General features: G+C 69.1%; 24 protein-coding genes (1 of these 24 running past the window's edge). 13 read left to right on the top strand and 11 right to left on the bottom strand.

From position 1 onward, the window contains the following. The 4 genes from AB0F41_RS20600 to AB0F41_RS20585 all read right to left on the bottom strand — a co-directional run. Window positions 1-29,703, bottom strand: part of the annotated coding region (locus AB0F41_RS20600) for a non-ribosomal peptide synthase/polyketide synthase (protein ID WP_357426090.1) (this coding region is incomplete at its 3' end). 11,459 nt of the annotated region lie to the left of the window's left edge; 29,703 of its 41,162 annotated nt are in view. A 358-nt stretch (window positions 29,704-30,061) separates the two neighbouring features. Next, entirely contained in the window at window positions 30,062-30,820 is a 759-nt protein-coding gene (cobM, locus tag AB0F41_RS20595) for a precorrin-4 C(11)-methyltransferase (protein WP_357426088.1), read from the bottom strand. Between the two features lie 79 nt (window positions 30,821-30,899). Then, the gene (locus tag AB0F41_RS20590) at window positions 30,900-32,045 is read right to left on the bottom strand and encodes an ATP-binding protein (protein WP_357426086.1); all 1,146 of its coding nucleotides are present in this window, start codon (window positions 32,043-32,045) and stop codon (window positions 30,900-30,902) included. Between the two features lie 276 nt (window positions 32,046-32,321). Next, a complete protein-coding gene (locus AB0F41_RS20585) occupies window positions 32,322-32,747 on the bottom strand; it encodes a PPOX class F420-dependent oxidoreductase (RefSeq protein WP_357426084.1) in 426 nt (141 codons plus the stop codon). A 237-nt stretch (window positions 32,748-32,984) separates the two neighbouring features. Between AB0F41_RS20585 and AB0F41_RS20580 the strand changes: the two genes are divergently transcribed. Together AB0F41_RS20580 and AB0F41_RS20575 are read left to right on the top strand one after the other, a co-directional pair. Continuing rightward, window positions 32,985-33,776, top strand: coding sequence for a thioesterase family protein (locus AB0F41_RS20580; protein WP_357426082.1), 792 nt, complete (start codon window positions 32,985-32,987; stop codon window positions 33,774-33,776). Window positions 33,777-34,001: 225 nt separating this feature from the next. Continuing rightward, window positions 34,002-35,261 (top strand): MFS transporter, encoded by a 1,260-nt coding sequence (locus AB0F41_RS20575; protein ID WP_357426080.1) that lies wholly within the window; start codon window positions 34,002-34,004, stop codon window positions 35,259-35,261. Window positions 35,262-35,439: 178 nt separating this feature from the next. Here the strand turns inward: AB0F41_RS20575 and AB0F41_RS20570 are convergent, their stop codons facing one another. Both AB0F41_RS20570 and AB0F41_RS20565 read right to left on the bottom strand, forming a co-directional pair. Then, window positions 35,440-36,318: an alpha/beta fold hydrolase gene (locus tag AB0F41_RS20570; protein WP_357426078.1), complete on the bottom strand. Its 879-nt coding sequence runs from the start codon at window positions 36,316-36,318 to the stop codon at window positions 35,440-35,442. Window positions 36,319-36,376: 58 nt separating this feature from the next. Continuing rightward, complete coding sequence (locus AB0F41_RS20565; protein ID WP_357426076.1) at window positions 36,377-37,909, bottom strand: FAD-dependent monooxygenase; 1,533 nt, start codon at window positions 37,907-37,909, stop codon at window positions 36,377-36,379. 432 nt (window positions 37,910-38,341) lie between these two features. Here AB0F41_RS20565 and AB0F41_RS20560 point away from each other — a divergent pair, with 432 nt between their 5' ends. Continuing rightward, window positions 38,342-38,935 carry a TetR family transcriptional regulator gene (locus AB0F41_RS20560; protein WP_357426074.1) on the top strand — a complete coding sequence of 198 codons (594 nt, stop codon included), beginning with the start codon at window positions 38,342-38,344 and terminating at the stop codon, window positions 38,933-38,935. Here the strand turns inward: AB0F41_RS20560 and AB0F41_RS20555 are convergent. Beyond that, window positions 38,932-39,957 carry a beta-eliminating lyase-related protein gene (locus tag AB0F41_RS20555; protein ID WP_357426094.1) on the bottom strand — a complete coding sequence of 342 codons (1,026 nt, stop codon included), beginning with the start codon at window positions 39,955-39,957 and terminating at the stop codon, window positions 38,932-38,934. The genes AB0F41_RS20560 and AB0F41_RS20555 overlap by 4 nt on opposite strands. 149 nt (window positions 39,958-40,106) lie before the next feature. Further along, entirely contained in the window at window positions 40,107-41,258 is a 1,152-nt protein-coding gene (locus AB0F41_RS20550; protein WP_357426072.1) for a serine hydrolase domain-containing protein, read from the bottom strand. Between the two features lie 308 nt (window positions 41,259-41,566). Between AB0F41_RS20550 and AB0F41_RS20545 the strand changes: the two genes are divergently transcribed. After that, window positions 41,567-42,943 carry an MFS transporter gene (locus tag AB0F41_RS20545; protein WP_357426070.1) on the top strand — a complete coding sequence of 459 codons (1,377 nt, stop codon included), beginning with the start codon at window positions 41,567-41,569 and terminating at the stop codon, window positions 42,941-42,943. 48 nt (window positions 42,944-42,991) lie between these two features. Here the strand turns inward: AB0F41_RS20545 and AB0F41_RS20540 are convergent, their stop codons facing one another. Together AB0F41_RS20540 and AB0F41_RS20535 are read right to left on the bottom strand one after the other, a co-directional pair. Then, window positions 42,992-44,002 carry an Rpn family recombination-promoting nuclease/putative transposase gene (locus AB0F41_RS20540; RefSeq protein WP_357426068.1) on the bottom strand — a complete coding sequence of 337 codons (1,011 nt, stop codon included), beginning with the start codon at window positions 44,000-44,002 and terminating at the stop codon, window positions 42,992-42,994. A 180-nt stretch (window positions 44,003-44,182) separates the two neighbouring features. After that, complete coding sequence (locus AB0F41_RS20535) at window positions 44,183-44,788, bottom strand: TetR/AcrR family transcriptional regulator (RefSeq protein WP_357426066.1); 606 nt, start codon at window positions 44,786-44,788, stop codon at window positions 44,183-44,185. Window positions 44,789-44,882: 94 nt separating this feature from the next. Here AB0F41_RS20535 and AB0F41_RS20530 point away from each other — a divergent pair, with 94 nt between their 5' ends. The 6 genes from AB0F41_RS20530 (at window position 44,883) to AB0F41_RS20505 (ending at window position 53,550) form a co-directional block, all read left to right on the top strand. After that, complete coding sequence (locus AB0F41_RS20530; RefSeq protein WP_357426064.1) at window positions 44,883-46,502, top strand: carboxyl transferase domain-containing protein; 1,620 nt, start codon at window positions 44,883-44,885, stop codon at window positions 46,500-46,502. 5 nt (window positions 46,503-46,507) lie between these two features. Further along, on the top strand, window positions 46,508-48,574 hold the full coding sequence (locus tag AB0F41_RS20525) for a biotin carboxylase N-terminal domain-containing protein (protein ID WP_357426061.1): 2,067 nt from the start codon (window positions 46,508-46,510) through the stop codon (window positions 48,572-48,574). A gap of 39 nt (window positions 48,575-48,613) precedes the next feature. After that, window positions 48,614-49,774: an acyl-CoA dehydrogenase family protein gene (locus tag AB0F41_RS20520; RefSeq protein ID WP_357426059.1), complete on the top strand. Its 1,161-nt coding sequence runs from the start codon at window positions 48,614-48,616 to the stop codon at window positions 49,772-49,774. A gap of 44 nt (window positions 49,775-49,818) precedes the next feature. Further along, complete coding sequence (locus tag AB0F41_RS20515) at window positions 49,819-50,301, top strand: MaoC family dehydratase (protein WP_357426092.1); 483 nt, start codon at window positions 49,819-49,821, stop codon at window positions 50,299-50,301. Between the two features lie 28 nt (window positions 50,302-50,329). Then, window positions 50,330-51,163, top strand: a complete 834-nt coding sequence (locus tag AB0F41_RS20510) for a CoA ester lyase (protein WP_357426057.1) — start codon at window positions 50,330-50,332, stop codon at window positions 51,161-51,163. A 443-nt stretch (window positions 51,164-51,606) separates the two neighbouring features. Continuing rightward, a complete protein-coding gene (locus tag AB0F41_RS20505) occupies window positions 51,607-53,550 on the top strand; it encodes an acetoacetate--CoA ligase (protein ID WP_357426055.1) in 1,944 nt (647 codons plus the stop codon). Window positions 53,551-53,581: 31 nt separating this feature from the next. Here AB0F41_RS20505 and AB0F41_RS20500 read toward each other — a convergent pair whose 3' ends face one another. Beyond that, window positions 53,582-54,535: an alpha/beta fold hydrolase gene (locus AB0F41_RS20500; protein WP_357426053.1), complete on the bottom strand. Its 954-nt coding sequence runs from the start codon at window positions 54,533-54,535 to the stop codon at window positions 53,582-53,584. Between the two features lie 223 nt (window positions 54,536-54,758). Between AB0F41_RS20500 and AB0F41_RS20495 the strand changes: the two genes are divergently transcribed. The 3 genes from AB0F41_RS20495 to AB0F41_RS20485 all read left to right on the top strand — a co-directional run bounded on the left by AB0F41_RS20495 (window position 54,759) and on the right by AB0F41_RS20485 (window position 57,561). Further along, complete coding sequence (locus AB0F41_RS20495) at window positions 54,759-55,799, top strand: NAD(P)-dependent alcohol dehydrogenase (RefSeq protein ID WP_357426051.1); 1,041 nt, start codon at window positions 54,759-54,761, stop codon at window positions 55,797-55,799. Between the two features lie 135 nt (window positions 55,800-55,934). After that, window positions 55,935-56,732: a mycofactocin-coupled SDR family oxidoreductase gene (locus tag AB0F41_RS20490; protein ID WP_357426049.1), complete on the top strand. Its 798-nt coding sequence runs from the start codon at window positions 55,935-55,937 to the stop codon at window positions 56,730-56,732. A 1-nt stretch (window position 56,733) separates the two neighbouring features. Then, window positions 56,734-57,561: a mycofactocin-coupled SDR family oxidoreductase gene (locus tag AB0F41_RS20485; protein WP_357426047.1), complete on the top strand. Its 828-nt coding sequence runs from the start codon at window positions 56,734-56,736 to the stop codon at window positions 57,559-57,561. Window positions 57,562-57,671: the final 110 nt, after the last annotated feature.

Raw genomic sequence — 57,671 nt, 5'->3', positions numbered from 1 at the left:
CAGCCGGTCGTCGAGTACATGGACCCGGTTGTTCCACTGCGGAACACCGATCGGCACCGACACCTGATCCGCGCTGGTCACCCGATGAGTGGTGATCGACACCGCGGCCTCGGTCGGACCGTAGAGGTTGAACAGTTCCACCCGTGGCGTCGCGGTGAGCATCCGCTGCGCCGTGGCGCCGGGCAGCGCCTCACCGATCGCCATGACCCGCCACAGCGAATCCGGCAGACCGTCCGCCACCAGCGCGTCCAGCATCGAGGGCACCACATGCAGGGTGGTCACCCACTCGCGCCGCATCACTTCGTTCAGATACGACGGATCCCGATGCCCGTCGACCGAGGCGATCACCAGCCGGCCACCGCACACCGCGGCCGACCAGAACTCCCATACCGACAGGTCGAACGTCGCGGCCGTCTTCAACAGCACCGCGTCCGCCGCGTCCATCCCGAACTCGGTGACCACGTACTGCAACTGGTTGGCGATGGCCTGATGCGGTACCGCCACACCCTTCGGGCGCCCGGTGGAACCGGACGTGAAGATCACGTACGCGGTGTGTTCCGGCCGCAGCGGGGCCACCCGTTCGGCATCGGTCACGGGCGCCGCGCTCGTCCCGGTGAGATCCAGCTCGTCCAGGACGAGGACCGGCGCCGCGTCCGTGGCGAATTCCGCATCCGCGTTCGTCAGCACGCAGACCGGTGCCGCCGTCTCCAGGATGTAGCCCGTCCGCTCCGCCGGCTGATCCGGATCCACCGGCACATACGCACCACCGGCGACAGCGACCGCGTACATCGCCACCACGAGGTCCACCGACCGCCGCATCGCCAGCGCCACGCGGTCCTCCGGGCCCACACCCCGCGAGATCAGCTGTCGCGCCAGGGTATTCACCCGGGCGTCCAGCTCCGCATAGGTCAGCTGCGACCCGTCGTCGGCGACGAGGGCCACATCCTTCGGCGCCGTCGCGGCCGTCGCGGCCAGCAGCGAAGCCAGTGTCGCGGCGGTATCCACGGGATGCGCGGTGGCATTGCGCTCCGCGATCACCGTGGCACGCTCACCCGCGGCGAGCAGTTCGAGATCACCGACCGCAGTCTCCGGATCGGCGATCAAGGCACCGAGCAGCCGGATGAAACGATCCACGAAACCCTGTGCGGTGGTGTGGTCGAACAGATCGGTCGCGTAGGTGAGGTAACCGCCGATACCGTCGGGCGCACCCGCGTCGTCGTAATTGTCGCCGACGATCAGGTGCAGGTCGAACTGCGACAGTTCGGTGTCGATATCCACCCCGGACACGGTGAGCCCGGGCAGCTCCAGCGTCGAGGACGCCAGGTTCTGGAACGACAGACCCACCTGGAACAGCGGATGCCGCGCGGTGGAGCGGACCGGGTTGAGCACCTCGACCAGTCGCTCGAACGGCACGTCGGCGTTGGCGAACGCCTGGATATCCTTCTCCCGCTGCCGCGCCAGCAGCTCGGTGAACGGCTGTCCGCCGTCGACCCGGGTGCGGAACACCACGGTATTGACGAACATGCCGATCAGATCGTCGAGCGCGGCCTCGCCGCGGCCCGCCAGCGGCGTACCGATCGCGATATCGTCGGTGCCGGAAAGCCGTGCCAGCAGCACCGCGAACGCGGAATGCACGACCATGAACAGGGTGGCGTGCTCATCGCGCGCCACTTCCAGCAGCGCCCGGTGGATCGCGGCGTCGATCCGGACCTCGACCCGGCCGCCGGTGTAGGACTGCACCGCGGGCCGCGGCCGGTCCGCCGGCAGATCCAGCTGGTCGGGCAGATCGGCCAGCGCCGACCGCCAGTACGCGACCTGCTTGTGCGCCAGCGATTCCGGATCGTCCTCGGCACCGAGGACGATCCGCTGCCAGATGCTGTAGTCGGCGTACTGCACCGGCAGCGGCGCCCAGCCCGGCGTCTCACCGGCGGCGCGCGCCGCGTAGGCGATCATCAGATCGCGGGTCAGCGGACCCACCGAGGAACCGTCACCGGAGATGTGGTGGACGACCATCGCCAGCACGTATTCGTCGGTCGCGCCCTCGATCTCGAACAGCGCCACCCGCAACGGCACCTCATCGGTGACATCGAAAACGGTCGAGACGAGTTCGAGGACCGCGCCCTGCACCGCGTCGGCGGCCACCGTGCGGACCGCGAGTTCTGGAACCGCGCCGGCCACCGGCAGCACCACCTGCACCGGGCCCTGGTCGGTATCCGGGTACACCGTGCGCAGTACCTCGTGCCGACTCACCAGATCGCCGATCGCGGCGCGCAGCGCGTCCACTTCCAGGCGACCGGTCAACCGGACGGCCATCGGTACGTGGTAGGCCGCGGACTGGTTGTCGAACCGGTTGAGGAACCACATCCGCTGCTGTGCCAGCGACAGCGGCACCCGCTCCGGGCGCGGTCCGGCGACCAGCGCCTGCCGCGCCCCGCCGCCGGCCTGCTCCACCCGGGTCGCCAGACCCACCACGGTGGACGCCTCGAACAGCATCCGCACCGGCACTTCGGTTTCCAGCGCGGCACCGAGCCGGGCGGCGACCCGGGTCGCGATCAGCGAGTTGCCGCCGAGTTCGAAGAAATCGTCGTCCAGACCGACCCGGCGATCCGCGGGCACGCCCAGGACCTCGGCGAACACGTTCGCCACGATCTCCTCGACCGGGGTGCCCGGCGCGCGGAACTCCCGCGCCGCGAACACCGGTTCCGGCAGGGCGCGGCGGTCCAGTTTGCCGCTGGCGTTCAGCGGCAGCGCGTCGAGCACCATGAACGCGGCGGGCACCATATAGCTCGGCAGCCGGTCGGCCAGATGATCGCGCAGCGTATCGACGTCCACGACCGCGCCCGCCGCGGGCACCACGTACCCGACCAGGCGGTCGCCGGTATGGGCGTCCGAAAGCACCAGTACCACCGACTGCGCGACCGATTCGTGCTCGGCCAGCGCCGACTCGATCTCGCCCAGTTCGATACGCAGACCGCGCAGCTTCACCTGGAAATCGGTGCGGCCCCGGTAGACCAGCGCACCCGATTTGTCGCGGGCCACCAGATCGCCGGTGCGGTACATCCGCGAACCGCCGGGCCCGAACGGGTTGGGCAGGAACCGGTCGGCGGTCAGCGCCGCCCGGCCGAAGTAGCCGCGCGCCAGCTGCGGCCCCGCCAGATACAGCTCACCCGCGGCGCCCGGGGGCACCGGATGCAGCCGGGCGTCGAGCACATAGGCCTGGGTGTTCCAGACCGGGTAGCCGATCGGCACCGTCGCGGAGACGGAATCCGGCACCACCGCGTAGGTGGAGTTGACCGTGACCTCCGTCGGTCCGTACAGGTTGACCAGTGCCACGTTCGGTACCCCGAGCCGCCGGAACGCCAGCACCGACTCCCGGGTGAAGGCCTCACCGCCGACCAGCAGCGCCCGCAGCGTGCCGAGCGCGGCCGGATCGGTGGTGGTGGCGAAAATGCTCAGCAGGGACGGAACGAACGAGGCCAGGGTGACCCGTTCCTCGGCGATCGTCCGGGACAGGTACCCGGTATCGCGATGCCCGTCCGGGGTGGCGACCACGGTCCGCGCGCCGCTCAGCAGCGGGGCCAGCGGCTCCCAGACCGAGGCGTCGAAGGTGGCCGGGGTCTTGTACAGCACCACATCGTCGGCGGAGAGCCCGAATTCGGTGACCAGCCAGCGCATCTGATGATGCAGCGCGGCATGGGTCACTCCGACGCCCTTCGGGCGGCCGGTGGATCCGGACGTGAAGATCACGTACGCCAGCTGGTCCGGGCGCAGCGGGAGCAGCCGCTCGGCGTCGGTTACCGGGGTGTCGGCGTAACCGGAGAGATCCAGCTCGTCGAGCACCAGGCGCGGCAGGCCGGCGGGCGCGAAATCGTCCCGGCCGGTGGTCAGCACACAGACCGGTGCCGCGGTATCGAGCACATAGGTCAGGCGTTCGGACGGCTGGTCCAGATCCAGCGGCACGTAGGCGGCACCGGCCTGCAGCACCGCGTGGATGGCAACGGCCAGATCCAGCGACCGGCGCATACCCAGCGCGACCCGGGTATCGGGTCCGGCGCCCGCCTCGATCAGCCGCCGCGCCAGCCGGGCGACCCGCCCGGCGAATTCGGCGTAGGTGAGCGTTTCGCCGGGTTCGGCGCCCGACCGGTCGACCACGGCGACCGCCTCGGGGGTCGCGGCGGCCTGTTCGGTGAACCAGTCGACGACCGTGCCCGCCGGGTCCACCGGACGGCCCACGCCGTGCCAGCCGCGCAGTTCCTGCGCGGCCTCGGCCGGTTCCAGCATCGGCAGATCGCCGAGCGGCCGCTCCGGCGTCTTGGTGAGGGTTTTGAGCAGCCGCAGGAAACGGCGGCCGAAGGTCGCCACGGTATCGGCGTCGAACAGATCGGTGGCGTACACGAACTTGGCCGTGATACCCGCCGCGGTTCCGGCCTGCTCACCGATCCGCTCGGTGAGTTCCAGGGCCAGATCGAATTTGGCGGTTTCGATGGGCAGTTCGACCCCGCCGATGGTGAGGCCGGGCAGCTCCATACTGACCTGCCGGGTGTTCTGCAGCGACAGCATCACCTGGAACAGCGGGTTGCGGGCCTGCGACCGCGCCGGGTTCAGGATCTCCACCAACCGCTCGAACGGCAGATCCGCATGCCCGAACGCGGCGATATCGGTGGCACGCACCGCCCCGAGCAGTTCGTCGAAACCGGCCGCGGAATCGACCTCGGTGCGCAGTACCAGGGTGTTGACGAACATACCGATCAGATCGTCGAGCGCGCGTTCGCCGCGGCCCGCGACCGGGGTGCCGATGGCGATATCGGATTCACCGGACAACCGGGACAGCAGTACCGCGAACGCCGCGTGCACCACCATGAACAGCGTCGCGCCCCGGCCCCGCGCCAGTTCGCCCAGCGCGGCATGGGTATCGGCGTCGATTTCGAACAGATGGGTGGCGCCGCGGCCCGAGGCGATCGCCGGACGCGGGCGGTCGGCGGGCAGATCCAGCTGTTCCGGGATACCGGCCAGCGAATCGGTCCAGTAGGAGATCTGCTCGGAGATCACCGATTCCGGATCGTCCTCGGACCCCAGCACCTGGCGCTGCCACAGCGCGTAATCGGCGTACTGGACCTCCAGCGGACGCCAGCCCGGCTCCCCGCCCTCGATCCGGGCGGCGTACGCGGTGACCACATCGCGGAAGAACGGCGCCATCGAGAAGCCGTCACCGGAGATGTGGTGCACCACGAACCCGAGAACGTGCTCGGTCGGGCTGATCTCGAACAGCCGGGCGCGGAACGGCACCGTGGTGGTCACGTCGAAACCGGCCAGCACGACCTCGGAGAGGCGACGCGGCAGGTCGGTCTCGCCGACGTCGATCGGCGTCAGATCGGGGATCACCTGCGCGGTCGGGACCACCTGCTGATAGGCGGTGCCGTCCACCTCCGGATAGAAGGTGCGCAGCGATTCGTGCCGGGCCAGCACATCGGCGACCGCCACCTGCAGCGCCTGCCGGTCCAGCAGGCCCGACATCCGGACCGCGACGGTGATGTTGTCCACCGCGGATTCGGGGTCGAACCGGTTCAGGAACCACATCCGCTGCTGGGCCAGCGACAGCGGCACCCGTTCCACGACCTCACCGGAGGGCAGGGTCTGGGTCGGGCGCGGCTGCGGCACCAGCGCGGCGTGCGATCCGGCACCGGCCCGGCTCTCCGCCCGCGCGGCCAGCGCCGCCACGGTGGAGGCCTCGAACAGTTCGCGTACCGCCAGTTCGGTATCCAGTGCGGCCGACAGCCGGGCCGCGACCTGGGTGGCGCTGAGCGAGTTACCGCCGAGGGCGAAGAAATCATCGTCCAGGCCGGCCCGCTCCACCCCGAGCACCTCGGCGAAGGTGCGGGCCACGATCTCCTCCACCGGTGTGGTGGGGGCCCGGAACACCGCCGCCTCGAATACCGGGGCGGGTAGTGCCTTGCGGTCCAGTTTGCCGGAGGCGTTGAGCGGGAAGACGTCCAGCGCCATGATCGTGGCGGGCACCATATAGGCCGGTACCTGCGCGGACAGATCCTCGCGGACGGTTTCGATATCGAGCTGCGCGCCCGCCGCGGCCACCACGTAGCCGACCAGCTGATCGCCGGTATGCGGATCGCTGCGCAGCACCACCACGGCCTGATCGACCTCGTCGATGCCGGTGAGCGCGGATTCGATCTCGCCCAGCTCGATTCGCAGACCGCGCAGTTTCACCTGGAAGTCGGTGCGGCCCAGATAATCCAGTTCCCCGGCCGGGGTCCAGGACACCAGGTCGCCGGTGCGGTACATCCGCCGACCGGTATCGAAGGGATCGGCCACGAACCGGTCCGCGGACAGATCCGGGCGGGCCACATAACCACGCGCCAGCTGGGCGCCCGCGAGATACAGCTCGCCCGCGACACCCACCGGAACGGGTCGCAGCCGCTCGTCGAGGACGTACAGCCGGGTGTTGTAGACCGGCGCGCCGATCGGCACCGAAACCGTATCGGCGTCGGTGACCTCGTGGAAGGTCACGTCGACCGCGGCCTCGGTCGGGCCGTAGAGGTTGTGCAGTGCGGTGCCCGTCAGTTCCCGCAACCGCTGCGCGGGTTTCGGCGACAGCGCCTCACCGGAGGAGAACACCATCCGCAGCGAATCACAGCGGGTGGCCACGCCCGATTCGGCGAGCGCCCCGACGAAAACGGTGAGCATGGACGGAACGAAATGCGCCACCGTGATCCGCTCGGCCTCGATGATCTCGGCCAGGTAGGCGGGATCGCGATGCCCATCGGGTTTGGCGACGACCAGTCGCGCACCGACCTGCAGCGGCCAGAAGAACTCCCAGACCGACACGTCGAAGGTCGACGGCGTCTTCTGCAGTACCGCGTCCTCGGGGGTCATCCCGTAGTGGTCCTGCATCCACACCAGCCGGTTCACGATCGCCGCGTGCGATACCGCGACCCCCTTGGGCCGGCCGGTGGAACCCGACGTGAAGATGACGTAGGCGGTGCCGGCCGGGAAAACCGGGGCCCAGCGGTCGCGGTCGGTGACCTCGTCCTCGCGGTAGCCCGACAGATCCAGCAGATCCATCCGCACCTGCGCGGTATCGATGGCCAGATCGGCGCCGGAGGTCAGCACACACACCGGGTCGGCGGTCTTCAGGATGTATTCGGTGCGCTCGGCCGGATGATCCGGGTCCAGCGGGACGTACGCGCCGCCGGCCACGGCGACCGCGTACATCCCGACCACCAGGTCGATGGAACGCCGCATACCCAGCGCCACATACGATTCCGGCCCCACACCGCGATCGATGAGCCAGCGCGCCAGCGGATTCACCCGCGCGGCGAACTCGGCATAGGACAGCGTCGTCCCGTCGAAGGTGAGCGCGGGCGCGTCCGGGGTCCGCGCGACCTGCGCGGTGAACATCGAGACCAGGGTGGCCGCGGCGTCCACGGTGTGGTCGGTCGCGTTCCACCGCGACACCACGAGTTCGCGCTCCCCCGCGCCCAGCAGGTCGATCTCGCTGATCGCGCGGGCCGGATCGGTGGTGATCGCGGTCAGCACCCACACCAGGCGGTCCGCGATCCGGCGGACGGTCTGTTCGTCGAACATCTCGCGCAGGTAGCCCGCGCGGATCCGCAGCTCCGAATGCATCGCCGCGACCAGGGTCAGCGGGTAGTGGGTGGCGTCGGCCGCGTCCAGGCCGGTCACCGTCATCCCGTCGATATCGGTGGCCTGCGCCTGGATACCTTCCGCGTCCACCGGATAGGACTCGAACACCAAGAGCGTGTCGAAGAGCGTGGCCATACCGGCGGCGCTCTGGATATCGGAGAGGCCGACATAGTGGTGGTCGAGCAGATCGGCCTGTTCGGACTGGGTGCGGACCAGTACCTCGCGCGCCGATTCGGACTGATCGAAGCGCACCCGCACCGGAACGGTGTTGATGAACAGGCCGACCATGGTCTCCACCCCGGACAGCTGCGCCGGGCGGCCGGAGACGGTGGCGCCGAACAACACATCGTCACGGCTGGTCATCCGGCCCATCAGAATCGCCCAGGCCACCTGCAGCACGGTGTTGGCGGTGACCCCGAGTTCCGCGGCCAGCGCGGTGAGCCGGGCGGTCCCGGCCGCGTCCAGGCCGAACTCGTATTCGCCGGAGAGCGCGTTGATCTCGTGCGAGGAGGCGCCACCGCTGTCCGGGCGGGTCAGCAGGGTGGGCTCGGTGATCCCGGACAACGCGTCCGCCCACACCGAGACCGACGCGGCGTGGTCCTGGCGGCCGAGCCAGTCCAGGAAGTGGCGGTAGGAACGGGCCACCGGCAGCGCGCTGCTGTCGGCGTGCGCCGCGTACAGCACCAGCAGATCCCGCATGAGCAGCGGCATCGACCAGCCGTCGAGCAGGATGTGATGGTTGGACACCACGAACTGCCATTCGGCCGCACCGACCTGGATCAGGGTGAACCGGATCAGCGGCGGTTCGGTGAGGTCGAAGCGCCGCAACCGGTCGGCTTCGATGAGTTCGGTCGCGTCACCGGTGGCGGCGCGATCGTATTCGGCCCAGTCGACCCGGACACTGTCGAGCACCACCTGGACCGGGTTACCGGCGGAATCGGTGACGAACGCGGTGCGCAGGTTCTCGTACCGGTCCACCAGTGCCTGGGCCGCGGCCCGCAGCCGGGTCGCGTCGACGCGTCCGGTGAGGGTGAGCACCGCCTGCGCGGTGTACACATCGACCGACTGCGCGGCGAGGCGGGCGTGGAAGAGCAGACCGGCCTGCAGCGACGACAGCGGCCACACATCGGCCACCGGTCCGGCGAACTGCCGTTCGAACCCGTCGATATCGCGCTGCGCCAACCGGACCAGCGCGAAATCCGACGGCGTATGCCCGCCGGCCCCGGCCGAATCGGCATGCCGGGCCACCGCTTCCAGCGCCTGCACCCAGAGGTCGCCGAACTCCCGTACCTCCTCGGGCGACAGCAGCGTGGAGGGATAGCCGATCCGGGCGGTGAGCGCCTCGCCGACCACGATGGCGTTGATATCCAGCGGCGCCATCGCGGGCATATCGGCGTCGTAGGCGCCGCCGAGGGCACCGAGTTCCGGAGCCGGGATCCAGCCGAATCCGCGCAGCGCGTCCGGGATCTCGCTCTCCGCGACGCGGCCCAGATAGTTGAAGCTCACCTGGCCCGGCAGTTCCGCGGGCAGCTCACCGGCGGTTTCGGGGTTCATATAGCGCAGCAGGCCGTAACCGATGCCCTTGTCCGGCACCGACAGCAACTGTTCCTTCACGACCTTGAGCGCGGCGCCCAGTTCCGGGCCGCCGGTCAGCGCGGCCGTCACGTCGATCCCGCTCAGTTCGAACCGGACCGGGAAGATCGCGGTGAACCAGCCGACCGTACGCGACAGATCCGCGCCCGGGACGACCTCTTCCTCACGGCCGTGGCCCTCCAGCCGCAGTAGCAGGGCGTCGTCGGCGCGCACACCCGGTACGCGGCGCTTCCGCCAGACCGCGGTGGCCAGGGCCAGGGCGGTCAGCAGGCCGTCGTTGACACCGCCGTGGAAAAGCGCCGGGACCGTGGTGAGCAGGGTCCTGGTGACCTCCGGCGAGACCTCGACCCGGTGGATGTCGGTCATCGCGGAGGTGTCCACGGCCGGATCCATCCGGCGGTCGGTCAGCAGCGGGTCGGCGGTACCGGCGACGGTGCGCCAGTAGTCCAGCTCGGCCGACCGGGCCGTACCGCGGGCGTTCTCCTCCAGCGCATGCGCCCACGACCGCATGGAGGTGGCGGGTGCGGGCAGTTCCGGCGTCTGCCCGGCACTGTGCGCACCGGCCGACGCCACGAAATCGGGAACCAGGATGCGCCAGGAGACGCCGTCGACCACGAGGTGATGGGCGATCACGATCAACCGGCCCGCACGGGCGGCGGAATCGGGTTCGAGCCAGACGAACCGCACCACGACACCGGCGGCCGGGTCCATGCGGTCCAGCGCCGCGTCCACCGCGGCCGACGCGATCTCGAACAGCCGTTCGTCGTCGGCGGCCGCGTCGAACACGGTGTGGTCGATCAGGGCGGCCACGTCGACGGTGCCGGGTTCGGCGGTCTCCACCACCCAATCGCCGCCCTCGCGGTAGAGGCGGGCGCGCAACATATCGTGGCGGTCCAGCACCGGCGTGACCACGGCCTCGATGGTCGCGATATCCACGCCCAGCGGCAGTTCCAGCGCCATCAGCTGGTGGAACCGGCCGAACGAACCGGCCCGCTCGGCCATGAATCGCACCACCGGCGTCGGCGGCATGGTGCCGACCCCGGCGCCCGGCAGTTCGGCGAACACGGGCGCGGCGCTGTCCCCGGCCGCGGCGGTCTCGGCGACCGTCGCCAATCCGGCCACGGTGCGCTGCTCGAACACATGCCGCGGGGTGAAGACCACACCGCGGGCCTTGGCCCGCGATACCAGCTGGATCGAGACGATGCTGTCACCGCCGAGGGCGAAGAACGAATCGTCCACACCCACCCGGTCCACGCCGAGCACCTCGGCGAAGATATCCGCGATGGTCTGCTCCAGCGGGGTGCGCGGGGCCCGGAACGCGGTGTCGGTGGCGAAAACCGGTTCCGGCAGCGCGCGCCGGTCGAGTTTGCCGACCGGGGTCAGCGGGATGCGGTCCAGCACCATGATCGACGACGGCACCATATAGGCGGGCAGCCGTTCCTCGATATGCGCGGTCAGCGCCGCGATATCGATCGAATGACCGGGCCCCGCCACCACATACGACACCAGCGATACCGCACCCGCGGCGCTGGTGTGGCCGAGGGTGACCGCGAAGTCGACGGTCTCGTCGGCGGTGAGGGCGTTGTCGATCTCGCCGAGTTCGATACGGAACCCGCGGATCTTGACCTGGAAGTCGGAGCGGCCCACGTATTCGAGCCGATACTCGGTCTCGCCGTCGTCGAGTTCCCGGGCCGCCCAGCGCACCACATCGCCGGTGCGGTACATCCGCTCCCCGGGTGCGTACGGGTCGGCGACGAAACGTTCGGCGCTCAGCCCGGCCCGGCCCAGGTAGCCCCGGGTCACCTGGATACCGGAGACGTACAGTTCGCCGGCCACCCCGTCGGGCACCGGCCGCAGCCGGTCGTCGAGCACCATCGACCGGATACCGCGGTTCGGACCGCCGATGGTGAGCGCGTCGCCGGGCCGCAGCGGTGCACCGATATTGACCACGATGGTGGTCTCGGTCGGGCCGTAGACATTGTGGAAGGCGCGCAGCGGCCGCTCCGGCAGACCCGGATCGCCCAGCGGCACCGCCCATTTCGCGAGCAGTTCCGGCGAGTACGCCTCGCCGCCCACCGCCAGCACGCGCAGACTGTCCAGCCCCGCGGGATCGAGGGTGGCCAGCGCGGCCGGGGTGATGAACAGATGGGTGACCTGTTCGGCGCGGATGAGTTCGTACAGCTCCTCACCGCCGTAGACCCCGGTCGGCACGATCACCAGAGCGCCGCCGGGCCCGATCGCGAGCAGCAACTCCATCAGGGAGGCGTCGAAACTGGGCGAGGAGAAGTGCAGGGTCCGGGAGCCCGAATCCATCCGGTACCGCTGCACCTGTTCGGCGGCGAAGTTCGCCAGACCGGCATGCGGTACCGAAACACCCTTGGGCACACCGGTGGAACCGGAGGTGTAGATGATGTAGGCGGTATTCGCCGGCCGCAGCGGGCGCACCCGGTCGGCGTCGGTGACCGGGGCGGCGTCGAAGCCGTCGAGGTCGAGCTCGTCGAGTACCAGCCATTCCACCGTCTCCGGCAGCCCGTCGCGCATCGACGACACGGTGAGGCCCACGGGCGTCCCGGAATCGGTGAGCATATGGGCGATCCGGTCGGCCGGATAGGTCGGATCGATGGGGACGAAGGCGGCACCGGATTTGGTGACACCCCATTCGGCGAAATAGGAGTCCATCGATCGCGGTACCGCGATCGCCACCAGATCCTCGGTGCCGAGTCCGCGCCCGATCAGCAGCCGGGCCAGCCGGTTGGCGCGGGCGTCGAGTTCGCCGTAGGTGAGCCGCTCGTCCCGGAACACCGCGGCCAGGGCCGAGGGATCCTTCGCGACCGCTTCCGCGAGCAGTTCGGGCAGGGTGCGCCCGGGCAGCCCGGGGCCGCCGGTGCGGGCCACGATCTCGGCGCGTTCGGCGGCGTCGAGGATCTCGATCTCACCGAGTACCGCCGCCGGATCGGCCGCGACCGCGGCCAGCAGGCGCTGCCAGCGGGTCACGAAGGAGCGCGCGGTGGATTCGTCGAACAGTTCGGTGGCGTAGGTCAGCGCCAGATCCATACCGGCCGACGCGTTCTCGCCCAGGGTGAACTGCATATCGAACCGGGAGACGTTCTCCTCGAGATCGAGCGCCGAAACACCGAGACCGGCCAGATCCAGCACCGGGCGTTCGTTGTTCTGCAGCGACAACGCCACCTGGAACAGCGGGTTGCGGGCCTGCGACCGCTCCGGCGCCAGGAGTTCCACCAGCCGCTCGAACGGGACGTCGGCATTGCCGAAGGCATCCAGATCGGCCTGTTTGGCCCGGCCCAGCAGTTCGGTGAAGGATTCACCGGAATGCACGGCGGTCCGCAGCACCAGGGTGTTGACGAACATGCCCACCAGATCGTCGAGGGCCTGTTCACCGCGTCCCGCGATCGGGGTGCCGACGGCGATATCCGGGCTACCGGACAGCCGGGCCAGCAGCGCCGCCAGTGCCGCGTGCAGCACCATGAACAGCGAGGCCCCGTTCTCCCGGGCCAGTTCGTCGAGCCGGGCCACCAGCTCGGCCGGCAGGCTCGCGCGTACGGTGGCGCCGCGCAACGACGCGACGGCCGGGCGCGGCCGGTCCAGCGGCAGCGTGAGTTCGTCGGGCAGATCGTCGAGAGCGCGCTGCCAGTACCCGACCTGGCGGGCCATCGGCGATTCGGGATCGTCCTCGCTGCCGAGCACCTCGCGCTGCCAGAGCGCGAAATCCGCGTACTGCACGGCCAGCGGCTGCCAGCCGGGGGCGCTGCCCTGGGCGCGGGCCGTGTAGGCCACCATCACGTCACGGGTCAGCGGGGCGGCGGAGAACCCGTCGCCGGCGATATGGTGCACCACGACGACCAGGACGAATTCCCCGGGCGCGGTGGTGAACAGCCGGAATCGCAGCGGGACCTCGTGCGCCACATCGAAACCGGCACCGGCGAACGCGGTGACGGCGGCGATGAGCTCGTCGGCGGGCACACCGACCGGCCGCAGATCCACCGCGACCTCTTCGGCCGCCACGATCTGCTGCATCGGCGTGCCGCCGTGGTCGGGGTAGCGGGTCCGCAGCGATTCGTGCCGGCGGATCACATCGGCGACGGCCAGCCGCAGCGCGTCGATATCCAGATCGCCGGTCAGGCGGATCGCCATCGGCAGGTTGTAGGCGGCCGACGAGGTGTCGTACTGGTTGAGGAACCACATCCGCTGCTGCGCGTACGACAGCGGTACCGCGTCACCGGTCTCCCGCTGCCGCGGCAGCAGGGCCGCGCGGGCGGCGGCGCCGGTGCGCGATTCCACCCGGGCCGCGAGCATCTCCACCGTGGGGGCCTCGAACAGGGCCCGCACCGGCACCTCGGTACCCAGCGCGGCGGCGATCCGGGCGGCGACCCGGGTCGCGATCAGCGAGTTGCCGCCCAGATCGAAGAAGTCGTCGTCGGCGCCGACCCGCTCGATCCCGAGCACATCGGCGAACACTCCGGCGACAGTTTCCTCGATCGGAGTGGCCGGGGCGCGGAATCCGCGGGCGCGGGCGGCCGGGGCGGGCAGGGCCCGGCGGTCCAGCTTCCCGTTGACGGTCAGCGGGATGGCGTCCAGCTGCACCAGCGCGGCCGGGACCATATAGGCGGGCAGCCGCTCCGCGGCGCCGTCGCGCACCGCGTCCAGATCGGGCGCGGATTCGGAATCGGCGACCACGTAGGCCACGATCCGCTGGTCACCCGGGGTGTCCTCACGGACGACGACCGCGGTCTGCGCGATACCCGGCTGGGCCAGGACCGCCGCCTCGATCTCGCCGAGTTCGATGCGGAAACCACGGACCTTCACCTGATCGTCGGCGCGGCCCAGGTATTCGAGTTCCCCGGCGCGGTTCCAGCGCGCGAGATCGCCGGACCGGTACAGGCGGGCGCCCACGGCACCGGGTTCGGCGAACGGATCGGCGACGAAGCGGGCCGCCGTGAGATCCGGGCGGCCGAGGTAGCCGCGCGAGAGCTGCCGGCCGGCCACGTACAGTTCGCCCGCGACGCCCACCGGCGCCGGCCGCAACCGGCTGTCCAGCACGTAGACCTTCAGCCCGGCCAGCGCCCGGCCGACCACGCTGCCCGCCGCACCCGCGATGGTGGCGGCATCCAGCGCGCGGTAGGACACGTGCACGGTGGTCTCGGTGATGCCGTACATGTTCACCAGCAGCGGTGACGCGGTCTCCCGATCGCCGACCACGTGGGTGCGCCCGGCGGTGCCGTCGCCGTGCCGCGCCACCCAGTCGGTGAGCCGGCGCAGTTCCAGCGCCTCGCCGCCGAATACGACGTAACGCAGTGCCAGCGGACGTTCGGCGCGCGCGGTCCGATCGGCCTCGGCCAGCTGGTAGAACGCCGACGGGGTCTGGTTGAGCACCGTGACCCGTTCGGTGCGCAGCAGTTCCAGGAACTGCTCGGGCGACCGGGAGGTGTAGTAGTCGACCACCACCAGGGTGCCGCCGTACAGCAGCGGTCCCCACAGTTCCCACACCGAGAAGTCGAAGGCGTAGGAGTGGAACAGCGTCCACACGTCCTCGGGGCCGAAGCCGAAATCACGGTCGGTGTTGGCGAACAGCCGCACCACATTGCGGTGCGCCACCGCGACGCCCTTGGGGCGGCCGGTGGAACCGGAGGTGTAGATGACGTAGGCGGTGTTGTCCGGGCGCAGCGGGGCGAGCCGGTCGGCGTCGGTGATCGGGCCGTCGTCGGCGTCCTCGATATCGCCTGCCTCGACCGCGAATCCGTCCACGACCACCCGCGACAGGCCGGTGGGCAGGTCCACCTGCACGCTGGAGTCCAGCACCACCACGGCCGGGGCCGAATCCTCCAGGACATAGGCGATGCGCTCGGCCGGATAGCTCGGATCCACCGGTACGTATCCCGCACCGGACTTGATCACCGCCAGCAGCGCTACCACCAGATCCAGTGACCGGGGCAGCAGGACGGCCACCAGGGTTTCCGGTCCCGCACCGTCCTGGATGAGCCGGCGGGCCAGCACATTCGCCCGGCGGTCCAGTTCGGCGTAACTCAGCCGGTCGGCACCGGACCGCGCGGCGGGCCGGTTCGGATATTCGCTCGCCGCGGCGTCGAAAAGACTGGCCAGAGTGGCTGTTTCCGGCAGGTCGACCGCCCCGCCCGCGACGGTGAACACACCCGGCGCGGCGTCCGCGCCGGAACTCACCCAGCGCCGCGCCACGTCCAGATGCTCGGATTCGCCGAGCAGATCGATATCGCCGACCGCCAGACCGGGTTCCTCGGCGATGCTGCGCAGCACCCGCAGCAGCCGGTCGGCGAAGGCCGCGACGGTCTCGGGATCGAACAGATCGGTGGCGTAGGCCCATTGCATCCGCAGACCGCCGTCGGCCGCACCCGCGGTGCCGACGGTCAGCTGGATATCGAATTTGGCGGTGCCCGGGTCGAAATCGACCGCGGACAGTTCCACATCGGGCAGGGTCACGGTGCCGATATCGGCGGCGGAGGCCGCCTCGAAGGTCAGCGCGACCTGGAACAGCGGGTGGTGCGCCTGAGAACGCACCGGGCTGATGATGTCGACCAGCCGCTCGAACGGCACATCGGCGTGCGCGAAGGCCGCCAGATCGGCGCGCCGGACCTGGGCCAGCAGATCGGCGAACGTGGCCGCCGGATCGACCTCGGTGCGGAGCACCAGGGTGTTGACGAACATACCGACGAGATCGTCGAGGGCCTGCTCGCCACGTCCCGCGATGGGAGTGCCGATGGCGATATCGGTACTACCGGCCAACCGGGCGGTCCAGGTGGCCAGCGCGGCGTGCATCACCATGAACAGCGTGGTGCCGTGGGCGAGTGCCAGCTCCTCGAGCGTGGCGCGCAGGTCGGCGTCCACCGTGAACTCGTGGGTGGCGCCGCGGGCCGAGGCGATCTCCGGGCGCGGCCGGTCGGACGGGAGCTCCACCTGGTCGGGGAGATCGCGCAGCCGCTCGGTCCAGTAGCCGATCTGCTTGGCGGCCACCGAGTCCGGGTCGTCCTCCGAGCCCAGCACCGCGCGCTGCCACAGCGTGTAGTCGGCGTACTGCACGGCCAGCGGCTCCCACGCGGGAGCGATACCGCGGTGCCGATCGGTGTAGGCGACGACGAGGTCGCGCAGCAGCGGCCGCAACGAGAATCCGTCGGCGCTGATGTGGTGGGCGACCAGCACGACGATATGGGTGCGGTCGTCCAGGCGCAGCAGACTCGCCCGGAACGGGGGTTCGGCGGTGACGTCGAAGAACACCGCCGCCAGCTCCAGGACGCGGTCGGCGAGCCCGGCCGCGGTGACCTGTTCCGGTTCGATCGCGAGATCGATCTCGGCGGGCGCGAGCACGCGCTGCTGCCCGATTCCGTCGACCTCCGGGTAGACGGTCCGCAGCACTTCGTGCCGCTCCACCACATCGGACAGCGCGGCGCGCAGCGCGCCGAGATCCAGGGTCCCGGTGAGACGTACGGCGACGGGGATGTTGTTCACCGCGGTGCGGCTGTCGAAGCGGTTCAGGAACCACATCCGCTGCTGGGCGAGCGAGAGCGGCACCAGGTCGCCGCGCTCCTGCGGCACCAGCGGCGTGCGGCCACCCGCACCCGCCGAGGTCTCCAGCCGGGCGGCCAGCGCCGCCACGGTCGGCGCCTCGAACAGCACCCGGACCCCGACCTCGGTGTCCAGCGCCGTGCCGAGCCGCGCCGCGACCTGGGTGGCGACCAGCGAGTTACCGCCGAGGGCGAAGAAATCATCGTCCAGACCCACGCGCTGGGTGCCCAGCACATCGGCGTAGGTGGCGGCCACGATCTGCTCGATCGGCGTCGCGGGGGCACGGAACACCGCCGCGGTGAAGGTCGGCTCCGGCAGCGCTCGCCGGTCCAGCTTGCCGGAGGCGTTCAGCGGGAAGGCGTCCAGCACGAGGTAGGCGGCGGGCACCATATACGCCGGCAGGGACCGGCCGAGTTCGGCCGCGATGGCGGCGGTGTCGATGCTACGACCGGGTTCGGCGACCAGATAGGCCACCAGCGCCTCGCCGGTACGGGCGTCGGTGTGCACCACCACGACCGCCTGCGCGACCGTGTCCAGCCCGGTCAGGTGGGCCTCGATCTCACCGAGTTCGATACGCAGACCGCGCAGTTTCACCTGGAAGTCGGTGCGGCCCAGGTAGTCCAGTTCGCCGGCCGCGTTCCAGGACACCAGGTCGCCGGTGCGGTACATCCGGTCACCGGAACCGAACGGGTCGGCGAGGAAACGGTCGGTGGTGAGGTCGGGACGGCCGACGTAGCCGTGCGCCAGCTGCGCGCCCGCCAGATACAGCTCACCCGGGACACCCACCGGCACCGGCCGCAGCCGCGAATCCAGCACGTAGAGCCGGGTGTTGAAGACCGGCGCGCCGATCGGCACCGACGCGGTGTCGGCATCGGTGACCTCGTGGAAGGTGACATCGACCGCGGCCTCGGTCGGCCCGTAGAGGTTGTGCAGCCGGGCGCCGGTGAGCTCGCGCATGCGCTGCGCGGTCGCGGCGGGCAGCGCCTCACCGGAGGCGAAGACGTTGCGCAGGCTCGCGCAGACGAGTTCACCGGGTTCGGACTGCGCGGCGACCGCGCCCACGAACACCGACAGCATGGACGGTACGAAGTGGACGGTGGTCACCCGCTCGGTGTCGATGAGCCGGGCCAGATACACCGGGTCGCGGTGCCCATCGGGTTTGGCGACCACCAGGCGGGCGCCGACCTGCAACGGCCAGAAGAACTCCCAGACCGACACGTCGAAGGTCGCCGGGGTCTTCTGCAGCACCACATCGTCGGCGGCCAGACCGTATTCGGCGTGCATCCACACCAGCCGGTTCACGATCGCGGCATGCGAAACCGCCACGCCCTTGGGCCGGCCGGTGGAACCGGAGGTGAAGATGACGTAGGCGGTGTTGTCCGGACGCAGCGGGCGGAAGCGGTCGGCGTCGGTCAGCGGTTCGCCGGAGAACTCGCTCAGATCCAGGGTGTCGATACGCAGTTGCCGCGCCGAGGTGGTCTCCAGGTCGTCACCCGAGGTGAGGACGCAGACCGGGCGTGCGGTCTCCAGGATGTGCTCGATGCGCTCGGCCGGATGATCGGGGTCCAGCGGCACGTAGGCACCGCCCGCGGCCTGCACCGCGTACATACCGGCCACCAGATCGATCGAGCGCCGCATCCCCAGCGCCACATACGATTCCGGCCCCACGCCGTCCTGTATCAGCCGGCGCGCCAGGCGGTGGACCCGGTCGGCGAACTCGGCGTAGGACAGACTCGTCCCCTCGAAGCTCACCGCCACGGAGTCGGGGGTGCGGGCGGCCTGCGCCTCGAACACCGCGACCAGGGTGGCGGCGGCATCGCCGGCGGGGGTGGTCAGGGCCGCGTCGACCGGGAACTCGGTGGCGTTCCACCGGTCCAGGATGCGCAGCCGCTCGGTCTGCTCGAGCAGTTCGATATCGCCGACCGGGGCGTGCGGCGCCGCGGCGATCGCGCGCAGGATCCGGCCGAAGCGCAGGGCGAAGGCCCGCGCGAAATCGGCGTCGAACAGATCGGTGGTGTAGACGAGTTCGGCGTCCATCTCGGTGGACGGGTCCGGCTGCTCGCTCAGGGTGAGCTGCAGATCGAATTTCGCGGTGGGCGATTCGATCGCGAGTTCGGTGACCGTCAGACCGGGCAGTTCCAGCGAGGCGCGGCCCAGGTTCTGGAACGACAGCATCACCTGGAACAGCGGATGCCGGGCCTGCGACCGCACCGGGTTGAGCACCTCGACCAGCCGCTCGAACGGCACGCCGGCATGCGCGAAGGCCGCCAGATCGTGTTCCCGGACCTGGCCGAGGAGTTCGGCGAACGTCATCGCCGGATCCACCCGGGTGCGCAGCACCAGGGTGTTGACGACCATACCGACCAGATCGTCGAGTGCCTGTTCACCGCGGCCGGCGACCGGGATGCCCACGGCGATATCGCCGGTACCGCTGAGCCGGGCCAGCAGCGCCGCGTAGGCGCCGTGCACCACCATGAACAGGGTGGTGCCGTTGGCCCGGGCGACCTCGTTGAGCGAGTCGACCAGGTGGCCCGGAAGCTGGAACCGATGGGTCCCGGCGAGGTTGGCCGGTTCGGCGGGCCGCGGTTTCGGAGTGAGCCGCAGCTCCTCGGGCAGACCCGCCAATTCGGTACGCCAGTAGTCGAGTTCCCGCGAGATGAGGGACCGGCGGTCTTCCTCGGACCCCAGGGTTTCGCGCTGCCACAGCGCGTAGTCCACGTACTGCACGGTCAGCGGCGTCCACGCCGGGACCTCACCGGCCGTCCGCGACATATAGGCGGTGACCAGATCCCGCACCAGCGGCCGCATGGAGAAACCGTCCGCGGCGATATGGTGCGCGACCACGACGAGGACATGTTCGCCGGGCCCGCGCCGGTACACCCGCATCCGGACCGGCGGCGCCGCGGTCACATCGAAACCGCGCGAAGCGAATTCGGTGAGCGCGGCGACGAGTTCACCGGTCTGCGCGAACGTTTCGTCGCCGGCCGCGGCGATATCGACGACGTCGATATCCGGGACGGCCTGCCCGACGGGCAGCACCTGCTGATACCCGACGCCCTCGTGCGAGGGGTAGACCGTGCGCAGCGATTCGTGCCGGGCCACCACATCGGAGACCGCGCCGCGCAGCGCGGCGAGGTCGAGTTCGCCGCTCAACTGCACCGCGGCGGGGATGTTGTTGGCCGCCGAACCCGTATCGAAGCGGTTGAGGAACCACATCCGCTGCTGCGCCAGCGACAGCGGCGGCCGCTGCGGGCGGGGCCGCGGGCCGAGCAGCGCCGGCCGCAGCGACGTCCCGGCGTGCGAGCTGACCCGCGCGGCCAGACCGGCCACCGTGGGCGCCTCGAACAGGGTCCGGACACCGACCTCCGCGTCGAGGGCGGCGGCCAGGCGCGCGGTGGCCTGGGTGGCGATCAGCGAGTTGCCGCCCAGGTCGAAGAAGTCGTCGTCGGCGCCGACCCGGTCGACACCGAGCAGTTCGCCGTAGATACCGGCGACCAGTTCCTCGACCGGGGTCTGCGGCGCGCGGAATTCGCGGGCGACGAGTTCGGGGGCGGGCAGCGCGCGGCGGTCGAGTTTGCCCGCGGGGGTCAGCGGGATCTCGGCCAGCACCATGATCGCGGTGGGCACCATGTACGCGGGCAGCCGGTCGGCGGCATGCGCGGTCAGCGCGGCGATATCGACCGTATGTCCGGGCACCGGCCGCACATAGGACACCAGCACCGTGGAACCGGTTTCCATCCGGTGCCCGACGGTCACCGCGAAATCGACATCGGCGTGGGAGCCGAGGGTGGCGTCGATCTCGCCGAGTTCGATACGGAAACCGCGGATCTTGACCTGGAAGTCGTTGCGGCCCACGTACTCCACCACGGGACGGCCGACGCCGTCCCGTCGCCAGCGCACCACATCACCGGTGCGGTAGAGGCGGTCGCCCGCGTCACCGTGGGGGTCGGCGACGAACCGGGCGGCGGTCAGCCCGGGCCGGGCCAGGTAGCCGCGGGCCAGCTGGATTCCGCCCACGTACAGTTCCCCGGCCACGCCCTCGGGCACCGGGTTCAGATGATCGTCGAGCACCAGGGCGCGCATACCGCGCACCGGGCCGCCGATGGTGACCGGGTCGCCGGGCAGCAGCCGGTCGCTGATATTGGTGGCGACGGTCGCCTCGGTCGGACCGTAGGCGTTGTGGAAACGCCGTCCGGTGGCCTGGTTCTGGGAGACCGACCATTTGGCCACCAGATCCGCCGAAACCGCTTCACCACCGGCGATGATGACCCGCATACCGGACAGATCGGCGGGGTCCAGCGACGCCAGCACCGACGGCGTGATCAGCCCCACGCTGACCCGCTCCCGCGCGATCAGCTCGCCGAGTTCCTCACCGCCGTAGGTGCCCGGGGGCACCACGACCAGCGCGCCCGCGCTACCGACCGCCAGCAGCAGTTCCAGTATCGAGGCGTCGAAGGACGGGGACGCGAAGGCCAGCGCCCGCGTCTCCGAGGTGAGGCCGTAGCGCTGCACCTGTTCGGCGCCGAAGTTCGCCAGACCGCGGTGGCTCACCGCGACGCCCTTGGGCAGACCGGTGGACCCGGACGTGTAGATCACATAGGCCAGCTGGTCGGCGCGCAACGGCGCGAGCCGGTCGGCGTCGGTCACCGGCCGCGTGGCGGCCGCCGTGATCTCGTCGGCCACGGCCGGATCGTCGAGCACCAGCCATTCGCCCCCGCCGATCGGCGGCAGGGCGTGCACCTCGGCGTCCAGCGTGATACCCAGGTGCGCACCGGAATCGGAGATCATATGGGCGATCCGGTCGGCCGGATAGGCCGGGTCCACGGGCAGGAACGCGGCGCCGGTACGCGCCACGGCCCATACCGCGAGTACCGATTCGATCGACCGCGGCACCGCGACGGCCACCAGTGTCTCCGGACCCGCTCCGCGCGCGATGAGCACGCGCGCCAGCCGGGTGGCGGCGGTATCGATCTCGTCGTAGGTCAGCGACCGGTCGCCGGCGACAACCGCCTGGCCGTACGGGTTCGCCGCCGCGGCCTCGCTCATCAGATCGGCCAGCGTTCGCGGCGGCTGCGCGGGACCGCCGGTACGTGCCAGCAGATCGGCTCGTTCGGGGGCGTCCAGCAGTTCGAGTTCGGCGACGGGACGCCGCGGATGGTCGAGGATCTGCTCGAGCACCCGCACGAAACGCTCGGCCAGGGAGTGGATCGTCGCGTCGTCGAAGAGATCGCGGGCGAAGGAGAATTCGCCGAGCATCCCGGAGTCGGAGCCGCCGGCATCGCGCAGCGTCAGCGCGAGATCGAATTTGGCGAGATCGATATCGAAATCGACCGGCGCCACCCGCAACCCGGGCAGTTCGAAATTGCGGTCGGGCAGATTCTCGAACGACAGCGCCACCTGGAACAGCGGATGCCGGGCCTGCGAACGCGCCGGGTTCAGCACCTCCACGAGCCGTTCGAAGGGCACATCGGCATGCGCGAACGCCTGGAGATCGGCGTTGCGGGCCCGGCTCAGCAGCTCGGAGAAGGACATCGCGCCCTCGACCTCGGTCCGCAGGACCAGGGTGTTGACGAACATGCCGATGAGATCGTCGAGGGCGGCCTCACCGCGCCCCGCCACCGGCGTACCGATGGCGATATCCGACATTCCGGACAGCCGTGCCAGCAGGACCGCCAGCGCGCTGTGCACCACCATGAACGGCGACGCGTTGTGGCCGCGGCCCAGTTCCACCAGGCGGCGCTGGATATCGGGCGCGATCACGAAGGTATGCGTCCCACCGCGGAAGGACGATACGGCCGGCCGGGGCCGGTCGGCGGGCAGCATCAGTTCGTCCGGCAGATCGGCCAGTTCCCGTTTCCAGTACCGGATCTGCTTGGCGATCAGCGAATTCGGGTCGTCCTCCGACCCCAGCACCTCACGCTGCCAGAGCGCGTAATCGGCGTACTGCACCGGCAGTTCGGCCCAGGCCGGCTGCTCCCAGCTGGTCCGGGCCGCGTACGCGACCATCACATCGCGCGCCAGCGGTCCCATCGACCAGCCGTCGGCCGAGATATGGTGCACCACCATACCGAGCACGAATTCGGTCTCGCTGATCTCGAACAGCCGGGCGTGCAGCGGGACCTCGGTGGTCACGTCGAAGGCCATGGTCGCCAGTTCGATCAGATGATCGAGCAGATTGTGCTCGGTGACCGGGACCGGGGTCAGGTCGGGCACGATCTGCGCGGCGTCCAGGATCACCTGCACCGGGGCACTGCCGGTCTCGGGGAACACCGTGCGCAGCGATTCGTGGCGGTCGATGACATCGATGACGGCGACCTGCAACGCCGCCACATCCAGTTCCCCGGACAGCCGGATCGCGACCGGGATGTTGTTGACCGCGGATTCGGTGTCGTAGCGGTTGAGGAACCACATCCGCTGCTGGGCGAGCGAGAGCGGCACCTGGTCGGGGCGGGTACGCGCGACCAGGGCCTGGAACGCGCCGTCACCGGTATGGGATTCCACCCGGCCGGCCAGCGCGGCGACCGTGGGCGCCTCGAAGAGCATCCGGACCGGAACCCGGGTGTCCAGCGCGATACCGAGCCGGGACACCACCTGGGTGGCGATCAGCGAGTTGCCGCCGAGATCGAAGAAATCGTCATCGGCGCCGACCCGGGGCAATCCCAGTACGTCACCGAAGATCTGGGCGACGATCTCCTCGATCGGCGTGGTGGGCGCGCGGAATTCGCGCACCTCGAACAGCGGGGTGGGCAGCGCGGCCCGGTCCAGCTTGCCGGAGGCGTTGAGCGGGAATTCCTCCAGCGTCACGATCACCGACGGCACCATGTACTCGGGCAACCGGCGGCGCAGCGCGTCCTTGAGGTCTTCGCCGGTGGCGTCGGCGACCACATAGCCGGCCAGCTGATCACCGGCCACGGTATCGATCACCAGGACGGCGGCCTGCCGGACGGCCGGAGTGTCCAGCAGCGCGGCCTCGATCTCACCGAGTTCGATGCGCTGACCGCGGAATTTCACCTGGAAGTCGGTGCGGCCGATGTATTCGAGCACGCCCGGCCCGCCGTCACCGGCGGGGGCCCAGCGCACCAGATCGCCGGTGCGGTAGAGGCGGTCGCCGGGGGCGCCGAAGGGATCGGCGACGAAACGTTCCGCGGTGAGTTCGGCGCGGCCCTGATAGCCGCGCGCCATCTGGACGCCGCCCAGATACAGCTCACCCGCGACGCCCACCGGTACCGGCAGCAGCGCCGAATCCAGCACGTAGGCACGGGTATTCCAGACCGGGCGGCCGATCGGCACCGAGTCCGGCTCGCCACCGGGAACCGTCCAGGCGGTGGAGTTGACGGTGAACTCGGTCGGGCCGTAGAGGTTGACCACCTCGGCCTGCCCGAACCGGCGGAACTGGGTCACCGTACCGGGGGCGAGCGCCTCACCGCCGACGAAGATCTTGCGCAGCGAGGTGCATTCGGCCGCGGGGGCGGTCGCGGTGAACACCGACAGCAGCGAGGGCACGAACGAGGTCATGGTGACCTGGTGCCGCCAGATGACCTCGGACTGGTACAGCGGGTCGCGATGCCCGTCGGGGACCGCGACGATCACCCGGGCCCCGACGATCAGGCCCGCGTAGACCTCCCACAGCGAGGCGTCGAAGGTGACCGGGGTCTTGTGCAGGACGACGTCCTCGGCGCCGATCCCGCTGTATTCGATCTTCCACGAGATCTGGTTCACCATCGCGGCATGGCTCACCGCCACGCCCTTGGGGCGGCCGGTGGAACCGGAGGTGTACAGCACATAGGCCGTGTTGTCCGGACGTACGGTCCCGCGCCGGTCGGCGGCGGTGAGTTCGGTGTCCGGATAGGACGTCAGGTCGAGTTCGTCCACCAGCAGCGCCGGCCGGTCCCCCGCGACCTCGGCATCGGCGGCGGTGGTGAGCACGACCACCGGATCCGAACTCGCCAGCACGTATTCGGTGCGTTCGACCGGATGGTCGGGGTCGATCGGCACATACCCGCCGCCCGCGGCCAGCACCGCGTAGAGGGAGACGAACATATCGAGCGACCGGCGGATACCGACCGCCACCAGGGTCTCCGGTCCGACACCCGCGTCGGCGAGCCGACGCGCCAGCCGGTTCACCCGGCCGGCGAACTCGGCGTAGGTCAGTTCGGCGGGGTCGCCGAACTCCCCGTCCGATTCCTCGCCCGGGTCGTAGCTCAGCGCCGTGGCGTCCGGGTTGCGGCGCACCCGGTCGTAGAACAGATCCAGCACCGTGGTGGCCTCGGCCACCGGATGCGCGGTGGCGTTCCAATGGTCGAGCACCGTGGCCCGTTCGCCGGGCTCCAGGATCTCGATCTCGCGCAACGGGATACCGGGGCGGCCCACGATCTCACGCAGCACCCGCTCGTAACGCCGGTTGAATTCGATGGCCGTGGCCTGGTCGAACAGATCGGTGGCATACGACAGCGCCGCCGCGAGCCCGGCCGGTTCGCCCTGGGCGTCGCGCTGTTCGGTGAGGGTCCAGAGCAGATCGAATTTGGCGATCGGCACCTCGAGTTCGGCGGCGCTCACCGACAGACCCGGCAGTTCCAGCGTCCCGTAGGCCATATCCTGCATCGACAGCATGACCTGGAACAGCGGATGCCGCGCCTGCGAGCGCGCCGGGTTCAGCACCTCCACCAAGCGCTCGAACGGCACATCGGCGTGCGCGAACGCCGACAGATCGGTTTCCCGGGTGTCGCCGAGGAAATCGGCGAACCCACGGGCGCCGTCGAGCTCCGACCGCAGCACCAGGGTGTTGACGAACATCCCGATCAGATCGTCGAGCGCCTGCTCACCGCGACCGGCCACCGGAGTACCGATCGCGATATCGGAGGTACCCGACAGTCGCGACAGCAGCACCGCCAGCGCGGCGTGCAGCACCATGAACAGGGTGGAACCGTTCTGCCGGGCCAGCGCCGAGAGCTGCGCGTGCAGTTCCGCGTCGATGGTGAACCGCTGCTGCGCACCGCGATAGCTCTGCACCGCCGGGCGCGGCCGGTCGGCCGGGAGGTCGAGTTGGTCCGGCAGACCGACCAGGGCCTCCCGCCAGTACGCGATCTGGCGGGCGGCCATGGAATCCGGATCGTCCTCCGAACCCAGCAGTTCCCGTTGCCAGATGCTGTAGTCCTGGTACTGCACCGGCAGCGGCGCCCAGCCGGGCGCGTCGCCGGCCGCGCGCGCCACATACGCCGCCGCGACATCGCGGGCCAGCGGGCCGAAGGAGAAACCGTCGGCCGAGATGTGGTGTACGACGAAGGCGACCGCGTGTTCGGGGGTGCCGTTGGACCGGCCGCCGGTCACCTCGTAGACGCGCACCCGGATCGGGAGCTCCCGGGTGACGTCGAAACCGGTGGCCGCGAATTCGCCCAGGACGACGGCCAGTTCGGAGTCGTCGATCGGCTGGACCTCGATATCGAGCGCGACCTGCGAGATCGGCAGCACCGACTGGTATCCGCCGTCCCCGGATTCCGGGAACACGGTCCGCAGCGACTGCTGCCGCTCCATCACGTCCATCAGCGCGGCCTGCAGCGCCGCGATATCGGCGTGCCCGCGCAGATGGATCACGAACGGCAGGTTGTAGGTGGGTGCCGCGGGATCGAACTGGTTGATGAACCACATCCGCTGCTGTGCCAGCGACAGCGGCACCCGTTCGGGGAGCCGCTGGGCCACCAGCGGCGGGCGGGCCTGCGCCGGCCCACCGGATTCGCTGCTCTCGGCCCGGGCCGCCAGCCCGGCCACCGTCGGGGTCTCGAACAGTGTCCGCACCCCGAGCCGGATCCCGAACGCCGTACTGATCCGGGAGACCACCTGGGTGGCGACCAGCGAGTTACCGCCGAGATCGAAGAAGTTGTCGTCCACACCGACCTGGCGCTGTCCCAGCACATCGGCGAAGATCGCCGCCACGACCTGTTCGGCCTGGGTGCGCGGCGCCCGGAAGGCCGCCGCGTCGGCCGCGAACACCGGTTCGGGCAGCGCTTTACGATCCAGTTTGCCGCTGGTGTTGAGCGGCAGCGCCGCGAGCACCAGCAGTGAGGCGGGCACCATATAGGCGGGCAGTTTCTCCCCGAGGAACCGGATCAGTTCGGCGGGTTCGACGCCGTGTCCCGGCGCCGGCACCACATAACCGGCGAGCTGCTGACCGGTGGCGGTATCCACCACCAGTACCACGGCCTGGCTCACCGCGGGATGCGCCAGCAGATCGGTTTCGATCTCACCGAGTTCGATGCGCTGGCCGCGGAACTTCACCTGGAAATCGGTGCGGCCGATGTATTCCAGCAGCCCGTCGGCACTCCAGCGCACCAGGTCGCCGGTGCGGTACATCCGCTCGCCGGTCTCCCCGGAGGGGTCGGCGACGAAACGGTCGGAGGTGAGATCCGGTCGGCCCACATATCCGCGGGCCAGCTGCCGGCCCGACAGATACAGCTCACCCGGGGCGCCGATGGCGGCGGGCCGCAACCGCGCGTCCAGGACCTGGACGCCGACATTCCATTCCGGGATACCGATGGGCACCGAACCCGTTTCCGCGCCGGTGGCCTCCCAGTAGGTCACCGAGACAGCGGCCTCGGTCGGGCCGTAGAGGTTGTGGATACCGGCGTCGGTGATCGTCTTCATCGCGACGACGGTTTCCGGGGGCAGCGCCTCACCGATCACGAACACCGTGCGAAGCGAGGCGCACTGTTCGGGGGTGGCGTGCCCGGCGAACACCGTCAGCATCGACGGGACGAAATCGGTGATCGTCACCCCGTGCCGGGCGATGGTCTCGGCGACGTAGACCGGGTCCCGATGCCCGTCGGGGGTGGCCAGCACCAGTTCACCGCCCGACATCAGCGGCAGGAAGTAACCCCACAGCGAGACGTCGAAGGTGGTGGCGGTTTTCTGCAGGTAGACGTCGTCGGCGGTGAAACCGTACTCATCGAGCATCCACAGCTGCTGGTTGACGATGGCGTGATGGGTCACCGCCACGCCCTTGGGCCGGCCGGTGGAGCCGGAGGTGTAGATCACGTAGGCCGTGTTGTCGGGGCGCAGTGGCGCGCGCCGCTCGGCGTCGGTGATCGGGGTATCGGCGAACTCGTCGAGGTCGAGGGTGTCCACCGCCAGCACCCGCACCGAATCGGGCAGCTCGAATCCATCGGCGGTGTGGGTGAGCACACAGACCGGATCGGCGCTGTCGAGGATGTAGGCGGTGCGCTCGGCCGGGTGGTCGGGGTCGATCGGCACATAGGCGCCACCCGCCCGCAGTACCGCGTGCATGGCCACGACCAGCTCCGGCGACCGGCGCATGCCCAACGCCACCAGCGATTCCGGGCCCACGCCCTCGGCGATGAGCTTGCGCGCCAGCCTGTTCACCCGGGCGCCGAACCCGGCGTAGGACAGACTCGTCCCCTCGTAGGTGAGCGCGGTTCGGTCCGGTGTCCGCGCCAGCTGGGCGTCCAGCAGCGCGGGGAGTGTGGTCACCGGGACCTCGTGGGCCCCGTCGTTCCACTCCCGGGTCGTCTGCTCGAGTTCGGCGGCGGTGGTGATATCCAGCCGCCACAGCCGCTCCTCGGCGTCGGCGGCCAGGTACCGGTCGAAGAATTCCAGGAACCGCAGGTGGTGGCGGCGGGCCTCGTCCTCGGAGTACAGGTTCGGGTTGGTCTCGAAGTCGATATGCGAGCGGGTGCCGCCGACCGACTGATAGAAGTTGACGCCCAGATCCTCGATACTGCCGGTCGACAGCACCTGGATGCTGCCGACCACCTCACCCAGCCGGATCTCGTCCTGGAACAGCATGATGTTCACCCACGGACCGAAGAACTCCGTGGTCACCACACCCGCGCCAGCGCTGTCGCGGCGGATGTCCTCATGCCGGTAGCGCTGATGGCGCAGCGCCCCCGATACCGCCAGCTGGACCTGTTTACGCAGGTCGGCGATGGTGGTTTCGGGTCCGACGTGCAGCCGCAGCGGCACGATGTTCGACGACACACCACCGGAGCGGCGCATCAGCGCGGTGGTGCGCGCGGTCACCGGCAGGCTCAGGATCACATCCGAGACGCCGTTCCACTGCGCCAGATAGGCCGCGAACGCCGCCAGCAGTTCCTGGGCGGGCGAGGATTCGTAGCGCTGCACCGCCGCGGTGAGCAGGGCGTTCTGTTCGTCGCCGAGGGCGGCGTGCGAGATACCGTTACGGGCCGCGGGAGCGGCCGAACGCCCCGCCAGGCTGGTGCCTTCCTCCAGTCCGGCGACCCGCTCGGACCAGTACTGCTTATCCGATTCGAACCGGGTGCTGTCGCGGTAGGCGATCTCCTGGTCGTACAGGGTGCGCAGATCCGCCGCCTTGGCCGGCGTCGCCTCCGTCCGGAGCATGTAGGCCGTGTACAGCTCGGCGATCCGGTTCATATTGTTCATCGCGCCGTAGCCGTCGAGCGCGATGTGATGGGCGCGCGAGTACCAGTACCAGTGGTCCTCGCCCAGGTGCAGCACGGCGGAGCGGACGAGACGGTCCTCTGTCAGCTCCAGCGGACTGCTGTATTCGGCGCGCATCCATTCCTGCGCCGCCGCCACCGGATCGGCGGCGTCGCGCAGGTCCACATAGGAGACCAGGTCGTATTCGGCGATGCCGTGATCGATGAACTGCAGTGGTTCGCCGTCGCGTTCCACGATCCGCAGGAACCCGGAGCCCAGTTCATGGGAGGCATCCAGGCTCGCCCTGCTCAGGGTGTCGACATCCAGTTCGCCGTGCAGCTCCACGTACTGGGCGATGGTCACCGGCACCTGCGGGTCCACGTGCTGGGCGTACCAGATGCCCAGCTGCGCGGGCGACAGGGGGAACAGGCTCCCTTCGGCGGCGGCAGTGCCGCGTTCCGTACCGTTCCCGCCGTTGTCCAGCCGGTCCAACCGTAACCTCGCTTCCGGAACGCGCAGGCGCGCTCCCCCGACGACACCCGGGTGCGACGCGCACGCTCATACCATGGCGTCTGCGGCTCCGGGCCCAGTGCTCGTATCGATCAGGCAAAAATGTCCATCGGACTTATCCGTTTGTCGGGCCGGAGGTGTTACATCGGGTACCGGCCACACGACGCCGTGCCACGCGGGTTACCGAACTCCTGACCACCGATCCAATCTACCGTCGCCGCGCGTGGTCACCAACCGGCCGCTACGCGGGCCCCGAGCGGACGGACCCGCCCCGGCAACCTGCCCGCACACCCATACCAGAGCACACCGACAGGCACCGCGCGCCGTTCCCGGTCCAAAGTTAGGAGCCCAGGTGTGCCCGATCACGCGCCGGGTCGTACAGGTGCGATTGCGCACAGTCGGCTCCCGGCGCCAGCGCCCGCCCGACCATGATCACCGCGGCCTGCCGCAACCCCGCCGATTCGACCCGCTCACCGATATCGCCCAAAGTCCCGCGCAGCACCAGCTGCTCGGGCTGACTCGCCCGGTAGACCACCGCGACCGGGCAGTCTGCTCCGTAGTGCTCCGACAGTTCGGCGGCCAGCTCCCCGGCCCGGGTGACCGCCAGATGCAGCACCAGGGTGGCCCGGGTCCGCGCGAACTCCGCCAGTGCCTCGGTGTCCGGCATCGCCGTCGAGCGCAGCTGTGTGCGAGTGAGCACCACCGACTGCACCACTTCCGGAACGGTGAGCTCGGCCCCCAGCAATGCCGCCGCGGCCGCATAGGCCGGAACCCCCGGGGTGACGTCCCATGGGACACCCGCCGCGTCGAGGCGGCGGGTCTGCTCGGTGAGCGCGGAATATACGGAGGGGTCGCCCGAGCACAGCCGCGCCACATCGCGCCCGGCGCGATGAGCGGCCACCAGATGTTCGGTGATCCGGTCGAGGTCCAGGCGCTGGGTGTCGATCAGCTCGGTCTCCGGCGCGCAGTGCCGCAGCACCTCACGATCCAGATAGGTCCCCGGATACAGGCAGACCGCGCACCGGCCCAGCAGCTCGACCGCGCGCACGGTCAGCAGGTCGGCGGCGCCGGGCCCGGCCCCGATGAAGTGCACCGTCATGCCGCGAGTTTAGAGGGATCGTTGCGAGGCACCTCGACGCCCGGCCCGTTTGCAGGCAGAAGCATCAGCGACACCTTCATCAGCCAGTCTGTCCAGGCGCGTTCAGAATTCTCCTTCCCGCCGCAAGGTAGGCGTGTATCGCCGGAGCGGTAACAGGAACTGAGCCCTCACCTCGTCGCCTGACAATGGAAATGAAGGCGCCCTCGTACGCCCCGTCGACAATGGCGCCCTGAACCAGGAAAGGCTTAAGGTCCTCACACTGGGCTGGGATCGAGATGGCCAGGATCGACCGCCCTTCGGTGACGATAAACTGTTCCAATTTCAGCCCATCCACAAGCGGATAGACTCTACTGTCGATAATTTTCCGGTAGCGCTCCGCCGCATCTGACTCCAGCTCAATCGGCGACAATTTGCTGATGGTCTCCGTTGAAATAGATCTCTTGGTCCTGAATCCGATAATCAGGATTCCATCGACCTCTGCGTTTGCGAATCGAGCAACATCTTGCGCCAGCTCAATCTTTCCTGCCCATTTCGATAAGTCATACGGAGCCGACTTCACTTCTAACCAGGACGATTCTTCTTCGCCAACCAGCCACTCAAACTGGCCCGCCCGGAGCAGACCTCTGGTCATTTCAAGATCGATCGATGCACGCTGAGCCGACTGCGTCCACGGAAGGCGGAGAATAGACTGAGTTAATCTCGCGAGTTGAACCAAATCGCCGACCGAACGCTCGGATACGACTTCCAATGCCAGCTCGACTTCCCACCCCAACGGGAGCTCCCTCGGCGAAACTCCATCGTTCCAAGTATGCGAAAGGCGCTCAATTCGACATGTTATCGATTTCCATATTCTATCGATTAGCGCAAGGACATTTTCCTCTACCCAAGAAAACTCTAAGCTTCGCAATCCCATTACGAATCTCAGCGCGGCATCGGACTCATCGATCTCAAACAAAAACCACGGCTCGTTCTGACTACCAAATTCTCCGAAACTTACCGCAAATGACTTGCCCGAAGTCCTGTCTGGATGTTTTTCCTTCAATTTCTTATCGCGCCATCTTGCAGCTTCGCCCAGCGCCGCAGCCAACACATCGAGCTTCACTTCTTCTATATCAGCAAAACTCACCGAGATCTCGTCGCGGAACCGCTCGTCCAGTTCCCCAACGGCAACACCACCCGTAATCAAGAACGCTTGATGTTGATCAGACCACTTGAACTGAGACACGAACCAAGGATGCCACGGCTATGGCCTGAGCAGCCGCGCAATATCGATCATGGGTTCCAAATATCCAGTTCCCCAGCGAAGCAGGCGCCGAGGAAGGGGCCGCGTGAGGTGATGGGTCTACATCTTACGGATCGCGGACCATGTGTGATTGCCGACGTCCTCCGTGTTTGCTAGCCCGGTTCACGTACCACGATGGGACCGTGTAACTCGGGCCGGCGATCGGCGGGTTTGCTGGAACGCCGGCGACCAGGTAGCCCGCCGCCGGATAGACCGCGCTCAGCCCACGGCGTCGAAGAACGCGATCACCTTCTGCGGTTTCACCCGCACCAGCAACTCCCCGGGCACCCCGTTGCGGCGCCCGAATTCTTCCGCGCGAGCAGTACCCATATACCGCCCACCGATCGCGGTGGCCGTGCGCAGCAGTTCGGCGGGGTCCTCGGACAGGGTCACGGTCCCCTGCACCTGTACCGCGCCGTACGGCGGCTCCTCCAGGTCGACGACCATCGCGATCCGCGGATCACGCTGTAGCGCCTTCCCCTTCGCGGTGTCCTTCCCGGTGTTGAAAACCAGCTCGTCACCATCGAGCAGGAACCACACCGGAGTCACTACCGGACGCCCGTCGGCAGCGGTGAAAGCCACTTTGGCGGTGCGGGTTCCGTAGCTGAGGAAATCACGGACCGCGGGATCGGAAAGTGAGGCCATAACGCATACCCTAGGGCGGGCCCAGCGACAGACGGCGGAGTTCCCCGGCGCGTCGGGTGGGGTGGGCGCGTCGGGCGGCAAAATGCTGCTGCGGTCTAGAACAGGCGAGTGGAGCGGGCACCCTTGATCAGGACGACCTCACGTCCGCCCCAGCGACTGTTCAGCAGCGCCAGAGCTGCGACTGTAACGTGTTGCACTCCTGAGGTTTCGAATCGCGAAGGGGGCTCGACGCGCGTGGTGAGTTTCTTCGACAGACAGGGTGATCGGCTCGTCGCCGGGAAGCTGGCGATCAGCCCGTGGGCACCGGCGAATCTCAGCGGCACGGGGGTATGCGGGCTGCTGGCCCGGGAGCTGGAGACCCGATGTCCGGACGGCTTCGTCCCGGCCCGGCTCACCGTGGACCTCTACCGTCCGGTGGCCGACGCGCCGTTCGAACTACGCGCCGAAGTGGTTCGCAGCGGTTCACGGATCACCGTTGCCGACGCCGCACTCGTACAGGATGGCGAGGACCGGGTCCGCGCCTCGGCCGTATTCCTGACCACGGGTGCCGAACCGCCGGGCCGGGTGTGGAGTCCGGCCGACGACCTGCCCGCGCCCCCGGCGGGTTGCACGTCCCCCGAAGGATCGCCGCCGCTGTTCAAAAGCGGTGACCGCGACTGGACCCCGGATTTCGGGGCCAACCAGAACGCCGACCGCAAGATCTTCTGGCAGAGCCTGCCGCCCCTGATCACCGGTGAACCGATCACCCCGTTCCAGCGCGCCGCGGTCATGGGCGACGCCACCAACCATGTGTGCCATTGGGGGTCCGAGGGCGCCGGCTATATCAACGCCGATGTGACCGTCACGCTGTCCCGGCTCCCCGCCGGTTACGAACTCGGTCTCCGAGCCGACAACACCATCGCGGCGGCCGGGATCTCCATCGGCACCGCCACCCTCTACGACCGCACCGGCCCGGTCGGCACCTGTGTGGTCACCACCCTGTCCAATGCCCGCCGCCAGATCGACTTCTCGGCCAACCCCCTCGCCTGAAGTCCCGGCACGGTCGCCTACTCTCGCGACCGGCCGACGCCGGTCGGCATTCCTCGGCGAGCCCTGCGTGGCCCGGGATCCGCGTCGGGCGGAACGCGCGGGCCGTCGGCGTACAACGCGCGGTTGTGCCCGCCCCCGAATCGGTTGTTTGACCCTGCCTCCGCGCTCTTGTTTCGATCTCGGCGATCGACAGCGACGGGCTGCCGAACCGGAGGTAGGAGCTTTGTGGCCGGACGATCCCTGGGCCGGCCGTTCGGATGGCTGTGGATGTCGTACGCGGTCAGCGCCTACGGTTCCGGGCTGGGGTTCGGGGCGTTACCGCTGATCGCCGTGCTGGTACTGGACGCCACTCCGGTTCAGGTGTCCGTGTTGTCGGCGGTGGGGCCCGCGGTGGGCGCGCTGATCGCGGTACCGCTCGGGCCGTGGGTGGAGTTCCGCCGGAAGCGATCGGTGATGATCACCATGGACCTGGCGCGGTTCGCGGTGCTGCTGTCCATTCCGGTCGCCTATGCCGTCGGCGGACTGAGTTTCGTCCAGTTGATCGTGGTGTCGGCGGTGGTGGCCGCGGCGAAGATCGCGTTCAACGCGGCGAGCGGCGCCTACCTCAGAGCTGTGGTGCGGCCGGCGGATCTGCTCGTGGCCAACGCACGGTTCGAGTCGACGAATTGGAGCTCCATCGCGATCGGGCCACCGCTGGGCGGCGCGGCGATCGGCGTATTCGGGCCGATCATCACCGTGGCGGCCGACGCACTGAGCTACCTGCTCTCGGCGCTGGGGGTGATCGCGATCCGCGACCGGGAACAGCCCCCGCCGCGCAGTGGCCCGCACCGGGCCCGGGTGGGTGATCCGACCGACGGCTGGCGGCATATCCTGACCCATCCCGGCCTCCGGGCGCTCTACCTCAACCACCTGGTGGTCAGCGGACTGATCATGGCCACCGAGCCGCTGCTGGCGGTACTGCTGCTCCGCGAACTCGGTTTCCCGCCCTGGCAATACGGTCTGGCCTTCGCGGCCCCCTGCCTGGGCGGGCTGATCGGCTCACGCCTGGCCGGCCGGGCGGTGGCTCGGTACGGCCGGCACCGGATCCTCCGGACGGTCGGCACGCTGCGGGCGGTCTGGCTGATCGGTCTCGCCGTGGTCCGGCCCGGTATCGCGGGTCTCGCGACGGTGATGGCCGTCGAGCTGGCGATCATCATCAGCATGAGCCTCTACAACCCCGTACTCGCCACCTATCGGCTCGAGCAGACCCCGCAGGACCGTATCGCCCGGGTGCTGACGGCCTGGTCTATCGGCAGCGCCGCCGCCATCGCCGTGCTCACCGCGCTCGGCGGGTTACTCGCCGGCGCCACCAGCACCCGCACCGCACTGGTCGTCGCGGGGCTGCTGATCCTCGCGAGCCCGCTGCTCCTGCCCCGGCACCTCGACCACCGGCCCGGACCGGCGACCATCACACCACACGTTCCACCGGCGCCGATCCGCCGATGAACGAGGCCACCCGACGCCGGTGTGCCATCGGAGCGCTCGAAGCACCCGCGGCACGCCTACCGGTGAGCCTCGGGATATGCGGGCAGCATTCGCCGAAAGCCACCGGCCGGCAACAGCCGGAATCAGGCGGTCGTATGCCGGCGCACCGCAGCAGCAGGCAGCCGGGCCGGTACCGGCATCATCCGGCTGTATGCGCGAGGACGGCGGTGGCCAGTTCCTCGTGGACCTCCGGCGGCAGGGTATGACCCATCCCCGCCACGGTCAGCAACCGTGCCCCGGGGATCCGGTCGGCGATGAGCGCACCGTGGCCCGGTTTGGCCGGTTCGTGGCTGCCCTCGACCACCAGCGTGGGCGCTTTCACCTGGTGGAGCACACCGACCGGCTCGAAATCCGGATCGGCCGCCCCGGCCAGCCGGTGGTTGGCCACCGCCGACAGGTCGCGGGCCCGGTCGTGGATCCGTTCCTGGAGTTCACGTGCCGCGTCCTCGTCGAAGGGCAGACCGGTTCCGTGCAGTACGCGCTGTTCGGCGATCATGGCGTCGATCCGGTCGGCGCGGTTGTCCGGCGGCGGGGCGGATATCAGCGTGCGGTAGAAGGCCACGAACTCCGGAGTCGGCTCCGGCAGGCTGCCCTCGGGTTGCGGTTGTCCCAGCAGGGCCCGCATCAGCACCTGGCCTTCGGCCCCGCCGAGCGGTGAGGAGCCGATAACGGTCAGCGAGCGCACCCGGTCCGGTCGCTCCACCGCGAGGTACTGGCCGAGCAGCCCACCCGCCGAATGACCGACCAGATGGGCGCTGTCCAGGCCGTGGGCGTCCAGTACGCGGTAGACGTCGTTCTTGATGTCGTGCCAGGTGTAGGGCCGGGCCGCGAAGTCGACGGTGTCCGATAGACCGGTGTCGCGGTGGTCGTACCGGATCACCCGGCGACCGCCGGTGACCAGGCGGGCGACGAATTCGTCCGGCCAGAGGATGCCCTGTGACATCGACCCCATGATCAGCAGAATCGGTGCGTCGGTCGCGGCGCCGAATTCTTCACTCCAGATATTCACGTCCTGCATGCCTGCGCAGGTCCTTTCTACTGTGGGTGGCCTCTACTCGAGCGAGTGCGCCGGCGGACTACGCGGGTCGCGGGTCGAACCAGCGCGACAGCGCCGCCCGCATGCCCGCGGCGGCAGCTTCGGCGGGTTCGTCGATCGGCGCGGCCCAGGCGATGTAGCCGTCCGGTCGGATCAGGAGGGCATCGGCCGGGCGGTTATCCGTTTTGCCCGGGTGGATTTCGACCGGCGGCACGTCCCGGGCGATTTCGCGCAATTCCGCACGGTCGGCGAGGTCGATCAGGAGCGGGCGCGCGGTATGCATGAGGTCGGCGACGGTGGTGGTGCCGGATTCGGTGTGCAGGGTGAGATCCGGGGCGAAGGTGCCGGTCAACTGGTGTTCGTTGGGGTTGGGCAGTGGGTAGCGGATATCGGTGCCGGCGATCAGGGCACCCATCCGCCGCAGGGGCTGATCGTCGGTGAGCAGCTCCTGGAACACCGTCCGCAACGCTTCGGCGGCCTGGTCGTGCCCGCGGCGCAGGGCCACCTGCGCCTGGGTGTGCAGCATGGTGCGGGCGGCGGCGTAGTGGCGTTCGTCGTGGTAGGTGTCCAGCAGACCCTCCGGCGCCCGGCCGTCTGTTCCGGCGGCCAATTTCCAGGCGAGATCGACCGCGTCGAGCAGGCCGGCGTTGAGCGCCACCCCGGTAGCGGGGAACAGATGCGCGGCATCACCGGCGACCAGGATCCGGCCCGCCCGGTAGCGGTCGGCCTGCCGGGCCTTGAAGGTGAACCGGGACATCCGATGCGTCTGCGCCACCGGAATATTCACGCCGAGCACGCGGTGGATACTGTCCTGCAGTTCCGGGACGGTCATCGGGGTGTCGTCGTCGTATTCGGTGCTCTCGTCCTCGATGGTGTAGACGGACAGGGAATCTCCGGTGGGCGCGGCGGCCAGGCCGAACAGCCCGCGTTCGGTCCGGGTGAAACCCGCCCGGGCCACCGCGCCCCCGGGGAGTTCGAGATCGCCGTTGCCGAGGACGGTCACCGAATCGGGAACGGTGATCTGGGCCAGCCGGTTGACCTCGGGATATACGGTGCCAAGAAAGGCGATCCCGGCCATATCCCGGACCCGGCTGCGGGCGCCGTCACAGCCCACCAGATACCGGGACCGCACCCGGTACTCACCCTCCGGACCCCGCACCCGCGCGGTGACCGTATCGGCATCCTGACTCACCTCCAGGACCTCGTGTCCCCGGCGGATTTCGGTACCGCGCTCGCCCGCGACTCCACCCAGCACCTCCTCGAGCCGGTGTTGCGGCAACGGCAGCGCATGCATCGGCGACTCCGCCAGCTGCGTGAGATCCACATGCACGCCGCCGAACGGGAACCGCGGTGCCGGAATCGGATCGGTGCAGGCGGCCTCGAACCGCTCCAGCAGCCCGCGGTAGCGCAGCAGTTCCAGGATCTGCCCGCCGAGCCCGCCGGCCTTCGGGGTGTCGCGGGGCCGCGGTTGCCGCTCCAGCACCAGCGGCCGCACTCCGGCGAGCCGCAATTCCGCGGCCAGCATCAGACCGGTGGGTCCGGCGCCCACAATGATCACGTCGGTATCCGTCACACCGTTCTCCTCACGGTTGTCCGCGCTACTCGTTCCGGTCGCCGGTTTCCCGCGCATTCCGCACTCCCTCTCGGGCCTTCGGGCCCTGTCGAAATTTTCCGGCTCAACCGATGGCCGGTCAGGATCTCCTGACCAACCGGGCTCTACCACCAACCGGGCGCTACCGGACGCCCCGCCTCATATGCCGCGAACCGTGGGTGCGCGGCGGGACCGGGCGGGCGACGAAACGCGGCTGGTCGCTGCGGGTGGGATAGGTGCTGTGCTGCTTTCGCATGGACGCCGCCTTTCGGGGTACGGAACCGGAACGATATCGATCCGGAGCTGCGAACCGGCCTCGGGTGAGACCGTCGCCGATTCGCATAAAACCACTTCGTTTGTAGTACTGTGTTCGAAGTGATTTGAACCGTAGTACTACAGATGGAGTGGTGTCAAGTGGTGCGCACGAATCCCGAACGCCGGCAGGCCCTGCTGGACGCGTCGATCGAGGTCCTGGCCCGGGACGGGGCACGCGGACTGACCTTCCGGGCGGTGGACAAGGAGGCCGCGGTACCCGCCGGAACCGCCTCCAACTACTTCACCAACCGCGACGATCTGCTGATCCAGGTAGGCCACCGGTACTACGAGCGGCTGATCCCCGACGAAGAGACCATGGCGAAGCTGCACGGGCTGCGCTCCCGCGAGACCGTCCACGAACTCATGATCGAGGTGGTCGGGCGGGTCACCCGCTTCCGCTCCGGCTACCTCGCGATTCTCGAGCTCCGGCTGGAGGCCACCCGCCGCCCCGAGCTCCAGGCCCTGCTCACCGAACGCGTGCGCGCCGATCTGGACTTCAATATCCGCAACCATCTCGACAACGGGATGCCGGGCGACGAGAACACCGTGATGCTGCTGTTCCTCGCGCTGAACTGGCTCACCCTCGAACGGCTCACCCTTCCCGGCGTCTTCAGCGAGGAACAGGCGAGCGAACTGGTCCGGATCGCCGTGGAGCGCGCGATTCCCGCCTCGGCCGGCGACAACGCGACCTAAGCGGCCATCTCCCGGGCCAGCGCGGCGACGAAGGCGTCCACATCGGCCTCGGTGGTGTCGAACGAGCACATCCAGCGCACCTCGCCGGTGCGCTCATCCCACGGGTAGAAACGGAACTGCCGCCGCAACCGCTCGGTGACGTCCCCGGGCAGCACGGCGAAAACGGCGTTGACCTCGACCGGCCGGACTATCCCGACGCCCGGCACCCGGGCCGCGGCCGTCGCCAGCCGGGCCGCCATCGCGTTGGCGTGCCGGGCATTACGCAACCACAGGTCGCCGTCCAGCAGCGCGACCAACTGCGCCGATACGTACCGCATCTTGGAGGACAGCTGGAGAGCCGCCTTGCGCAGGTACTCCACACCGCGCACCGCGCCGGGGTCGAGTACCACGATCGCCTCACCGAACATCAGGCCGTTCTTGGTGCCGCCGAACGACAACACGTCCACCCCGGCGTCGGTGGTGAACGCGCGCGGCGGCAGGCCGAGCGCCGCGGCCGCGTTGGCCAGCCGGGCGCCGTCCACATGCAGCAGCATGCCGCGCTCGTGCGCCAGTTCACCGATCGCCGCGATCTCACCGGGCGTGTAGAGGGTGCCGAGTTCGGTGCTCTGGGTGATGGAGACGACCCGGGGCTGGGCACGATGCGGATCGCCGAAGCCCGACGCGTACCGGTCGAGCAGTTCCGGGGTCATCTTGCCGTCCGGGGTGGGCACCGGAATCACTTTCAGTCCCGCCACCTTTTCGGGTGCGCCGCACTCGTCCTGGTTGATATGGGCCGACTCCGGGCAGATCACCGAACTCCACCGGTCGCACATCGCCTGCAACCCGACCACATTGGCGCCGCTGCCGTTGAACACCGGATAGATATCGGCGCGCTCACCGAAATGGCGTTTGCTCAGCCCACGCAACCGGTCGGTGTGGACGTCCCCGCCGTAGGCGGGCTGGTGCCCCACATTGGCGGCGGCCAGCGCCGCCATGACCTCGGGGTGAACAGAGGCGTTGTTATCGCTGGCGAACCCTCGCATCGGCGCACTCTCGTCGCTCACGGGTCTCCTCATATCGTCCTCGCACCGGTGCACCCGACGGTAACCGCGGCGGCGAGGGTCGCCGGCGTCGGCGTCCCTGGCACCCGGCCGGCCGGTGCGTTGCGGCCGCCGGGCGGATACGTCGCCGATCAGTTCGCCGCCCCGGCCTGCTCGCCGCCGAAGACCTCCCGGACGAGCAGCTGTATCGCCTGCTGGAATTCCACCGACAGGGAGAGCGCCGCGTCGTCCACATAGTTGAACCCGGCGGTCAGGGTCTTGGTCCCGTCCGGCGTGCTGAACATGAGGGCCCCGTGCCCCGCGGCGCCACCGTTGTGCGTGATGACGGTGCCGCCGTCGGTCTGCTGCACGAACACTCCCAGGCCGTAGTCCATTCCGGGGATGCCGGTCGGATGCGGCGTGCGCATCTCGGCGAGCAGTTCGGCCGGCAGGAGCTTGCCGCTGTTCAGGGCGGAGATGAAGATATGCAGGTCGCGGGTGGTCGAGATCATGTCACCGCCGCTGCTGATCCAGGACGGGTTCTGGCGGGTGACGTCGACCGTCTGCTCCACGCCGGCGTCGTCGTACCGGTAGTAGGCGTGCGCGTGCGGCTCGGGAACCTCCGTCTGGACGGTCGGCGCAATCGTGCCCGTCAGCCCCAGCGGTCCCAGGATCAGCCGCTGCATCTCCTCGGCCACCGAGCGGCCGGTGACCTTCTCGATCAACAGCCGGGCCACCACGTAGTTGGTGTTGGAGTAGCTCCAGCCGGTGCCCGGTTCGAACCGGGCGGGCTTGGAAAGCGCCAGTCGTACCAACTCTTCCGGCAGGTAGGTCGCGAACCGGTTGTCCACCCACTCCTTGCCGGAGATGGTGCACGTGATCCCCGGCACGACCGTGCCGTCCGGGAAGTACTCACCGGTGAAGTTGAAGATCCCGCTGGTGTGCCGCAGCACCATGCGCACGGTGATCCGTTCGTCGAATCCGAACTCGGGCAGCGTGTTCGCTACCGGGGCGTCCAACTCGAGTTTGCCTTCGGCCACCAGTTGCAGCACCACGGTCGCGGTGAAGGTCTTGGTATTGCTGCCGATCCGGATATGCCCGTCGACCGGCGGCTTCGCGGTACCGCCGAGTTCGCTGACACCGGCGGCGCCGGCCCACACGCCGCGCTCGTCGTGCACACGCAGGGTGAGCCCGGTGAATCCGGAGGCGACGATCTCCTCGATCGCCCGCTGGAGTTCCGGCCGGTCCGCGTGGGCGGCGGTTCCCTGGGTCGCTGCGTCCTGGCCGGTCGAGGTGATGGACATGATGTGCTCCTTCTGATGTCCGGTGGATTCTGTTGGGGCGCTCGGAGGGTTCTCCGTGCCGCTCGATGAAGACTGTCGCCGATCCGCCTGACACCGGACTGACGCCGGACTGACGCCCCCACTGACACGGCGGCCTCGACTCGCGAGACTCCGGACCCGTGGCAGTTGGCCGCCGCGAACAACTCGATCCCGCTGATCGGACCAGGACGACTCAACCTCGCCGAATCGCCTCTGACGGCCCGTGCCCGGGGTGATACTCGCTGTGGCCCCGGTCTCGGTGAGGGGCCGGAGCGTGTGAGGAGTAGGCGATGAGCGTGGACGGTTCGACCCGGGCAGCGGGGAACTCCGCTCCGGAGCGACGCGGATTGCGCCGGGTGGTCGCCGCATCCATGGCCGGGACCGTGGTGGAGTGGTACGAGTTCTTCCTGTACGGCACCGCGGCGACCCTGGTGTTCAGCAAGATCTTCTTCCCGGAATCCGACAGCGAACTCGACGCGATCCTGAAGGCCTTCCTCACCTATGCCGTCGGATTCGCGGCACGCCCCCTGGGCGGGCTGGTCTTCGGGCATTTCGGCGACAAGTACGGCCGCAAACGGCTACTGCAGTTCAGCCTCGTCCTGGTGGGGGCGTCGACATTCCTGATGGGCTGCCTGCCGACCTACGGCCAGATCGGTTACCTGGCGCCGGTACTACTGGTGGTGCTGCGATTCCTGCAAGGGTTCGCCGTCGGCGGCGAATGGGGCGGCGCGGTCCTGCTGGTGGCCGAGCACAGTCCGAACCGCAGCCGCGGATTCTGGGCGAGCTGGCCGCAGTCCGGGGTCCCGGGCGGCAACCTGCTCGCCACCCTGGTACTGCTCGCGCTCACCTCCACACTGTCCGACGACGCGTTCCTGTCGTGGGGCTGGCGGATCGCGTTCTGGCTGTCGGCGGTGGTGGTGCTCGTCGGGTACTACGTGCGCACCAAGGTCAGCGACGCACCGATCTTCACGGCCGCGCGGGAGGAAGCCGAACAGGTGGCGACCTCGTCGTTCAGCGCGGTGGAAGTGCTGAAGCGCTACCCGCGGGGCGTGTTCACCGCGATGGGACTGCGATTCGGCGAGAACATCATGTACTACCTGGTCGTCACCTTCACCATCACCTATCTGAAGGTGCAGCACGATATGAGCACCTCCGACATCCTCTGGTGGCTGCTCGCCGCACACGCCGTGCACTTCGTGGCGGTTCCGCTGGTGGGCGGGCTCACCGACCGGGTGGGCCGGCGGCCGGTCTACTTCGTCGGCGCCGTGGCGGCGGGGGGCTGGGGTTTCATCGCGTTCCCGATGATGGATACCGGCAACGGCTGGATCATCACCGCGGCGATCATGCTCGGGCTGGTCGCGCACGCGTTCATGTACGCGCCGCAACCGGCGATCATGGCCGAGATGTTCCCGACCCGGATGCGGTATTCGGGGGTCTCGCTGGGCTACCAGGTGACCTCCATCGTGGCGGGTTCGCTGGCACCGGTGATCGCGGTGAAACTGCTCGACGAATTCGATTCCGCGGTGCCGATCGCGGTGTATCTGGCAGCGGCGGCCGCGGTGACCGCGGTCGCGGTGCTGGTGGCGCGGGAGACCAAGGGCTTCGACCTGGCCGATATCGACCGCGCCGACGCGGCCCGCGAAAAAGCGGCAGCCGCGCGGGTCTGACCCACCCGCGGGTGCCCGTGGCGGCACGATGCGGGTGGGATCCGGGATTCAGCCGAGCAGTTCGTCCAGGGTGGTCGCGGTCAGCACCCGCGCTGTCCAGGTCCGGACTTGGTCCGAGTCGGCCGAGCGGATGCGGCGGACGGCGACAGCGGGGAGTACGCCGAACTTCACGGTCGCCAACTCCAGCAGAGCTTCGACGCGACCTTCGACGCGACCGCGGGCTTCCCCGCGTGCTTCGATCATGTCTGCTGTGGTCACTATCGCCTCCTTCGCTCGTGGACCGAGCTGTTCGAAAACCGTCGCGAGGTCGGCCTCGGCGGTTTCACCGACCGTTACGAGATAGGTCAGAACGGCCAGATAGTCACCGAGTGGGTCCGGACCGGACTCCAGGGCACGCAGGTCTTCGAGCCAGTCCAGCATATCGTGTCCGAGGGCGGTGTTCTTGGGGGCGATGCGCTGCAGGACCAGCAATACCCTGGTCGCAGGGGTGAGGTCGCGGTCGCGCAGCGTTCGCGGGTCGAGGGCGGCGACGTCGTCGAGCAGGAACCTCAGCCGTGGCAGGTGAGGTCCGAGGGCTTCGCGCGCGGCGGGGTCGAGGTCGATCAGGTCGGCCAGTTCGGTGGGGTGCGAGGGTGACCAGGGGCTGCCCTCGGCGGTGTTGTGGACCACCAGGGGGATGATTGCGGGCAGGGTGGTGGTCTTCCTGGCGCGCTGGCTTCTGTGTTCGTGATCGTGGTGGGCGAGGTGCTGACGCCAGATGGCGACCATGTACTCGAGCATGCGGAATGCCATGAACCGGTCGCTGCTGGACTGATGTTCCATCAGGACATAGATGTAGGCGGGGTGGCCGTCCAGACGGGTACGGAACAGCAGGTCGCTGAAGCGGTTGCGCAGGTCGGGGTGGACGTAGCTGCCCGGATGTAGTTGCAGTGCGGGCCAGTCGATGCGTGCGGTGATCGCTTCGGGAAGCACGGCGCGTAGTTCGGAGGCGGCGTTGTCGGGGCGGGCCATGACCTTCCGGAAATACGCGTCGTGCGGATTGGACCGCTGCTCGGACATGGCGGCGACCTTACGTCGCGCCGGTGACAAGCGGCAGATCGGCGGTGGGATTTCTCGCCGTCCTCGATGACGTTGCATCACAACGGATACCGGCAACTCCCGGCATCCCCGGTTTCGGAATGTCCACGGACCCGGCCATCTGCGAGGGCACCGATTCCGTCCGACCCCGACCCGGTGGATTCAGCCGGACGAGGGACCGGTGAGGGCAGCGAGTGCCATTGCGCGTAATACCGGGCGGGTACCTCCGCGGACCGGTCCGGCGCTGTGCGGGGTGGAGTTGAGCAGGCCGAACACCGCGTGGGCCTGGACCCGGGCGGTGTCCTCGTCCAGCCCGGGGGTGAGTTCGCACAGCACCCCCACCCAGACCTCCACATACCGGCGCTGGGTACGCCGGATCTCGCGACGTGCGGGCAGCGGGACATTGTCGAGGTCGCGGTCCTGGATGCGGATCAACTCGGGTTCGCCGAGTGCGAAGTCGAGGTGGAATTCCACCAGCCCGTCCAGCGCCGGCCGCGGATCGGCCGCCCCGGCGACGACAGCGCTGCCGCCTTCCAGCAACCGGCGGCTCACCCCGACCAGCAACTCGACCAGCAGCGCCTCCTTGTTGGGGAAATGCCGGTACACGGCGGGGCCGCTGATCCCGACCGCGGCGCCCAGATCGTCGAGCCGCATCCCGAGGTATCCGCGCTCGGCGATGAGCCGTGCCCCGGCGGCCAGGAGTTGATCGCGGCGCTGCTGCTTCAGCTGTTCGCGACGTGTCGGGGTGGCAGAATCGGCACTGGTCACCCGCACTCCTTTCGCATGCTCTGGACAACTCGGTTAGTCAAGATTAACCTCTGTTTCAGTTATCAGCGATTAACTCAGATGGCAGGATGACGCGATGACCCGCACCGCGAGCCCCGTGCCCGCCGCCCGGTCCGTAGGCGATAACCGCACGGCGAACCTGGCCTTGGTCGATGAGCTGCGCCGCCGTCTCGCCGAGACCGCGCGCGGCGGTCCGGAGAAGGCGCGGCAACGCCATATCGCCCGCGGCAAACTCCTGCCGCGCGATCGGGTGGACCAACTGCTCGACCCCGGCAGCCCGTTCCTGGAACTGTCACCGCTGGCCGCCGACGGAATGTACGGCGGCGACTCACCGGGCGCCGGGATCATCACCGGGATCGGACGGGTGGCGGGCCGCGAATGCGTGATCGTCGCCAACGACGCCACCGTCAAGGGCGGCACGTACTACCCGGTGACGGTGAAGAAGCATCTGCGCGCCCAGGAAGTGGCGCTGCACAACAACCTGCCGTGCGTGTACCTGGTCGACTCCGGCGGCGCCTACCTCCCCGAACAGGACGAGGTCTTCCCCGACCGGGAGCATTTCGGCCGCATCTTCTACAACCAGGCCACCATGAGCGCCCGCGGGATCGCGCAGATCGCGGCCGTGCTGGGGTCGTGTACCGCGGGCGGGGCCTATGTGCCGGCGATGAGCGACGAGGCGGTGATCGTGCGGGACCAGGGCACGATCTTCCTCGGCGGCCCGCCCCTGGTGAAGGCCGCCACCGGTGAGGTGGTCACCGCCGAGGAGCTGGGCGGCGGGGCGCTGCATTCGCGCACTTCGGGGGTCACCGACCATCTGGCCGACGATGATCGTGACGCGCTGGCGATCGTGCGCCGGATCATCGGCACCCTGGGTCCGCGGCCGGAACCGGCCTGGGAGGTGCGGCCCGCCCGGGAACCGGCCGCACCCGTGGACGAGCTGTACGACGTGGTGCCCGCGGATCTGCGCACGCCCTACGATGTGCGCGAGGTGATCTCGCGCCTCGTCGACGCCGACGACAGCGGCGCGGCCGGGTTCCACGAATTCAAGGCCGAATACGGGACCACCCTGGTCACCGGATTCGCGCATATCCACGGGCATCCGGTGGGAATCGTCGCCAACAACGGTGTGCTGTTCAGCGAATCCGCCATGAAGGGCGCGCATTTCATCGAACTCTGCGATAAGCGCGAGATACCGCTGCTGTTCCTGCAGAACATCACCGGGTTCATGGTGGGCCGCGACTACGAGGCGGGCGGTATCGCCAAACACGGGGCGAAGATGGTGACCGCGGTGGCGTGCGCCCGGGTCCCGAAGCTCACCGTCGTGATCGGCGGATCCTACGGCGCGGGCAACTATTCGATGTGCGGCCGGGCCTATTCGCCCCGGTTCCTGTGGATGTGGCCGAACGCGCGGATCTCGGTGATGGGCGGCGAGCAGGCGGCGTCGGTGCTGGCCACGGTGCGCGGCGACCAGCTCGACGGCAACGGGCAGCCGTGGAGCGAGGCCGACCAGGAGGCGTTCAAGGAACCGATCCGGCGGCAGTACGAGGCCCAGGGCAACCCCTACTATTCGACCGCGCGACTGTGGGACGACGGGGTCATCGACCCCGCCGATACCCGCACCGTGCTGGGACTGGCACTGTCGGTGTGCGCCCAGGCGCCGCTGGAACCGGTCTCCTACGGCGTCTTCCGGATGTGAGCACGATGCTGAATTCGAATCATCCCCTCCCGTTCGACACGGTGCTGGTGGCCAATCGCGGTGAGATCGCCGTCCGGGTGCTGCGTACGCTGCGGGCGATGGGACTGCGCTCGGTCGCGGTGTACAGCGACGCCGACGCCGACGCCGCGCATGTACGCGCCGCCGATACCGCGGTGCGGCTCGGTCCCGCGGCGGCACGCGAGAGCTATCTGAACATCGACGCGGTCGTGGACGCCGCCCGGCGCACCGGCGCGCAGGCGGTACATCCCGGCTACGGATTCCTTTCCGAGAACGCGGCATTCGCGGCCGCGCTGGAAACCGCCGGGATCGTGTTCCTGGGTCCCCCGGCCAAGGCGATCGAGGTCATGGGCGACAAGATCACCGCGAAAACGACGGTATCCGCCTCCGGTGTACCGGTGGTACCGGGGATCGCGGAACCCGGGCTCACCGACGCGGCCCTGATCGAGGCGGCCACCGAGATCGGCTACCCGGTACTGGTGAAACCGTCGGCCGGTGGCGGCGGCAAGGGGATGCGCCGCGTCGACGATCCGGCCGAACTGCCCGCGGCCCTGGTGAGCGCCCGGCGGGAGGCCGCCTCGGCCTTCGGTGACGACACCCTGTTCCTGGAGCGGTTCGTCACCCGGCCCCGGCATATCGAGGTGCAGATCCTGGCCGATACCCACGGGACCGTGCTGCACCTGGGGGAACGGGAATGCAGTCTGCAACGGCGGCATCAGAAGGTGATCGAGGAAGCGCCTTCACCGCTGCTGGACACGCAGACCCGCGAGCGGATCGGCGCCGCGGCCTGCGCCACCGCGCGCAGCGTCGACTATGTGGGCGCGGGCACGGTGGAGTTCATCGTCTCCGCCGACCGGCCGGGCGAGTTCTTCTTCATGGAGATGAACACCCGCCTCCAGGTCGAACATCCGGTCACCGAAATGGTCACCGGATACGACCTGGTGGAATGCCAGGTCCGGATCGCGGCCGGACAGCGGATCCGCGCCACCCAGGACGAGATCCGGCTGCACGGTCACGCGATCGAGGCGCGGGTCTACGCCGAGGACCCGGCCCGCGATTTCCTGCCCACCGGCGGTACGGTCCTGGATCTGACGGAACCGGCGGGTCCGGGCGTGCGGGTCGATTCCGGGCTCGCGGTGGGCACCGTCGTGGGCAGCGACTACGACCCGATGCTGTCCAAGGTCATCGCGCACGGACCGGACCGCGACGCGGCCCTGGCGGCCCTCGATCGCGCGCTCGCCGATACGGCCGTGCTGGGCGTGACCACCAATATCGACTTCCTCCGATTCCTGCTGGCCGATCCCGATGTGGCGGCCGGACGGCTGGATACCGCGCTGCTGGACCGGCGGGCCGGTGATTTCCGGGCCGCGCCGGTGACCGACGAGATGTTCGCCGCCGCGGCCGTGTACCGCTGGCTGCGGCGCTGGCCGTCCGGGCCGGCGGACCCGTGGGACTTCCCGACCGGCTGGCGGGTCGGTTCCGCCGCGCCGACCCGGATCCGGCTGGCCGGCGGTGACCGGATCGCCCACGTCTACCTCACCGGCACACCGGAATCGGCCGAGCTGCGGATCGAGGAGGCCGATCCGGTCGCGCTCACCGCCGAACTCGACACCGCGAGCGCCGACTCCGCGGCGCGCACCGTGTTCCTCACTCTCGACGGGATCCGGCACCGCTACCGGATCGCGGAATCCGGTGCGCACCTGTGGTCGACCGGCGAAGCCGGGGTGGCGCTGCTGCGCGAACTGACCGAGGAGTCCGTCCGCGCCGGTGACGCCGCCGCCCACGACGCCGAGATCCGCAGCCCCATGCCGGGAACCGTGCTCGCGATCAGCGCGGAACCCGGCGGCACGGTCGCCGCGGGCGCGCCGGTACTGGTGGTCGAGGCGATGAAGATGGAACATTCGCTGACCGCTCCCCTGGCGGGCACCCTCGAGATCCTGGTGGAACCGGGCGCCTCGGTCCGGCTGGACGAGGTGCTCGCCCGCGTCCATCCCGAACCCGCGCCCGACAGCGATACCGATACCGCCGCGCCCGCCGGTATCGCGTCGGCCTGAGCGCGCACCCCCGACCCACGAGAACGAGATGAGGCACAGGTGACCGATTTCCTGTCCACCGGCACACTGCCGGACCACTACCGCGATCTGGCGCTCACCGTCCGTGATTTCGCGAACCAGGTGGTCGCGCCCGTGGCGGCGAAACACGATGCCGAGCACAGCTTCCCGTACGAAGTGGTGGCGGGGATGGCCCGGATGGGCCTGTTCGGGCTGCCGTTCCCGGAGGAGTACGGCGGGATGGGTGGCGACTATTTCGCGCTCTGCCTGGCCCTGGAGGAACTCGGCAAGATCGACCAGAGCGTCGCCATCACCCTCGAAGCGGGGGTGTCGCTCGGCGCGATGCCCGTCTACCGGTTCGGCGATGAGAAGCAGAGACAGGAATGGCTGCCGCGGCTGGCGAGCGGGCAGAACCTCGGCGCCTTCGGGCTCACCGAACCCGGCGCGGGCAGTGACGCGGGCGGCACCCGCACTACCGCGGTCGAGGACGGTGACAGCTGGGTGATCAACGGCAACAAGCAGTTCATCACCAACTCCGGAACCGATATCACCGCCCTGGTGACCGTTGCCGCGGTGACCGGGCAGTCCGGCGGGAAGAAGGAGATCTCCACGATCCTGGTGCCCACCGGCACTCCCGGTTTCACCGCCGAACCGGCCTACAACAAGGTCGGCTGGAACGCCTCGGACACCCATCCGCTGACCTTCACCGATGTGCGGGTGCCGAAGGAGAATCTGCTGGGTGAACGCGGGCGCGGGTATGCCAACTTCCTGCGCATCCTGGACGAGGGCCGGATCGCCATCGCGGCGCTGTCGGTGGGCGCGGCCCAGGGTTGTGTGGACGAATGCGTGCGCTACGCCGGGGAGCGGGAGGCCTTCGGCCGGACGATCGGCAGCAACCAGGCCATCGCCTTCAAGATCGCCCGGATGGAGGCCCGCGCGCATACCGCCCGCACCGCCTACTACGACGCCGCGGCGTTGATGCTCGCCGGTAAACCCTTCAAGAAGCAGGCCGCCATCGCCAAACTGGTGGCCAGCGAAGCCGCGATGGACAACGCCCGCGACGCCACCCAGATCTTCGGCGGCTACGGGTTCATGAACGAATATCCGGTGGCCCGGCACTACCGGGACAGCAAGATCCTCGAAATCGGCGAGGGCACCACGGAGGTACAACTCATGCTGATCGGACGGGAGCTCGGCCTGTGAGCGGCGGGAAGATCACCAAGGATGTCGACCACGACACCACCGACCTGAAACGGGTCGTGCAGACCGGCCTGTGGTTCGAGGAGCTGGAAACCGGTGTCCTCTACGAGCATCGGCCCGGCCGCACCATGACCGAGACCGATAACGTGCTGTTCAGCACCCTCACCATGAATACCCAGGGCCTGCATATCGACAAGGCCTTCAGCGACGCGCAGGAACCGTTCCACGAGCGGCTGGTCAACTCGCTGTTCACCCTGGGCACCATGATCGGGCAGGCGGTGGCGCATCTGACCCAGGGCACCACCGTGGCCAACCTCGGTTTCGAAGAGGTGAAGTTCCCGGCGCCGCTGTTCCACGGCGACACCCTGTACACCGAGACCGTGGTGCTCGATAAACGGGAATCGAAGAGCCGCCCCGGCCAGGGCGTGGTCACGTTCCGGCATGTGGGCCGCAACCAGCACGGCGCCGTGGTGGGAGTGGCCGTGCGTCACGCCCTGATCCGCCTGCGTCCGGCAGCGGACCAGGCGTGAGGCCACGACCGGTGAGGAGGAGACACCCATGACCGATCAACACCGCCCCGACTCCACCTGGCAGTCCCCCGGACCGGCGTGGCTGTTCTGTCCCGCCGACCGCCCCGAGCGCTACCAGAAGGCCGCGGCCGCCGCCGATGTGGTGATCCTCGATCTCGAGGACGGTGTCGCGCCCGCCGATAAACCCGCCGCGCGCAAGGCCCTGGTCGACACCCCGCTCGACCCGGAAACCACCGTGGTGCGGGTCAATCCGGCGGGCACGCCCGAACACGACCTCGATCTGCGGGCCCTGCGGGAGACGTCCTACCGGCTGGTCATGCTGCCGAAAACCGAGTCCGTACAGCAGGTCACCGGCCTATCCGGGTATCAGGTTTTCGCGTTGATCGAATCTCCGCTCGGAGCGCTGGCCATCCAGCAGATCGCCACCGCACCCAATACCCGCGGCGTGATGTGCGGGGTGGAGGATCTGGTGGCCGCCATGGGCGGCACCGGCACCCGCCGCGCCGACGGCAGCTACCGCGATGTGGCCCGGCACCTGCGCAGCAGCGGTCTACTCGCCGCCAAAGCGCATCAGCGCCTCGCACTGGACATGGTGTACCTGAACATCAAGGATCTCGACGGCCTGCGCGCCGAGGCCGAGGACGCGGTCGCCGTGGGCTTCGAGATCAAAGTCGCGATCCACCCGTCGCAGATCCCCGTCATCCGCGCCGCCTACGCGCCGTCGGAGGACGATATCGCCTGGGCACGGGGCGTTCTCGACGCGGCCCCGAACCACCGCGGCGTGTTCGCCTACGAAGGCAAGATGGTGGATGCTCCCCTGCTCCGGCACGCCGAGCAACTCCTGCGACGCGCACCCGAATAACCGCCCACCGGTTCGCGGCCGTGCAGTCGCCTGCCGGAAACACTCCACGAACGAAGACGATCCAGCACTACAGTGACGTAAGACCGGCCCAGACCGCGCGATCCGCACCTCCGTCTCTTCCGGACGGTCGCATCCGTGGGCGTGGCCCGCCCGAGTCTGGAGCGACCAGAGGGAGGGAGCGGGTGCACACCCCGTCCACAGCTTGCGACCGTTGAGCACTTACACGATCAGCGGAACCGCCTCAGGTTTCCCCTGGCGTGGGATCGTGGATCTTCCCGCGGTCTATCCGGACGGTCGCATCCATGGTCGGGGCCCGCCCCGGTCTGGAGCGACCAGAGGGAGGGAGCGCAGCGACCGACCGGCGGGAGTGAAGACCGGGGTTGATAGGGCCCCGACCCGCGGCGCCGAAGGCGCCGCCATAGACACAGAAGGGTTGTACACCGGTGGAACCTCAGTGGGTACCGACCGAACGGGATATCGCCGATGCCCGGGTCACCGATTTCGCCCGCTTCGTCACCACGCGTACCGGTGCCGAACTGCCGGACTACCAGACCCTGTGGCGGTGGTCGGTGGACAACCTGCCCGATTTCTGGCTGGCGGTCTGGGAGTACTTCGAGCTCGGTCCGGTCGCCGGTGAGGTGTTGCCGTGCCCGGAGATGCCCGACGCCCGCTGGTTTCCCGGGACCACCCTCAACTACGTGGACCGGGTCGCCGCGCAGGCACGCACCGACCGGCCGGCGATCCTGCAGGTGACCGAGGGGACCGCGGAGGTCACCGAGACCTCGTGGGCCGAGTTGCTCACGCGGGCCGCCGCCTTCGCGCACACCCTGCGCGGTCTCGGCGTACGTCCCGGCGATCGTGTGATCGGCTATCTGCCGAATATCACCGAAACCGTGATCGCGTTTCTCGGTACTGCCGCCACCGGCGCGATCTGGAGCGCCTGCGGTCAGGATTACACCGCCAAGGCGGCGCTGGACCGGCTGGGCCAGCTCGAGCCCGTCGTGCTGGTGACCGCCGACGGCTACCGCTACGGCGGGAAGACGCACGACAAGAGCGCGGATATCGCCGCGTTGCGGGCGGGGTTGCCGAGCCTGCGGGCCACGGTTGTGGTGCCCCGGCTGGGTGTGGAGATTCCGGACAGCACCTCGTGGGCGGTGGCGGCGGATGCCGCCGGTGATCCGGTTCCGGAGACCGAGGCGGTGGATTTCGCGCATCCGCTGTGGATCGTCTTCTCCTCCGGTACCACCGGTCTGCCCAAGGGAATCGTGCACGGACACGGCGGGGTCGTCCTCGAACACCTCAAAGCCGTTGGTCTGCAGTCGGATATCGGTCCCGGCGATACCTTCTTCTGGTACACCAGCCCGAGCTGGATGATGTGGAACTTCCAGGTCGCGGGCCTGCTCACGGGGTCGACCATCGTCTGTTACGACGGCAGCCCCGCCCATCCCGCACCGGATTCGCTGTGGGAGATCGCCGCCCGGACCGGCACCACGGTGCTGGGTACCAGCCCCGGCTATGTCCTGGGTTGTATGAAGGCCGGTTCGGTCCCGGCGTCCGATCACGACCTGTCGGCGCTGCGGATGATCGGTATCACCGGCTCGTCGCTGCCGCCGGCGTCGGCGCTGTGGCTGCACGAGAACGCGGGCGGTGTCCCGGTCGCGTCGATCAGCGGCGGCACCGATGTCGTCTCGGCATTCGCCGGTGGTGTGCGCACGGTACCGGTGTGGCCGGGTGAGCTGTCGGCCCCGTATCTGGGTGTCGCGCTGGACGCTTTCGACGAGGTGGGGCAACCGGTGCGCGGTGAAGTCGGGGAATTGGTGGTGACCGCCCCCATGCCGTCGATGCCGGTGCGTTTCTGGAACGACCCGGAAGGCCACCGGTATCACGACGCCTATTTCGACACCTATCCCGGCATCTGGCGGCACGGGGATTGGATCACGCTCACCGGCCGCGGCAGCGTGGTGGTGCACGGGCGGTCCGATTCCACGCTGAACAGGCACGGTATCCGGATGGGCAGCGCCGATATCTACCAGGCCGTCGAGCGGCTGCCGGAGATCGCCGAGGCCCTGGTCATCGGTGCCGAACAACCCGACGGTGGCTATTGGATGCCGCTGTTCGTGGTGCTGGCGCCCGGCGCCGAACTCACCGAGGAGTTGCGCGACCGCATCAAAGAGGTCATCCGCACCGAGGTGTCACCGCGTCATGTGCCGGACGAGATCCTGGCCGCACCGGCGGTCCCGCACACCCGGACGGGTAAGAAGCTCGAGGTCCCGATCAAGCGGCTCTTCCAAGGCGCGGACCCGGCGCGGGTGGTGGAGCGCAGCGCCGTGGACGACCCCGACCTGCTCGACTGGTACACCGGTATCCGCCCGCCCGCCGACCGCTGACACCACCGGCGGACCGCCGGCGCGGACGCCCTCAGAAGGGACTGCCGCTGAGCGGTGCGGCACGGTCGCACGGGACGGGACGCGGGTTGCCGGGGTCGAGCGCGTTCAGGACGAAGTGGGCGGCGCGCCGGGAGCCGGCGATACCCGCGTGCTCGGTGTAGTCGGACGGACACCCGTCCTGAACGACGATATTGCGGACGTTCGCGCCACCGGGAGGCATGCTCGCCCAGTAGGGCACGACGAGTTCGTCGTAGCGGGTCCCGATATTGGTGTATCGGATCGTCGGCAGGTAGTAACCGCCTTCCCGGACCTTCTGCAAGAAGGGCGAGTCCGGGTCGAGTTCGGCGCACGCCTGGCACAGCGGGATCCGGTCGGCCGGGATACCGAGGCGTCGCACCAGCGGCAGGATCACATCGGTACCGGCCAGCGTTGTCCCCCGCCACGCGGGTGCCAGCGAGACATAGTTCTCGATCTTGTCCTGCCCGCCCAGGTATTTCGCGTAGTAGGCCGGCACGATGGTGCCCTGCGAATGCCCGACAACATCGACCCTCTCCGCGCCCGTCGCCCGCAGAACCGCGTCGACGAACGCGCCGAACTGCCGGGCACTGTCGGTCATGAGCCCCATCCCGCCGACCGCGGTGAAGGGCCAGGGCAGACCGGGGATCGCACCGTAGGTCGGCGCGAAAACGCAGTAGCCCTCGTTGGCGAGCAGCGGGGCGTAGGTTCCCCAGTTGGTCTGCTGAGAACCGCCGGTGCCGTGCATCAGGATCACCGGATTGGGGTGACGCGCCGAGGGCTCGCATCCGAAATCGTTGGATCCCGGCAACGACCCGCCCGGGTTCGTGAGTTCGGCGGGGATACCGGAGAAGAAGTCGTAGGCGACCGGTAGCACGTCCGCGCGCGCGGGACCGCTGCCCGGCCCCAGGAGTCCCACGACCAGCGCGGCCACGGCGGTCAGGGTGACGGCAATGCCCCGGTGTCCCATACGCAGGAAACCTAGCAAATGCTTGGCCGATAGCGGGGCGGGTTGAACAGATCCCGAATCCGGAGGCGCCCCGCCGCTGTCGTTCCGCCGCGCCGGGGCGTTTCCGTAAATACTTCCGGCCCGGCGCGGGCGGAACTAGCCTGGTCACCAAGATTGTCTCCGCACGTTCTCCGCCGTTCCACCAGTACGCACCCAGTCGCTCGGCTCAGAGAGGACAGGCGCAATGAAGGCACTGCAATACGTGACGCCCGGGAAGGAACCCGAGGTTCGCGAGATCCCGAAACCCGAACCCGGCCCCGGCGAAGTCCTGCTGAAGGTCACCGCGGCCGGGGTCTGCCACTCCGACGATTTCGTCATGAACAATCCCCCGGAGATGTTCGGAATCGAACTCCCGCTGACCCTCGGACACGAGGGGGCGGGCCGGGTCGAAGCCGTCGGCGACGGCGTCAAGGGTATCGATATCGGCACCGATGTCGTGGTCTACGGGCCGTGGGGGTGCGGGAATTGCTGGTTCTGCGCGCAGGGTCAGGAGAACTACTGCTCCCGGGCGGCCGAACTGGGCATCCTGCCGCCCGGGCTGGGCTCGCCCGGCGCGATCGCCGAGTATCTGATCGTGGATTCGCCGCGCCACCTGGTACCGATCGGCGATCTGGACCCGGTGTCGACGGTGCCGCTCACCGATGCCGGGCTGACGCCCTATCACGCGATCAAGCGCTCGATGAGCAAGCTGCGCCCCGGGTCGTGGACGGTGGTGATCGGCAGCGGCGGGCTCGGCCATGTCGCGATCCAGCTGCTGCGCCATCTGTCGTCCACCCGGATCATCGCGCTGGATGTCAGCGACGAGAAACTGGACTTCGCGCGGTCGGTGGGCGCGCACGAGGCGGTCCTGTCCGACGATAAAGCCGCCGACAACGTCCGCAAGATCACCGGCCCGGCCGGAGCGAACCTGGTCCTGGATTTCGTCGGGTACCAGCCGACGATCGATACCGCGATGGCGGTGGCCGGGGTGGATTCCGATGTGACCGTCGTCGGTGTCGGCGATTTCAAATCGGTGGCCCGGATCGGATTCGGGAGCAGCCCCTACGAGGCGACCGCGACCTCGCCCTACTGGGGCGCCCGCTCCGAGCTGATCGAACTCATCGACCTCGCGCACGAGGGTGTGCTCGATATCGCCGTCGAACGGTTCACCCTGGACGACGCCCCGGAGGCCTACCGCAAACTCGCCGCGGGCACCCTGCGCGGCCGGGCGGTCGTCGTCCCGTAGCGGCGGCGGAAGAGCCGTTCCCGGTCACCGGGAACGGCCGCCGCCGGTGCCCGGTGACCGGGAGCATCGGGCTTCAGGGGCACCCGGAGTCCCTACCGTCGGCCCGATGAACACAGTATTAGCCGGAGGCGCCCGATGACGCGCCTGCAGGACCGGGTAGCGGTGGTGACGGGCGCGGCCGGTGGGATGGGTCGCGCCCACTGCTTACGGTTGGCCGACGAGGGCGCCGATATCCTCGCGCTCGACCTCGAGCAGCACGCGGCCGGGCTGGCGGTGCTGGCCGAGGAGGTGGAGAGTCGCGGCCGCCGGTGCGTCACCGGTTTCGCCGATGTGCGGGATCCGCTGGCCGTCGAGGAGGCGGTGAACACCGGGGTGGCCCAGACCGGACGCCTCGACGTGGTGGTCGCCAATGCCGGTGTCTACGCGGATCTGGCTCCCGCCTGGGAACTTTCCGACGAGTCGTGGCAGCGCGCCCTCGATATCAACCTCACCGGCGTCTGGCATACCGTGCGCGCGGGCGCACCCCATCTGGGCGCGGGTGGTTCGATCGTGGTCGTCGGCTCGGTGAACGGGGTGAAGGGCGGCGCCTCGGCCGCACACTATTCCGCGAGTAAGCACGCGGTGTCGGGCCTGGTGAAAACCCTGGCCAACGAACTCGGGCCGCAGGGGGTCCGGGTCAATATCGTGCACCCCGGTTCGGTGGCGACGCCGATGATCCTGAACGACGAGGTGTACGCGAAAGTGCGCCCCGACCTGCCGAATCCGACGCGCGAGGACGCCGCGGCCGCGCTCGCGCGCCGCAATATCCTCCCGGTCCCCTGGGTCGATCCGGTGGATATCAGCAATGCCGTGTTGTTCTTCGCGTCCGACGAGTCCCGGTACGTCACCGGAACCCAGCTCGTGGTGGACGCCGGACTTACTCAGAAGGTGTGAGATGGGACGGGTTTCGGGCAAGGTAGCGCTGGTCACCGGCGCGGCACGCGGGATCGGGCGGGCGCAGGCGGTACGGCTCGCCGAAGAAGGCGCCGATATCGTCGCCCTCGATATCTGCGGGCCGGTGGATACGGTGATCATCCCCCCGGCGACACCGGAAGATCTCGAACAGACCGTCCGCGCGGTCGAGCAGACCGGCGCGCGGGTCATGGCCGCCACCGTCGACGTCCGCGACGGCGCGGCGCTGCGCGCGGCGACCGATAACGCGGTGAATGAATTCGGCGGCCTGGACATTGTGTGCGCCACCGCCGGAATCACCTCCAGCGCACCGGGTCTGCAACTGACCGAGGACCAATGGCGGACGATGCTCGACGTCAACCTCACCGGCGTCTGGCAGACCTGCAAGGCCGCCACCCCGCATCTCATCGCGCGCGGCAGCGGGTCCATGATCCTGACCAGCTCCATCGCGGGGCTGGTCGGGCTGGTGGGGGTGGCGCACTATGTGGCCGCGAAACACGGGGTGGTCGGCCTGATGCGCTCGCTGGCCCAGGAGCTGGCGCCGCACGGGATCCGGGTGAACTCGGTACATCCCACCAACGTGGACACCCCCATGATCCAGAACGATATGGTCCGCCGATCGTTCCGCCCCGACCTCGAGAACCCCACCCGCGAGGAATTCGCCGAGGCCGCGAAAACCATGAACATGCTGCCGATTCCGTGGGTGGAACCGGTGGATATCGCGAACGCCGCGCTGTTCCTGGCCTCCGACGAGGCCCGCTACATCACCGCGGTAACTCTGCCGGTGGACGCGGGCAGCACCCAGCGTTAGACCCACCTCGAGCGGTCGTCCGCGCCCGGGGATACGCCCCGGGCGCTCCCGGCCCACCCCCGGAACGCGCCCGGACGATTCCACCGACACGCCATCGCCCTACCTGGCCC

Origin of the sequence: Nocardia sp. NPDC024068, from assembly GCF_040638875.1 — a bacterium.
Classification (GTDB): Bacteria; Actinomycetota; Actinomycetes; order Mycobacteriales; family Mycobacteriaceae; genus Nocardia.
The sequence above is the reverse complement of the archived record's forward strand: the minus strand, read 5'-3'. Positions and strand labels throughout refer to the sequence as shown.

Coding starts and splice junctions, on each gene's coding strand:
- cobM (WP_357426088.1), bottom strand. CDS start 30,820: ATGACGGTGCACTTCATCGGGGCCGGGCCCGGCGCCGCCGACCTGCTG.
- AB0F41_RS20585 (WP_357426084.1), bottom strand. CDS start 32,747: ATGGCCTCACTTTCCGATCCCGCGGTCCGTGATTTCCTCAGCTACGGA.
- AB0F41_RS20570 (WP_357426078.1), bottom strand. CDS start 36,318: ATGCAGGACGTGAATATCTGGAGTGAAGAATTCGGCGCCGCGACCGAC.
- AB0F41_RS20555 (WP_357426094.1), bottom strand. CDS start 39,957: ATGCGAGGGTTCGCCAGCGATAACAACGCCTCTGTTCACCCCGAGGTC.
- AB0F41_RS20550 (WP_357426072.1), bottom strand. CDS start 41,258: ATGTCCATCACCTCGACCGGCCAGGACGCAGCGACCCAGGGAACCGCC.
- AB0F41_RS20545 (WP_357426070.1), top strand. CDS start 41,567: ATGAGCGTGGACGGTTCGACCCGGGCAGCGGGGAACTCCGCTCCGGAG.
- AB0F41_RS20540 (WP_357426068.1), bottom strand. CDS start 44,002: ATGTCCGAGCAGCGGTCCAATCCGCACGACGCGTATTTCCGGAAGGTC.
- AB0F41_RS20530 (WP_357426064.1), top strand. CDS start 44,883: ATGACCCGCACCGCGAGCCCCGTGCCCGCCGCCCGGTCCGTAGGCGAT.
- AB0F41_RS20525 (WP_357426061.1), top strand. CDS start 46,508: ATGCTGAATTCGAATCATCCCCTCCCGTTCGACACGGTGCTGGTGGCC.
- AB0F41_RS20510 (WP_357426057.1), top strand. CDS start 50,330: ATGACCGATCAACACCGCCCCGACTCCACCTGGCAGTCCCCCGGACCG.
- AB0F41_RS20500 (WP_357426053.1), bottom strand. CDS start 54,535: ATGGGACACCGGGGCATTGCCGTCACCCTGACCGCCGTGGCCGCGCTG.
- AB0F41_RS20495 (WP_357426051.1), top strand. CDS start 54,759: ATGAAGGCACTGCAATACGTGACGCCCGGGAAGGAACCCGAGGTTCGC.
- AB0F41_RS20490 (WP_357426049.1), top strand. CDS start 55,935: ATGACGCGCCTGCAGGACCGGGTAGCGGTGGTGACGGGCGCGGCCGGT.
- AB0F41_RS20485 (WP_357426047.1), top strand. CDS start 56,734: ATGGGACGGGTTTCGGGCAAGGTAGCGCTGGTCACCGGCGCGGCACGC.